This is a genomic window from Demequina sp., from assembly GCF_047975725.1.
Classification (GTDB): Bacteria; Actinomycetota; Actinomycetes; order Actinomycetales; family Demequinaceae; genus Demequina.
Genome location: NZ_JBKEED010000017.1, coordinates 1 through 56,426, shown reverse-complemented (window position 1 = coordinate 56,426; position 56,426 = coordinate 1). Strand labels below are relative to the sequence as shown.

Here is a 56,426-nt window from a genome sequence, read left to right as displayed (position 1 = left end):
TGGGCGATACTGGGATCGAACCAGTGACCTCTTCCGTGTCAGGGAAGCGCGCTACCGCTGCGCCAATCGCCCGAGGTGGGTACGGGATTCGAACCCGTGTATACGGCTTTGCAGGCCGCTGCCTCGCCTCTCGGCCAACCCACCGTGGTCGCCAACTGAAGCTGGCAAGGAACCTACGAGCGGACGACGGGACTCGAACCCGCGACCCTCACCTTGGCAAGGTGATGCTCTACCAACTGAGCCACGTCCGCATGTCGGGGCGTTGCCCTGACGAGATAGTGACTTTAGCCCATTCGCGTCGACGACACAAAACGGCCTTGAGTCACAGCGAGTCGTGGGGCTGAGTGCCGCCACTACCGTTGACCCCATGGAAGGCCCCGATGGCACGGCACTGGCTGCCAGTGCGCAGTTCCGTTCCGTGCGTGCGCGCGGCGTTGTCGAGCACATTGACGCGGTACGGGACGGCGCACGCCTGGCGCAGGGCGGGTTCTGGGTGGTCGTGGGCGACTTCGATGGCCGGGTTGATGCCTGGCGAATGGCGCAGGTGGAGCACGCGGAGGACGGTGCGTTCGCTGATGGCGAACGTCTTGCGGGCGCGCCGCCCTGGGTGGGGCCGCCAGCCGATTCCTGGGTGAGTTCCCTGTCGCATGCGCAGTACCTGCGTGGCGTCGAGTCCATCCGCGCAGAGATTCGTGATGGTGAGGTTTACCAGGTCAATCTCTGTCGCGTGCTGACCGCGCCGCTTGCCGCGGGTGAGCGAGGCCCTGACGCGGTGGCTCTTGCGAACACGCTCGCCAAGGGCAACCCTGCTCGCTACGCCTCGCGCATTGTGATCCCCGCTGGGGCAGGCAGTGAGCAGGCGCCACCGACCTGGGTGGTGTCCGCATCGCCCGAGCTCTACCTCGGCGTCGAGGGCGCACAGGTGCGGTCGAGTCCCATCAAGGGCACGGCGGCTCCCGGCTCAGCAATGCTGGACAAGGACGTCGCGGAGAACGTCATGATCACCGACCTGGTGCGCAACGACCTCTCCCACGTGGCCCGCCCTGGCAGCGTGGGTGTGCCTGAACTGCTCGGTGAGCACGCACACCCGGGACTGACGCATCTGGAGTCCACCGTTGAAGTCACGCTCGAGCAGGACTTTGACTGGACGGAGGCGATGTGGCCGGCACTATGGGACGGGACCTTTCCCCCCGGTTCGGTCTCGGGCGCCCCCAAGAGCTCCGCATTGCGGATCATTGCGCGCGAGGAGAGCGCGCCTCGCGGTCCCTATTGCGGTGCCATCGGGTGGATTGACGCAGATGCGCGACGCGCTGAGCTCGCCGTTGGCATCCGGACATTCTGGTGGAAGGCGGGCGCGCTGCATTTCGGCACAGGCGCCGGCATTACTTGGGGATCGGTCCCGCAGGGTGAATGGGAAGAGACCGAACTGAAGGCCCAGAGGTTGATTGGCCTGGCATCCACTGAAATGATGCGCTCATGAATGCAGTGGTGTGGGCAGGGGGGACGCTGCGAGATCCTGGCGAACCGGTGATCGTCGCAACGGACCACGGCTTCACCGTGGGTGACGGAGTTTTCGAGACGCTCGGCATTGACGGCGGCGTTCCTTTTGCGCTTTCGCGGCACCTCGCCAGACTCGCTTACAGCGCCAGCCGCATGGGGATCGCCGTGCCGGACCGCACGACGATTGAGGGTGCGATCCGCGAGGTTCTTGACGCGGGGCAGGGGCGCCTGACACGAATGAGAATTACCGTGACGTCGGGCGACGGGCCCATGGGCTCGGCACGGGGCGACGGACCGCCCACCCTGGTGGTGACGGCACTCACGGCACGGCGGCCGCGCGTGTGCCACGCCGTGCGCGCGCCGTGGAGCCGCAACGAGCGGGGTGCGCTCACCGGCATCAAGTCCACCTCGTACGCGGAAAACGCCGTCATGGTGGAGTACGCCCGCTCCAAGGGTGCGGACGAGGCCCTCGTGGCTAACACCCACGGCAACCTGTGCGAGGGAACCGCTACCAACGTGTTCATCGAGCGCGGGGGAGAGCTGCTCACGCCGCCACTGGCCTCAGGGTGCCTCGCAGGGATCACGCGAGGTCTGGCGCTCGAGTGGGGCGCGCAGGCGGGTCTGCCGGTGCGGGTGACCGCTGCTGGCGAACTTCCCATGAGCGTGCTGGACGAGGTCATCGCGGGGCGCGCACACCTAGCCGTCACGTCCTCCCTGCGCGGGGTGCAACACGTCTCGAGCCTTGATGGCCACGAGCTCACACCGGGGCCGCTCCTGCGCCGGCTCAGCGCCACCTATGAGCTCCGGGCGGAGCGTGACCGGGATCCGGTGGTGCCTTCGCGGCGGTGACGACGCCGCATGAGAGGTCTCTCACGGGCCTCTCCTTGTCCTCTCACCTGGGCCCTCCACAGTGGTTCCTGTAGCGCCCACCAGGGGCGCTCCGTGAGAGGAGCACCACCATGAACAAGCGTGTGTTGTGGACCGTGACCGGCGCACTGGGCATCATCGGCATCGGCGGTTCCGCCGCTCTCGCCGACGCGTACCACGTGAACAAGGAAGACGACGGAGCCGTCGTCCAGGTCGAGAAGTCCAAGGACGGCGTGGCGGTGAGCGTCAAGATCAACTCGACGCAGTCGCCCATCTCCGTCGTGACCCCCGTGTCGGTGCGCAGCACCGTCAGCCCTGTGACCCCCGTCAGTGTCACGACTCCCGTGAGTGTCCAGTCGCCCGTGAGTGTCCAGTCGCCCGTGAGTGTCCAGTCGCCGGTCACGCCGCAGTCGCCCGTGAGTGTCCAGTCGCCGGTGACGCCGCAGTCGCCCGTGAGTGCCCAGTCGCCGGTGACGCCGGCCTCCCCGGCCTCGGCCGCATCGGCCAACTAACCCAGCCCCCTGTGTGGCTGCGGGCTTGTGCCCGCAGCCACACAAGGGTGTCAGGAGAGCGCGAGGACGGATTCGATGAGAGTTTTCTCATCTACTTCTCCTCGGGCTCTCACGCTGTGACGGCACAGTGGTGAGCGAAGGTGCCCTCCGGGCACGACACGAAAGGGCCACGATCATGGACAAGCGCACACTGTGGACAGTGACGGGGGCGCTCGGCATCATCGCCATCGGCGGCACGGTCGCCCTCGCAGACTCGTTTCAGGCCGACCAACGTGATGGCGGGCCCGCCGTCCAGTTGGACTACGTCGAGAACACCGATGGGCTCACGGCCACCGTGTCGCCCACCCTGTCCGCAGTCACGCCGGTCAGCGCCGTGTCGGTCAAGAGCACCGTCACGCCCGTGACTCCGGTCAGCGTGGCCACGCCCGCGGCGGCTCCGACCGCCGTCAGTGCGCGCACGGTGGTCACCCCGATCACGCCTGTGAGCGCCAAGACGGTGGTCAGTGCAAAGACGCCTGTCAGCGCCACAACCGTGGCGAGTGCTACGACGCCAGTGTCCGCCGCATCGGCCAACTAGGCCCTCAACCCGCTATTCGCGCCGCGCTCAGGGCATCAGGCGATAGCCGCTGCCTCGTACCGTCTCGATTCGCTCGGCGCCGATCTTGCCGCGCAGGTAGCGAACATAGACGTCGACCACGTTGCTTCCAGGATCAAAGTCGTAGCCCCAGACTTGGGACAGCAACTGCTCCCGTGTGAGGACCTGCCGAGGGTGGCGCATGAGAGTCTCCGCGAGGGCAAACTCCCTGGAGGAGAGGTCCACTTCCTTGCCCTCGACGCGCATGCGGCGCGAGCGCAGGTCGAGCACCAGGTCCCCATGGTCGATCACGGTCGCCTCAGCGACGTTGTCGGGGCGCAGACGCAGGCGCACGCGTGCGAGCAGCTCGTCGAAGCCGAATGGCTTGCCCATGTAGTCGTCGGCGCCGCCTTGGAGACCCGCCACCGTGTCGTCGAGCGAGCGTCGGGCGCTGAGGATGATTACGGGCACGCTCACCCCGCTATCACGTAAGCGAGCAAGGAGTGCCATGCCGTCCTCGTCGGGCAGGCCAAGGTCGAGGATGATCATGTCGGGATCAGCCACGATGGCGGCATCGAAGCCCTCACGTGCGGTGGTGGCGATCAGACAGGCATAGCCAGCACCCTTGAGCCCCTTCGCGATGAACGACGCGATGCGCTCCTCGTCCTCAATCACCAGGATTTGGGTCATGCGTGCTGGTCTCCTTCGTGAGCGTCAGAGTCGGCGGACGGATCCGGCGCGTGGCCATCGTGGGCAGACGGCACGACCATAGGGATGGTGACCGTGAACCGCGACCCTTCACCGGGTGTGCTGTCGACGGCAACCTCGCCACCGTGTGCCTGTGCGATCGCTTGGACAATCGGCAGGCCAAGACCTGAGCCCTGCACCCGATGTTGACCCGCCCGCGCGAAGCGTTCGAAAATGCGCTCGCGGTCCTCGGATGCGATGCCGGGGCCGGCGTCGGCGACCCACAGGGCGGCGGTGGTGCCATCGCAGGCCGAGCCGATCGCGATGCGGGTGCCCGGCTCGGAGAACTTCACGGCGTTCGCGACCAACTGGAGCCAGGCCTGGGTCAATCGTTCGCGGTCGGCTGGCACCGTTCCGTCGGCGCGGGCATCGATGTCCCAGACGCGATCGCCCAGCGCAACGGACTTGTCGAACACCGCGTCGGTGAGTTCGGCCAGATCGACCGGTTCCAGCGTGACAAAGTCCGGGCGTTCGACCGAGGCGAGCGTGCTGAGGTCGCCGACCACGCGGTTCATGCGTGCCACCTCGTCGAGCACGAGAACGCGAACCTCCCGCGCATCGGCTGGGTCGTCGGTGTCCATGAGTTCCAGGTGGCCACGGATCACCGTCAGGGGAGTGCGCAGTTCATGGCTCACGTCGCTCATCAAGGCGGCTTGAGAGTCGAAGGTCCGCTCGAGCCTGGCGAGCATTTCGTTGACCGATTGCGTCATGTCGGCCATGTCGTCGCTGCCGGTCACGGGGATGCGCTCGGACAGGTCGCCTTGGCCGAGCCGCCGGGCGGTGCCCGCAAGGACACGCATAGGGCGAAGGAGCCTGCCTGCGACGATCCAGCCGATCAGGCCCACGACGACGAGCGCACCCAGCGCGACCAGCGCGTATGTCACAAAGACGTCGCTAAACCAGTCGGTCTCTGCTTCCATGTCGTAGCCAAAGACCAGCGCAGAGACCGAATCGAAGGCGGGGGTCGCGTCGTTGGCGCCCTCGTGGAGCGAACCATCCGCGTCGATACGCACGGGCACTACGGCGATGCGATAGGTGGTGGTGGGGGTCTGAATGCTCGTGAAGGTCGACCGATCGCCAGTCACGAGCGGCTCAAGGGCGGCCAGCAGTTCGGTGTCGTCCTCGAGCACCAGGTCCGCGCCCCTGGCCGTGTAGGCCATCTCGCCACCCACAAAGCCCAGCACGCCCTCGTTGCGTCCGGGAATGATCCGTTCCATGGCGGTGCGGACCAGGTCGGCGGGCGACGTGAAGGGCTCACCCGTGGTGGGATCGACACCCACGTCAGCCAAGACGCGGAACTCCTGGGCGGACGCTTCCAGTTCGTCTTCGATGAGCGCCTCGACCCGCATTTCCTGCAAACTTGCCGCCACCAGCCCCGCGAGCGCGAGCGCGATCGCGGTCAACGACACCATCGCGATCAGAATGTTCACGCGTACCGTGCGGCGCAGGCGCGGCGAGCGACGCGTGGGCGCGCCGGGAGCCTCGCCTGCGGGTGGTGTCATGGAGCCAGTGTTTCATCGTGCCAGGAGCGTCGGGATGAGACTTCTCTCATCGACACGTGCCACAGTGGTCACACGGACCCCAAAAGTACGGCTAGTATTGACACCGCTCAGGGCGATTGGCGCAGGGGTAGCGCGCTTCCTTCACACGGAAGAGGTCACTGGTTCGATCCCAGTATCGCCCACCATCACGAGAAGGCCTCAGGACACGTTCCTGAGGTCTTTCGTCATTCGCGGCGCGCCCGAGCCTGGCATGCGGCATCGCGGCTAGTGTCAGGAGCCATGAGCAACAGTCGCTCCCGATCTGCCACAGCCCGCCAGGTCATCGACGCGCCCAAGCAGGTTGTGGCTCTCGCACGGCTGAGTCCGATCTCGCGCACCATGATCCGCAAGCGCCTGACGTATCTGTCGCCGGTGAAACTGCGCGCGCTCGAGGGCGCGGTGCGCGAGATCGATGCGTCGAACGTACCCGGCGACATCGTGGAGTTTGGCGTGGCGCTTGGGGGAGTGACTGTCGCGCTCGCCGTCGGCTCCCCGTCACGAGCCGTGCATGGATTCGACGTGTTCGGTCGCATTCCCGCCCCGAGCGCGAGGGACGGCGACGTCGCCAAGGAGCGCTTCGAGGTCATCGAAAGCGGCCGCAGTCGTGGCATCCGTGGTGACGAGTACTACGGGTACATGGACGATGTGCTGGGCACCGTGCGTACCAACCTGGCTACCCACGGCATCGACCCCGAGGGGGGCCGAGTATCGCTCCACCAGGGGCTGTTCGATGAGTCGTGGCCGGGCGTGGTCCCGCAATTGGACAACGTGGCTCTCGCCCACGTCGACTGCGACTGGCACGACCCCGTCGCCTACTGCCTCGCGGCGGTGGCACCACTGATTCCGGTGGGCGGCATCATCGTGGTCGACGACTACGTGACGTACGAGGGCGCCCGTGCGGCCACGGACGCGTTCATTGCCGCGCACCCTGAGTTCGAGGTGCGCCACCTGGACGAAAACCTGTCGTTGCGCCGCGTGCGATAGCGCCTGTCCGACTCGTACGACTCGCCGAGCGTGCCTGCGGTGATGCGTGCGCATCGGCCCTGCCCATGGTGTGATGTCCTCATGGGAGGGGACCACGCGGCAGCAACGTTGCTGACCGGTCCGGGGGCTGAGCAGATCCTCGCGACCGCACTTGCGACGTCACATCAGTCGCTCGAGAGCTGGACGTTGGACGCCGTCAACGCGCGCCCGGGCGCAGAGACCTCTGCCGGGTACGACGTGGTCGCCGACGGCGAGCGGATGTACCTGGTCGCCAGCACCGTGTTGCTGACCGACGAGCAGCGCGCGGCGTCCAAAGCGGTGCGGCTGTCGTCCGACATTGGCGAGGTGCACGTGTGGCGCCATCCCGCCGATCCGTTCCTGCCCGGACTCGCGCCGGCCTCGGTGCCCGACGAACTCGCCCCGCGACTGTCCGCTGCGACCGGACGCACCGTGGTGATCGAAGCACTCGACATGCTCGTCCTACGGCCGATGCGCCGGGCAGTGCTGCGCGCACGCACCACCGCCGAGGATGGTCGCCGCACCTGGTACGTGAAGGTGGTGCGTCCCGAACGCTCGGAGGCAATGCTGCGTAGGCATCGCATGTGCGACCTCGCGCCGCTCGCCGTCGACGGGGGAGACGGCATCGTGATCGTGCGGGAGGCGTCGGGTGTGCCCATGACGAGGGCCCTGCATCGCCCCGACGGGTCGGACGCGGCGAGCATTGACCCGCACATGCTGCTGGAGGCGATGGACGCGCTGCCCAGCGACGCGCTTGCCCTCACGCCCCGCCCGGCCGTGGCCGACCGCGTCGCGGAATACGCCGCGATGGCCATCAAAGAGGGCCTCGACGACGCGCGAGTGCAGGCGCTGCGCTCACGCATCGAGGCCGTGCTGACGAGCGTGCCGATCACCCCGCCGGTGCCCACTCACGGCGACCTCCACCCCGCCAATGTCTACCTCGACAGTCCCACTGATCCGACGCGAGTGGTCGCCCTGATCGACCTCGACACGTTGGGCCCCGGCCGCGCGATTGACGACTGTGCGTGCATGGTCGCGCACCTGCTCGTACTGCCCGCGCTCGACCCCACCGGCTACGTCCACGTGCCGCGCGAGGCAGCGCGTATCTATGAGGTGTTCTCCACCCGTCACGATGAGCGAGAACTGCGCGCACGCGTGGCCGCTAACGTGCTCTCGCTCGCGGCCGGTACGGATGACGCGGACCACGCGCAGGCATGGCTCGAGGTGGCCGAAGCGGTCGTGGACCGCCGTACGCTCGCCTGACCACGCATCGGCCCCTCCCTGACGAGTCAAATGGATCCATTTGACCGGAAGGTGGGGCACTCCCACCGAGCAAATGGATCCATTTGACGGGAAGGTGGGGCGCTCCCACCCAGCAAATGGATCCATTTGACGGGGAAGGGGGAGCGGGGTCGGTAGCATCGTCGGGTGACCTGCGCGCGTTCGCGCGCCCGCACGCAACCTAAAGGAGACCACGGTGCCCAGCATCAACGTGACCGTCGACGGCGACCAGCGAGAGGTCGAGGCGACGACAACGGGCACCGATCTCTTTGGCGAGCGCCGCGAAGTACTGGTGATGCGCGTCAATGGCGCGCTGTGGGACCTCGCACGTGAGATCCCTGCCGATGCGGTGGTCGAGGCCGTGACGATCAACGAGCCCGATGGCTTGATGGTGTTGCGTCACTCGACCGCTCACGTGCTCGCCCAGGCCGTGCAGCAGATCAACCCCGACGCGAAGCTCGGCGTGGGACCACCCATCGAAAACGGCTTCTACTACGACTTTGACGTCGAAACCCCCTTCACTCCTGAGGACCTCAAGGCGCTCGAGAAGGCGATGCAGCGCATCGTGAAGGAGGGGCAGGCGTTCGTGCGCCGCGAGGTGACCCGTGAGGAGGCGCTCGCCGAACTGTCGCACGAGCCCTTCAAGTGCGAACTGCTCACGCACGACACTGCAGGTGCTGAGGGCGCCTCCGTCGAGATCGGCGAGGGCGAGATCACCATCTACGACAACGTGCGTCGCGGCGGTGAGCGCGCCTGGGGCGACCTGTGCCGTGGACCCCACGTGCCGTCCACCCGGGTGCTGCAGAACGGCTGGTCGCTCATGCGCTCTGCGGCCGCCTACTGGAAGGGATCCGAGAAGAACCCCCAGTTGCAGCGCGTGTACGGCACCGCGTGGGCCTCGAAGGAGGACCTCAACGCCTACAAGGAGCGTCTCGCCGAGGCCGAGCGCCGCGACCACCGCAAGCTGGGCGCCGAACTCGACCTGTTCTCTTTCCCTGACGAGATCGGTTCGGGACTGGCGGTCTTCCACCCCAAGGGCGGCATCATCCGCATGGAGATGGAGGAGTACTCGCGCAAGCGCCACATCCAAGAGGGCTACGAGTTCGTCTACTCGCCCCACGCCACCAAGGGCAAGTTGTTCGAGGTCTCGGGTCACCTGGACTGGTACCGCGACGGCATGTACCCCCCGATGCACCTCGACGAGGAGCGCGACGCGGACGGCAACGTCACCAAGCAGGGCCAGGACTACTTCCTCAAGCCCATGAACTGCCCCATGCACAACCTGATCTTCGACTCGCGTGGCCGCTCGTACCGCGAACTGCCGCTGCGTCTGTTCGAGTTCGGCACGGTGTACCGCTACGAGAAGTCCGGCGTGGTGCACGGCATGACCCGCGCCCGCGGCTTTACTCAGGACGACGCCCACATCTACTGCACCCGCGAGCAGATGAAGGACGAGCTGACCAAGACCCTCGAGTTCGTGCTCGACCTTCTCAAGGATTACGGCCTCGAGGACTTCTACCTCGAGCTGTCGACTCGCAATCCCGACAAGTCGGTGGGCTCCGACGAGATCTGGGAAGAGGCCACCGAGACGCTGCGTGAGGTCGCCGTCGCGTCCGGCCTTGAGTTGGTCCCCGACCCGGGCGGCGCCGCGTTCTACGGCCCCAAGATCTCGGTGCAAACCCGGGATGCGATCGGTCGCACCTGGCAGATGTCGACCATTCAGCTCGACTTCAACCTGCCCGAGCGCTTCGAGCTCGAGTACACCGCGCCCGACGGTTCGCGCCAGCAGCCCGTGATGATCCACCGAGCGCTGTTTGGGTCCATCGAGCGCTTCTTCGCCATCCTGACTGAGCACTACGCGGGCGCCTTCCCGGTGTGGCTCGCGCCCGTGCAGGTGCGTGCCATTCCCGTGGCCGAGCCCTTCAACGACTACTTGGCCGATGTGGTGGAACAGTTGCGCTCGCACGGCATCCGTGCGGAGCTCGACGCCTCGGACGAGCGCTTCCCCAAGAAGATCCGCACCGCGTCGAAGGAGAAGATCCCGTTCACCCTGATCGCCGGCGGCGACGACGCCGATGCGGGTGCCGTGTCCTTCCGCTTCCGCGACGGGAGCCAGGAGAACCAGGTGCCCGTCGCGGATGCCGTCGCGCGCATCGTCGAGGCAGTGCGTTCCAAGGCGCAGGTGTAGCAGTGGTCGACTTTGTCGATGGCGAGATGATGGGGGGCCAGGCCGACGGCCTGGAACGCCTGTGGACACCTCACCGCATGGCCTACGTGTCGCACGCCTCCAAGCGCGAGACGTTCGAGGGCGCGCACGAGTGCCCGCTGTGCCAGAAGCTCGACATGACCGACCGTGACGCGCTCGTGGTGCACAGGGGAGAGCATTGCTACGTGGTGCTGAACCTGTACCCCTATAACCCCGGGCACCTCATGGTGTGCCCCTACCGCCACATTGGCTGGTACACCGAGGCCACCGACGCTGAGCGCGACGAGATGGGCGTGCTGACCCAGAAGGCCATGCGGGTGCTGACCCGGGTGAGTGGCACGCAGGGTTTCAACATCGGCATGAACCAGGGTCAGGCCGGCGGTGCGGGTATCGCCGAGCACCTTCATCAGCACGTGGTGCCTCGCTGGACGGGCGACGTGAACTTTTTGCCGATCATCGGGCACACCAAAGCGTTGCCCGAGCTGCTTGACGACACCTGGGCGAAGGTCTCCGCCGCCTGGGGTGAGGTGGACTAATGCTGGGTTGGCTTCGCCCGTTCATGGGCCGGCTGTGGGCCGCGCCTGCCAAGGGCTTGCTCGCGTTGGGGATTCACCCCAATGCCGTGACGATCATCGGCACCATCGGCGTCGTGTTCGGCGCGTGCTTCTTCTTCCCCAAGGGCGGCATCAACCTGTTCTGGGGTGTCATGGTCATCACGTTCTTTGTGGTGACGGACATGCTCGACGGCACCATGGCGCGGCTGTCGGGCAAGACGTCTCGCTTGGGCGCCTACCTGGACTCCACTCTCGACCGGGTGGCCGATGCGGCCATCTTTGGCGCACTCGTGTGGACCTTCCGCGTGGACGAGCCCGCCACCGCGCTGGCCGCGCTGCTGTGCCTCACGCTGGGCTCGTTTGTGCCGTACGCACGCGCCAAGGCGGAGAGCCTCGGCATTGACGCCAAGGGTGGCATCGCGGAGCGCGGCGACAGGTTGGTCATTGGGCTGACCGCCACGGGCTTCGTCGGACTGGGCTTGCCTCTGTGGGTGCTCACCGTCGTGCTGTATCTGTTGGCGGCCGCCGCTCTCATCACCGTCGTCCAGCGCACCCTCAAGGTCATGAAGGACAACGCGAAGGACCGCACCATCCCGGCACTGCCGTCCGCCAGTGAAGGCGGCACGAGTTAGCGATGGCTGCTCTGATGACCGCGTGGCGGGTCTCGCGCATGCTGCCCGTGGGAGCGGTGCGAGTGATCGCAGCGGGCGCCGCGACGCTGGCCTGGCGACGCGGGGGCAAGGCCGTGGATCGCCTTGAGGACAACCTTCACCGGGTGACGGGGCTGTCGGGACAGCCGATGCGTGAGCTGAGCAAGCGCTCACTGCAGTCGATCTCTCGTTACTACGCCGAGGCACTCACGCTCGACCGCTTCAGTGCCGAGCAGATTGCGGCGAGGGTGCGCACGGAGAATTACGAGCCGGTTCAGGGCCTCCTGGAGACCGCCCAGACGGGTGTGGTGGCCGTGCTGTCCCACAGCGGCAACTGGGACCTGGTGGGCGCATACGCGTCGCGCCACATCATCCCCGTGGCCGCTGTCGCGGAGAAGCTCAAGCCCCAGGAGATGTTCGAGCGCTTTGTTGCCATGCGTGAGGCGATCGGCATCAAGGTGCTCGCCCACGAGGGCGGCAGCACGTTCCGCGAACTCATCCGCATGGCGCGCCGTGACCGGGCGTTGCTGTGCCTCCTTGCTGACCGCGACCTGTCGGGCTCCGGCGTCGAGGTGCAGATGTGGGGCCACGGTGTGAAGGTCGCCCCGGGCCCGGCCGCGCTGGGCCTCGCGACGGGAGCGCGCATCGTCCCGGTGCATGTGTATTACGAGCGGCTCACCGGCGCGCGGCGCCGGGCCGCTGGTTCGCCGTGGGGTGTGGTGCTCAGTTTTGGTGAGGCGATCGATCCGGCCGATGCGGTGGGAGAGACCCGCGAGGAGCAGGTGAGCGACCTGTCTCAGCGGTGGGCGGCGTGGATGGCCGACCGCATCGCCGAGCACGCCGAAGATTGGCACATGTTGCAAAGGTTCGGTTGGGTGTCATGAGGATCGGCATCGTGTGCCCGTATTCGCTCGACAGGCCGGGTGGCGTGCAGTTGCACGTGACGGATCTTGCCGAGGCGCTGCAGGCCCGTGGTCACGAGGTGTCGGTGCTGGCCCCCGCAGCACCTGGCACCGAGGTGCCGCCGTACGTGACGACCGCCGGTCGCTCGATCCCGGTGCGGTACAACGGCTCCGTGGCGCGCATCAAGTTCGGCATGATCGCGGCCATGCGCGTGCGCACGTGGCTGCGCGAGGGCAAGTTTGACGTGGTGCACCTGCACGAGCCGGGGACCCTGTCGCTGTCAGTGATCGCGATGTGGGCGCGCCTGGGGCCCACGGTCGCGACGTTCCACTCGAACCAAGAGCATTCGCGCATCATGCGTAACGCGAAGCCGTTCATCAAGCCCGGCTACGAGGAACTGGACGCTCGCATCGCGGTGTCGCCCTCGGCAGACCGCACGGTCAAGCACCACCTGCGTGTGGCCGCCACTCACATCATCCCCAACGGCGTCGACACGACGGCGTACGTGGACGCCGAGCCTGTGGCCGAATGGCAGGGGACCGCGCAGGCGCCCACCATCGGGATCCTTGGCCGCATGGACGAGCCCCGCAAGGGACTCGACGAGTACCTCGCGGCCATTCCCTACGTGCGCAGGCGTCACCCTCGTGCACGCTTCCTGGTCGCGGGCCGCTTCTCCGACCGCACCGCCGCGAAGGCCGCACGGGCCGGCGCCGAGGTGATCGGCGAACTCGACGAGGGCATGAAGGCCCGCTTCATGTCATCCGTCGACGTCTACTGCGCCCCCAACCTCGGTGGCGAGAGCTTTGGGATCGTGCTCGTGGAGGCGATGGCCGCGGGCACCGCGGTGGTCGCGAGCAACCTCACGGCCTTCCGTGACGTCGCCAGGAACTCCGACGGGGACACCTGCGTGGCGCTGCACACCGTGGGCGATTCGGTGGAGCTCGCGGCCAGGGTCAACGCCCTCATTGACGATCCCGAGGCACGTCGAGACCTTGCACGGAGGGGCCAGGAGAGGGCTGGCACCTTTGACTGGCGCCAAGTCGCCCCCAGAATCGAAGAGACCTACCGCGACGCCATTAGGATGGACGCGGAATTTCATCCCCATCCAGCGAAGGACAGCACCGCATGAGCGACAACGCCGAGAGCACCACCCCCAAGGTCGGAACCGACCTGGTTAAGCGCGGCATGGCCGAGATGCTCAAGGGCGGCGTGATCATGGACGTGGTCACCCCCGAGCAGGCGAAGATTGCCGAGGACGCAGGCGCCGTGGCCGTCATGGCGCTCGAGCGCGTGCCCGCCGACATCCGCGCCCAGGGCGGCGTGTCCCGCATGAGCGACCCGGACATGATCCAGGGCATCATCGAGGCCGTGTCCATCCCCGTGATGGCCAAGGCCCGCATCGGCCACTTTGTCGAGGCGCAGGTGCTGCAGAGCCTCGGAGTCGACTACATCGACGAGTCCGAGGTGCTGACCCCCGCCGACTACACCCACCACATCGACAAGTGGAACTTCACCGTTCCCTTCGTGTGCGGTGCGACCAACCTGGGTGAGGCGCTGCGCCGCATCTCCGAGGGTGCGGCCATGATCCGCTCCAAGGGCGAGGCCGGCACCGGTGACGTGTCGAACGCGACCACGCACATGCGCACCCTGCGCACCGAGATCGCCCGCCTGACCTCGCTGCCCAAGGACGAGCTGTACGTCGCCGCCAAGGAGCTCCAGGCTCCGCTGCCCCTGGTCCAGGAGGTCGCCGAGACCGGCAAGCTGCCCGTCGTGACCTTCACTGCTGGCGGCATTGCGACCCCCGCGGACGCCGCGATGATGATGCAGCTGGGCGCCGAGGGTGTGTTCGTCGGCTCGGGCATCTTCAAGTCCGGCGACCCCGCCGCGCGCGCCGCAGCGATCGTCAAGGCCACCACGTTCTACGACGACCCCGCCGTGATCGCGGATGTGTCGCGTGGCCTGGGCGAGGCCATGGTCGGTCTCAACGTCGACGAGATCCCCGAGCCTCACCGCCTCGCCGAGCGCGGCTGGTAACTCACTCGCACGTGACGCAAGTGGGGGAGCAGGACGCGCAGCCCGTGCGCATTGAGCGCTACGGGGCCCGCGTCCTGCTCTTCGACTCGCACGGCCGCGTGCTCGTGCTGCGGGGGCACGATCCCCATCAGCCCGAGCGCTCGTGGTGGTTCACCCCCGGCGGTGGGATCGAACCGGGCGAGAGCCCTGCGGCTGCCGCCGTGCGCGAACTCGCCGAAGAGACCGGTTACGTGCTCGAGGAGCACGAGGTCGTGGGCCCGGTGTGGCGCCGCACCGCGCTGTTTGACTTCTTCTCGCGCCAATACGTCCAACACGAGGTGTTCTTCGTGGCACAGCTTGCCGACGCCGAACGGCACGACAGTGTCGACGCGGCATGGACCGTCGATGAGATGGACGTGATTGACGAGACGGCTTGGCTGACTCAAGCGGAGTTGGCGGCGGCCCCGATTGAGGTGTTCCCTCCCGCGCTTGCGCGATCGTGGGACGGTCTCAATCCGTGGAACGGACAACTGACGGATATGGGAGTGGAACACGAATGACCACCGTGGGAGTGCTCGCGCTACAGGGTGATGTGCGAGAGCACGCCGCCGCCGCATCGGCCCTGGGAGCCCAGGTGACGCTCGTGCGCCACCCGAGCGAGCTCGATGCCGTTGACGCGATGATCCTGCCCGGCGGCGAGTCGACGACCATCGACAAGCTGCTGCGAGCGTTCGACCTGCGTGACCCGCTCATGGACCGCATTCGCGAGGGGATGCCCGTGCTCGGCTCGTGTGCCGGCATGATCCTGCTCGCGACGGACCTGGTGGACGGCATTGAAGGGCAGCACACGCTCGAGGCAATCCCCATGACGGTGCGGCGCAACGCGTTTGGCCGGCAGGTGGATTCTTCTGAGGTGGACCTCACGTGGCTTCCCGACGGCTCCCCGATGCAGGCGACCTTTATCCGAGCGCCGTGGGTCGAGTCGTATGGGGACGATGTCGAGGTGCTCGCCACTGCGGTGGCGGCCGACGGCGTGGAACACGCGGTGGCGGTGCAGTACGGCACGTGCCTGGCCACGGCCTTCCACCCCGAGATCTCCGATGAACCGCGCGTGCACCAGCGCCTGCTCGACCTGATCTGACGCTGCACGGTAGCCCGCGCCACCCCCGGCGTTCGCGTAGACCTGGCCCAGATTCGGGAGCGTGGTGCGCGCTGCGCGTAGATCTCGCCCAGGCGTGGTGGTGAGGCGTGCAACCTTGATCGGCGCGAATCAAGCACTAGGCCTTGATTGCTAGGTATCAAGGCTCTAGCCTTAAGGGATGTTCGTTCTCACTGCCGATCAGCGCGCCAGCACCGTCTCGGGGGAGCGTGTCGAGGAACTCCTCGCCTCGCTCGGCGACTGGAGCCGTCGTTGGCGGGACGAGATCGCGCTCCCGCTCGAGCGCACCGTGGGCGATGAGGTCCAGGTGGTGCTGACCGCTCCAGATGCCGCAGTCGACCTTGCACTGCGCCTGATGCGCGAAGGTGACTGGTCCGTGGGGCTCGGCGCTGGCGCGGTGAACCTTCCGCTCGGAGCCTCGTCGCGGGCCAGTTCCGGACCCGCGTTCGTGTGGGCCCGCACCGCGGTCGAGCGCGCACGCGGAAAGGGGGAGCCCGTTCCGCTGGTCGTGGGCGGCGCGGACGAGGCCGCCGCTGCCGAGGCCACGGCCGTACTCCAGTTGCTCGGGGCTGTCGTCAGGCGTCGCTCGCAGGCCGGTTGGGAGGTGGCCGATGCGCTGGCCGGCGGCGCTACCCGTAAGGCAACCGCGGCGAGCCTTCGCATCTCAGCACAAGCGGTGACCCAGCGTGCGCAGGCGGCGCTGCTCGACGAAGAAGCCGCAGTTCGGCCGGTGGCCGCGCGGTTGCTCTTGGCGGCGTCACAGCAGCGCGATACGGTTCCCACACCATGACAGTCGTGCTCACCTTGCTGATCGCCCTGGCGGCGATGTCGCTCGCCGCGGTCGCTGGCGCACCCCTGGTCGCGTGGGTCCTCAGGCGTATCGAACCCCTCAAGCCCACACCGGGGTTGTTGCGTGGCGGGATGTGGGTGGGCGTCTTCGAGCGCGCGCTGATCGTGGGAAGCATCCTGTGGGGAGTTCCGGAGGGAGTCGCCGTCGTGATCGCGGTCAAGGGCCTGGGCCGCTATCCGGAACTGCGCGACACCGATCCCGCTTACCGGTCTGAGGCCTCGGAGCGGTTCATCATCGGCACGCTCGCGAGCCTGTTGTGCGCAGGGCTGGTGGGGGTCCTCGGCCGGTGGCTGCTGTTGCAGGTGGCCTGATCCAGGGCCAGCACGCACGCTGCGGAGCTGGTCCCGGTCACCCTGAGTAGACTGGAACGCAGTCTCGACCGCAATTTTCTTTAGGGAGCACACGTGTCAGGTCACTCCAAATGGGCCACCACCAAGCACAAGAAGGCCGTCATCGATGCGAAGCGAGGCAAGCTCTTTGCCAAGCTGATCAAGAACATCGAGGTCGCGGCGCGTACCGGTGGCGGTGACCCTGCGGGTAACCCGACGCTGTTCGACGCAATCCAGAAGGCCAAGAAGTCGTCGGTCCCCAACGACAACATCGACCGCGCCGTCAAGCGCGGCTCGGGTCTCGAGGCTGGCGGTGCCCAGTACGAGACCATCATGTACGAGGGCTATGGCCCCAATGGCGTCGCGATGCTTATCGAGTGCCTGACCGACAACCGCAACCGTGCCGCCATGGAGGTGCGCACCGCGCTGACGCGCAACAACGGGACGCTCGCCGACCCCGGCTCGGTGGCGTACTTGTTCTCGCGTAAGGGTCAGGTGGTCGTCCCCAAGGAGGGCACCAGCGAAGACGCGCTCATGGAGGCCACCCTTGAGGCGGGCGCAGAAGAGATCGAGGACGGCGGCGACGTGTTCGAGATCACGTCGGAGGCCACCGACGTGGTCGCCGTGCGCACCGCGCTGCAGGAGGCCGGGATCGACTACGACTCCGCCGAGGCGGCCTGGGTGCCCTCGATGAAGGTTGACCTCGACGTCGACGGTGCCAAGAAGATGTTGCGCCTCATCGACGCCCTCGAGGACTGCGACGACGTCCAGAACGTGTTCGCCAACATGGATGCCTCCGACGAGGTGCTCGAGGCAGCCTCGGCCGAATAGCCCATGCGGATCCTCGGCGTCGACCCCGGCCTGACGCGCTGCGGTCTGGGTGTGGTCGACGCCGCAGGCGCGCGGCGGGTAAGCCTTGTCCACGTCGAGGCGGCGACCTCGCCGTCGACGGACCCCACACCCGCCCGCATCGCGCGGCTCGGCGCGGCGTTGGACCGCGTGCTTGACGAGCACCGCCCGGACTGCGTCGCACTCGAGCGGGTATTCGCCCAGAGCAACGTGAGCACCGTCATGGGTACCGCACAGATTTCGGGCGTCGTGATGCTCGCGGCGGAGCGCCGGGGCCTGCCTGTGGTGCTCTACACACCGTCGGAAGTCAAGGCCGCTGTCACCGGTGACGGCCGCGCAGCCAAGGCGCAAGTGGGGTTCATGGTCACGCGCATCCTTGGGCTCGCGGAGGCTCCGCGACCGGCCGATGCGGCGGACGCCCTCGCGATCGCCATCGCCCACGCGTGGCGTGGGGGAGCGGCTCCCGCGGGCTCCGCTGCCACCACGGCGGCACAGCGGCGCTGGGCCGAAGCCGAGCGCGCGGCGAGACGGAGGGGCTAGCCAGCGGGCGCATCGGCCCTCCCAGGGGAGGCCGGCGAGGGGGTCACGGCGCGTCGAATGCCCGGCCGCGGGCGCGATCGCGTACGTTATTCGTACACATGTTCGAAAGGAGCGTGCGGTGATCGCACAGCTGCACGGCACGGTGCTGACCGTACGAGGCACGTCCACCGTCATTGAGGTGGGCGGCGTGGGGATGCTGGTGCAGTCCACCCCGACCACCCTCGCGCAGATTCGCGTGAACCAAGACGTGCGCCTGTTCACCACGCTCGTGGTGCGTGAGGAGTCGCTGACGATCTTTGGATTCCTGGCAGAGTCGGAGCGCGACACGTTCGAGGCGCTCCAGTCGGTGCAGGGCGTGGGGCCCCGGCTCGCGCTGGCGATGCTCGCCGTTCACACGCCCGATGCGCTCTCTCGCGCCGTGGCCGACGGTGACCGCAAGGCGCTGGAGAAGGTCCCCGGCATTGGTGCGAAGGTCGCCGCGAGGTTGCTGCTCGAGCTTGGTGGAAAGCTGTCGCTGCCCAGCCAGGATGCGCCCGGCGTGGCGGCGGACGCGCGCGCCCAGGTGGAGGAGGCTCTCGTGGGACTGGGGTGGAACCCGAAGGCGGCGGCCAGCGCGGTCGAGGCGGTCGCGCCCGAGCCGATCTCCGATGCGGACGTCGCCGTGACGCTCAGGGCCGCACTGCAGTCGATGGGGGCAGCGCGTGTCTGAGGACGGACTCGACCAGCGGATCATCGACGCCGATGCTGACGCGATCGAGCGCTCCGCGGAGGCCGCACTGCGGCCTGGAAGCCTGTCGGAGTTCGTCGGGCAACGCGTGGTCAGGGAGCAACTTGACCTGGTGCTCAAGGCGGCGTCGAGCCGCGGCGCGGTGTCAGACCACGTGCTCCTGTCGGGCCCGCCTGGCCTGGGTAAGACCACGCTCGCGATGATTGTGGCCGCCGAGATGGGTGCGACCTTGCGCGTGACCTCCGGTCCCGCGATTCAGCACGCGGGCGACCTCGCCGCGATCCTCAGTTCGCTCGACGAGGGCGACGTGCTCTTCCTTGACGAGATCCACCGACTGGCGCGACCCGCCGAGGAGATGTTGTACCTCGCCATGGAGGACTTCCGCGTAGACGTGGTGGTGGGCAAGGGACCCGGTGCCACGTCGATCCCGCTGACGCTGCCGCCGTTCACGGTGGTGGGCGCGACCACGCGCGCAGGCTTGCTGCCGGCACCGCTTCGCGACCGGTTTGGCTTTACGGGGCACCTGGACTTCTACGACACCGACGAACTGCAGGCGATTCTGGTGCGCTCTGCGGGCAAGCTGGGCCTGCACATGGACACCGATGCGGCTGGGGAGATCGCGGGACGGTCCCGAGGCACGCCGCGTATCGCGAACCGCCTGCTGCGACGTGTGCGTGACTGGGCACAAGTGCATGGCGACGGCCGCGCCGACCTGGCCGCCGCGCGCGCCGCCCTCACCGTCTACGAGGTGGACGAGCGCGGGCTCGATCGCCTTGACCGTGCAGTGCTCGCGGCCCTGTGCACCCGCTTTGGTGGCGGTCCGGTGGGCTTGTCGACTCTCGCGGTCACCGTGGGAGAAGAGGCCGAGACAGTGGAGACCGTCGCAGAGCCCTTCTTGGTGCGAGAGGGCCTCATGAGCCGGAGCCCTCGCGGGCGCATCGCGACCATGGACGCCTGGCTTCATTTGGGGCTAGAGCCCCCGGTAGATGCGGCCGTAGGGGAGCAGGCCAGGCGCCTGTTCGACTAGGGCGGTTCGACTCGGGTGCCTGACAAGCCCTAGAATCGCGTGGGCCCATTCATGGGCATCGCCATCTTCTTAAGGGATTCCAGTGTCGAAAGTCACCAAGGGCGCGCGCAAGTCGCTGTACTGGCTCGCCGCCATCCTCGTCGCGATCTACGCGCTCCTCGCCGTCGGTGTCGTCACCGGCAACACCACGTGGACTCCGGGCCTAGCGCTCGACCTCGCGGGAGGACGCCAGATCATCCTTGAGCCCGTCCTTGACGAGGGCGCGACGCAGGAGATCGACCAGTCCGACCTGGACCAGGCCGTTGAGGTCATCCGTCGCCGTGTTGACGGCTCCGGTGTGGCTGAGGCCGAGATCACCACGCAGGGCAACAACATCGTGGTGTCGCTGCCGGGTACTCCCTCGGACGCGACCGTCGACCTCGTGGCGCAGGCAGCCCAACTGCAGTTCCGCCCGGTGCTGCTCGTCGGCAGCCCGAGCCCCACGACGTCTGAGACCACCACGACGCCGGAGCCGAGCACCACGCCGACTCCCGAGGCCTCGACCTCGACCTCGACCTCGGCAGAGCCCACGCCCACGCCCAGTGCATCGGAAATGGCCAACGTCATCACCGGCACCGACGCCGCCGACGCTACCGACGAGGGCGAGCAGCAGGCCGTCGTCACGGGTGCCGAGATCACCCCCACGACGGACGCGACGCCCACTCCCGAGCCGACCACCACGGCCGGAACCACGGACGCCACGCCCACCGATCCTTCGTCGTTCGAGTGGCTCACGGACGACCTCATGACGGAGTACAACGAGCTCGATTGCACCTCCGGTGAGAACTACGCCGGCCGTTCCATGGGCGACCCGAACACGGGGTACGTCGCGTGTTCGTCGAGCGACATCGCCAAGCTCGCGATGGGCCCCGTCGAGATCAACGGTGACGACCTGCAGACCGCCACGAGCGGTCCCGAGCAGAACTCCGCCGGAACCCTCACGGGCTACTACGAGGTTCGCCTGCAGTTCACCGACGAGGGCGGCGACAAGTTCGCTGAGACCACCACCCGCCTGGTGGACCTCGAGGCTCCCCGCAACCAGTTTGCAGTCGTGCTTGATGGTGTTGTCATCACGCACCCGACCGTGAATGTGCGCATCGGCAATGGCGAGGCATCCATCACCGGAAACTTCACTCAGGAGCAGGCCGAGCAGCTGGCAAACCAGTTGAAGTTCGGCGCGCTGCCGATGAGCCTTGAGGTGCAGTCCAACCAGCAGATCTCCGCGACGCTGGGCGCCGAGCAGCTCGAGAAGGGCCTGCTTGCCGGTCTGTTCGGACTGGTGCTCGTGGCCCTGTACTCGCTCGTGCAGTACCGCGCGCTTGGCTTCGTCACCATCGCCTCGCTGCTGATCGCCGGTGGCCTCACCTACGGAGTGATCACCGTGCTGTCGTGGGGGCTGGGCTACCGCCTGTCGCTTGCGGGTGTCGCTGGTCTGATTGTTGCGATCGGTATTACAGCCGACTCGTTCATCGTGTACTTCGAACGTATTCGCGATGAGTTGCGTGAGGGCAGATCCCTCAGGTCCGCCGTCGACCACGCCTGGTCACGAGCACGCCGCACCATTCTGGTGTCCGACGCAGTGTCCTTCCTCGCGGCCATGACGCTGTACATCCTGGCCGTGGGTGGTGTGCGTGGATTCGCCTTCACCCTGGGCCTGACCACGGTCATCGACGTGGCCGTCGTGATGTTGTTCACGCACCCGGTGATGGTGCTGCTCGCGCGTACCAAGTTCTTTGGCGAGGGCCACAAGTGGTCCGGCCTTGACCCGCGTACCCTCGGCCGCGAGGTCATCTACAAGGGCCGCGGCCGCACCACTTCCAAGGGCGCCGCTGCCGCTGGCGGATTGACCCTTGCGGAGCGCAAGGCCGCCGCGCGCAAGGCCGAACCCGTTGCCGACGCCCCCGCCCAGGAGGAGACCGATGCGGTCTCTGGCCAGGCCAACGACACGAAGGGTGACGCCTGATGGCCCGCAACCTTGCCACGTGGGGCAACCGCCTTCACTCGGGGGAGAAGACATACCCGATCGTCGCGCAGCGCAAGCGCTGGTTCGCCGTCTCCGGCGCACTCATGCTCATCTCGGTGTTGCTGCTGGTGTTCAAGGGGCTGAACCCCGGTATTGACTTCACCGGTGGTACGCAGTTCGTCATCCCCGACGTTGCCGACACCTCCGCAGCTCCGGCAGAGCAGGCCGCCGCCGAGGTCGTGCCCGACCAGATCCCGCGCGTCACCGTGCTCGGTGACAACGACGTGCGCGTCCAGCTGGGGGTCATGGAGCAGGACGAGCAGCGCGAGATGGTCGCCGCGCTGTCGGAGTCCTACGACGTCCCCGAGGACCAGATCAGCTACGACCAGATTGGCCCCACGTGGGGTGCCGCGGTGGGCCAGCAGGCAGTCCAGGGTTTGATCGTGTTCCTGCTGCTCGTGTTCGGCGTGATCGCGCTGTACTTCCGTGCATGGCGCATGGCGGCGGCCGCGATCATCGCGCTGCTGCACGACCTGGTGTTCACCGTCGGCATCTATGCGTTGTCGGGCTTCGAGGTCACTCCCGCTACGGTGATTGGCTTCCTGACCATCCTGGGCTACTCGCTCTACGACACCGTGGTGGTGTTCGACAAGGTCAAGGAGAACACCGCCAACCTGTTCTCGCAGACGCGTTACACCTACGCGGAACTAGCGAACCTGGGTATCAACCAGACGCTCGTGCGTTCGATCAATACGTCGGTCGTGGCGCTGCTGCCCGTCGCCTCCATCCTGTTCATTGGGGCGCTCGTGTTGGGCGCGGGAACACTCATGGACATCTCGCTGGCGCTGTTCGTCGGAATGGCAGTGGGCACGTTCTCGTCGGTGTTCGTTGCCACGCCGCTCGAGGTGACGCTCCGCAGTTCCGAGAAGGCGATTGCGGAGCACACCGCCAAGGTGCTCGCCCTGCGTGAGTCCGGCGGCGCTGACGTGGTGGTGAACGAGGATGGCTCGGTGCGCGTTGGCGCTCTGCAGCCCGGCCACCACCAGGGCGTCGGCTCGCAGCCCAAGCGCAAGGGACGTCGATAACCCCCAGTAGAATGGTCCTCACCCTAGGGACGGAGGACTCGCGTGACTGAGACACGATCGCCAGCGCCGTCGGGCCCGCTTGCCTTCTTGCGGCGGCCCACCCGGGAGCCCACGGCTATTGACGGTCTGCTCGACACGTACCGGCGCATGTATCCGCGCGCGAAGACGGGGCTCATCGAGCAGGCGTACAAGGTCGCGGACCGCGCCCACAAGGGTCAGGTTCGTAAGAGCGGCGAGCCGTACATCATCCACCCCATCGCGGTGGCGCAGATCATCGCGGATATGGGGTTGCCGGACACGGTGATTGCGGCGGCACTGCTGCACGATGTGGTCGAGGACACCGAGTACCCGCTCGCTCAGATGCGCGAGGAGTTTGGCGACGAGGTCGCCTCGTTCGTCGACGGCGTCACCAAACTCGACAAGGTCAGTTTTGGGGATGCGGCGCAGGCCGAGACCGTGCGCAAGATGGTCGTGGCGATGGCCAAGGACATCCGCGTGCTGGTCCTCAAACTTGCTGACCGCCTGCACAACGCGCGCACCTGGAAGTACGTCTCGCCTGAGAGCGCACGACGCAAGGCGCAAGAGACCCTCGAGATCTATGCGCCGCTCGCACACCGGATGGGCCTCAACGCCATCAAATGGGAACTTGAGGACCTGTCCTTCAAGACGCTCTATCCCAAGATCTATCAAGAGATTGTCGATGTGGTGGCGGAACGCGCGCCCGAGCGCGAGCGCATGCTGTCCGAGATCACGGCGGAGATCGACCGCGAGCTCAAGAACATCAAGATTAGGGGCGTCATCACGGGGCGCCCCAAGCACTACTACTCGGTGTATCAGAAGATGATCGTGCGAGGCCGCGACCTCAACGACATCTACGACCTGGTCGGCATCCGCATCCTCGTGGACTCCGTGAGGGACTGTTATGCGGTCTTGGGTGCCATGCACGCGAACTTCCAGCCGGTCCCTGGCCGGTTCAAGGACTACATCGCGATGCCCAAGTTCAACCTGTACCAGTCGCTGCACACGACGGTGATCGGTCCCCGCGGCAAGCCGGTAGAGCTACAGATCCGCACGCACGACATGCACCGACGCGCCGAGTACGGCCTTGCCGCTCACTGGCGATACAAGGACCGCGCTGGTTCGGCGAACGGTCAGGGCGAGATGGGCTGGTTGCGCCAGATCGCCGACTGGCAGCAGGAGACTGCTGACCCCACCGAGTTCCTCGACGCTCTGCGCGGCGAGATCTCTCGGGCGGAGGTCTACGTTTTCACCCCGCGGGGCCGCCTGCTGGCGCTCCCGCAGGGCGCGACGCCCGTGGACTTTGCCTACGCAGTTCACACCGAGGTGGGCCACAAGACCATCGGAGCCAAGGTCAACGGTCGGTTGGTGCCGCTGGATTCGACGCTCGACAACGGCGATACCGTCGAGGTGCTCACGACCTCCGACGAGAACGCACATCCCAAGCGTGACTGGCTCGACTTTGTGCAGTCCACGCGCGCCCGCAACAAGATCCGGCAGTGGTTCACGCGCGAGCGTCGCGAGGAGTCGATTGAGACCGGTCGGGACATGCTCGCGCGTGCGATCCGCCGCCAGCACCTGCCCATGCAGCGGCTCATGTCCAAGTCCACGCTGCTCGCGCTGGCCAAGGAGATGCACTACGAGGATGTCGACTCCCTGTACGCCGCGATCGGCGAGCACAAGGAGCAGCCAGCCGATGTGGTGGCCAAAATGGTCGAGGCCGTGGGCGGCACCGAGGGCGCCGACGAGGACGTCACCGAGATCACCCGGCCCGGCACCACCGCGCATCGTGCCCGCAGGGGCGACCCGGGAATCTCGGTGCACGGACTGTCCGACGTGGTGGTCAAGCTCGCCAAGTGTTGCACCCCGGTACCCGGCGACGCGATCCGGGGCTTCGTCACACGTGGCAACGGCGTCAGCGTGCACAGGGCCGACTGCCAGAACCTGGCCGCGCTAGGCGAGCAGCAGGAGCGGTATATCGACGTGCAGTGGACTGGCAGCTCGAATGCGGCCTTCCTCGTGCAGATCGAGGTTGAGGCCCTGGACCGAAATCGCCTGCTCAGCGACGTCGTCAAGGCACTGTCGGACTATCACGTCAACATCCTCGGGGCCAATGTGTCCACCAGCCAGGATCGGGTCGCGCTCAACACGTTCACGTTCGAGATGGCCGACCCCTCGCATCTGGGTGCGGTGATGGCCGCCGTGAGGCGCATTGACGGTGTCTATGACGCACGCCGCGTGACGGGCGCGCGCAAGCCCTGAGTGCTGGTATCTCGCTGTATCGCTCGATAGGTGACTAGTACCGTCCACGCATCGTGAATGTTGCTGGGGGAGCGCGACGAGACCGCCTTACGCCGCCAGGGTTCGAGGTCGGCCCAGGTCACCAGGCCGCGGTCAAGGGCCGCCGCGACGGTGGGCACCGCGTCCGATAGCGGTCCCCACCGCAGGGCGTCCACGAGCGCGACCGGCAGCGGCGCGACGGGGAGGTCCGTGCCGTCATCTGCGGGAATCACTCCGACCGCGTGACAGGTGGTCATGAGTGGTGGGTTGGCCTGTCGCGGGCGGCGTCGTGCGTGACAGCGCAGCTCGAGTGACTCGGGCCGGTCACCCACACCGTGCGCCCAGGCGGCCGCGAGGCCCGTCGCCTGCGTGCCTGCTGGCAACACGCGCGCCAGCGCGGCGCGGCGCACGGCGGGCACATCCTCGATGTCGCCGGGCAGCGCCTGGCCTGGCAACAGGGGCCGGATCACGCCGTCGCGCGCCATCCGGGCATAGGCGACGCGACCGACCGACCGCGGCGTGACCATCCACATGGGTGACAGCCTGGCATCGTCGTGGCCCGGATGCACGAGAGCCCGGTGCGGCTGTGGATAAGCGGCACCGGGCTCTTCCCCCGCCTTTGCGTCAAATGGATCCATTTGACGCAAAGACGGGGGAAGTCGCCGCGCAAATGGATCCATTTTCTTGGGAAGCGGGCGGGGCGGGGCGGGGCGGGGCGGGACGGGGTGGGTTGAGAAGAGTGGGTTGAGAGACGCGGGTGGGGACAGAGAGAGCCAGAAGCCGGGGCTACTTGACGACGCCCTGGATCTGCTTGAGCCACGCCCGACGGGCGTCGAGTGCCTCCTGCGCCTTCTTGACCTTGCGCGCATCGCCCGATGCGGTGGCGGCCTCGAGGTCGGCCTCAAGGTCGGCGATCGCGCTCAGCAACTGCGCCGCCGCACCCGAGGCGCGGGCCTCGAGCTCGGGGTTGCGCGAGTTCCACACGGCATCCTCGGCGTCCCGCACGGCCTGCTCGACGGCGCTCATGCGCTTGTTGAGTCGCGCCATGTCGGCACGGGGGACGCGGCCTGCTGCCTCGTAGCGATCCTGGATGGCGCGCAGCGACTGCTTGGCGGCATTGAGGTCAGAGATAGGCAGAAGAGCCTCGGCGTCGACAACGGCGGCCTCCTTGGGTGCCACGTTCTCGGCGAGAGCCTCGTCCTCGGCCTCCGATGCGGAGCGACGCGCCTCGAAGAAGGCATCCTGGGCCGCCTGGAACCGCTTCCACAGGGCGTCGTCGACGCTACGGCGTCCCCGACCGGCCTGCTTCCACTCGCCCATGAGGTCGCGGAAGCCGCGGGCGCCACGGTCCCAGTCGGTGGTTTCAGCAAGGCGCTCGGCCTGGGCGACCAGGTCTTCCTTGCGTCCGGCCACGTTGGAGTTCGACTTGTCGAGTTCAGAGAAGTGGTGCTTGCGAGCCTTCTCGAACTGCGAGCGTGCCGTCGTGAAACGCTTCCACAGCGCCTTCTCGACATCCTTGGGGATGCGAGCCAAGGAACGCTGCGATTCCTTCCACTCATCGAGGAGCGCGCGCAGGGTGGCGGTGTCGTTCTTCCAGTGCACCGAGGCCTCGTCGCGACCGGCGATCTCCTCGGCACGCGCGACAATCGCTTCACGCGAGGCCAGGGCCTCTTCGCGGGCAACGCGACGCTGCTCCTGAATACGCTCGCGGACATCGCGCGCCTCGGCCGACACGGCCTCGAAACGCGCGCGCAGCGCGGGCAGATCGCCCACGACCTTGGGCTCGGCGAGCGACGCCGTCACCGACTCCAGCGCATCGTCAATGTCCTTGGGTGACAGTTCAGCGGACTCGAGGCGAGCATGGATGCGCTCGACTGACGCCTTGAGCTCAAAGTAAGCCTTGACGTACGGCGCGATCGGCTCGTCACCCGTCGCGGGGCCCACCTCGTGGCGAGTGTCTCCATCGGTGACGTGCACCGCATCGGCCTCCACGACGCCGAAGGCGGCGGCCTCAGCCAACTGCTCCTCGGTGACGTCGGCGGCCACCGGAACCTTGACCGGGTGGGTGGCGTGCGCGGCGATCACGGCGGGGCTGGGGGCCTTCGCGGGGGGACCGGGCTTAGGGATGGGCGTGGGCTTGGGAGTGGGGGCGGACATCAGTGGGCACCTCTTCACGGTGGTGGACGTTGCCGGTCGTCCACCGGGCTCGCCTGCAGGATCCGGCATAGGCAACGGTCCCCACAATACTCAGGCTTGCGCGCGTGCGGGGAGCGTTGGCGTGAACCAGGGGTGCGACACCTGGAAGAATGGGCGCCATGGCACGAGTGCGACCCCTATCCGGTTATCCCGAGTGGACCCCTTCCGAGCGTGTAGTGGAGTCCGCCGTTCTCGACTCCCTGAGGCACACGTTCCGGCTCCATGGCTTCGGCGAGATCGAGACGCGTGCCGTCGAGACGGTGGAGCGACTCGCAGGCAAGTCAGAGGCCGCCAAGGAGATTTACACGCTCACCCGGCTCAATGCCGAGGTTGACGCCGATGCGCGCCTGGGCTTGCACTTTGACCTCACCGTGCCGTTCGCGCGGTATGTCGAGGAGTTCCAGAACGACCTCGCGTTCCCCTTCAAGCGCTTCCAGATCCAGAAGGTGTGGCGCGGCGAGCGGCCTCAGGAGGGTCGCTACCGCGAGTTCTACCAGGCGGATATCGACATCGTGGGGCGCCAGAGTCTGCCAGCGCACCTCGACGTCGAGGTCGCGGTCGTGATGGCGCGTGCCCTCGCGGCGTTGCCGTTGCCCGGCGTGGCCATGCGGGTCAACAACCGCCACCTGGTCGAGGGCTTCTACCGCGGCGTGGGCATCAGCGACATTGCTGGCGCGCTGCGCAGCGTGGACAAGCTCGACAAGATCGGGCCGGACGGCGTGCGTGCCGAACTGGTCGAGCAGGGCGTTCCCGACACTGCCGCAGACGCGGTGCTCGAACTCGCGCGCATCAGCGCACCCGACGCGAGCTTCGTGGCGGCAGTGGAAGACCTGTGGGCCACGACGACCACCATCGCTGAGGTGGCCGATGCGCAGGCTGAGCTGCGTGACGGGCTCACCCAACTGGTGGCATTGGTCGAGGGCGTCAACGCCGCCGTACCCGGCACCGCCGTCGCGGACCTGCGGATCGCGCGTGGCCTCGACTACTACACGGGGTCCGTCTACGAGACCTTCCTCGAGGGACACGAGGACCTGGGCTCGATCTGCTCCGGCGGGCGCTACGACTCGCTGGTTGCCGGGGGAGGGTTCCCGGGTGTGGGCATGTCGATCGGCGTGAGCCGGCTTGTGAGCCGCATGCTCGGAGCGGGACTCGTCAGTGCCTCTCGCGCCGTGCCGACCGTGGTGCTCGTCGCGGTCACGGATGAGGACACGCGCGGCGCGTCTAACGCCATTGCGGACCAGCTGCGGGCGCGGGGCATTGCCACGGAGGTGGCCCCGAGCGCTGCCAAGTTCGGCAAGCAGATTCAGCACGCCGACCGCCGCGGCATTCCCTACGTGTGGTTCCCCGACTCGGGCGAGGTCAAGGACATCCGGTCGGGCGACCAGGTACCCGCTCAGCCCGAGACGTGGGCGCCGCCTGCCGACGATCTGTACCCGCGCATCGTCCGTCACGACGGCTAAACCCAGGACGTCACTCGCGGGCGTCGCTCGCGTGCACGGTTAGACTTGTGCGCGACATTCTCCTATCCGGCGCGCCCGTCTAGCGCGCCCCAGAAAGGCACCGACTGTGCTTCGCACTCATCTCGCAGGAAACCTCCGCGCCTCCGACGCCGGCACCACCGTCACCCTCGCTGGGTGGGTAGGGCGCCGCCGCGATCACGGCGGAGTGGCCTTCATCGATCTGCGCGACGCTTCCGGCTTCGCCCAGGTCGTCATTCGCGAAGAGGTCGCCCACTCGCTGCGCAACGAGTACGTGATTCAGGTCACAGGCGAGGTCCGCGACCGTCCCGAGGGGTCGGCCAACCCCAACCTGCCGTCCGGTGAGATCGAGGTTGTCGTGAGCGACGTCACGATCCTCAACGAGTCCGCGCCGCTGCCCATGCCCGTCGACGAGCACGTCACGGTGGGCGAAGAGGCGCGCCTCAAGCACCGCTACATCGACCTGCGCCGTCCCAAGCCGCGGGCCAACATCGTGCTGCGTTCGCAGGCCAACCAGGCCGCGCGCCGCGTGCTCGACCGCCACGACTTCCTCGAGATCGAGACGCCGACCCTGACGCGCTCGACCCCCGAGGGTGCGCGCGACTTCCTGGTGCCCGCGCGGCTGGCGCCCGGGTCGTGGTACGCGCTGCCGCAGTCGCCGCAGCTGTTCAAGCAGCTGCTCATGGTGGCCGGCATGGAGCGGTACTACCAGATCGCCCGCTGCTACCGCGATGAGGACTTCCGCGCGGACCGCCAGCCCGAGTTCACGCAGCTCGACATCGAGATGAGCTTTGTCGACCAGGACGACGTGATCGCGCTGGGCGAGGAGATCGTTCGCGAGCTGTGGAGCCTCATTGGCCACGAGGTATCACTGCCCATCCCGCGCATCACTTTTGCCGATGCGATGGCACGGTTCGGCTCCGACAAGCCCGACCTGCGCTTTGGCCTCGAGCTCACCGAGCTCACCGAGTACTTCAAGGACACCCCGTTCCGCGTGTTCCAGAGCGAGTACGTGGGCGCGGTCGTCATGCCTGGCGGCGCCGACCAGCCCCGCCGCACGCTCGACGCGTGGCAGGAGTGGGCCAAGCAGCGCGGGGCCAAGGGCCTGGCATACGTGCTGATCCAGGAGGACGGCGAGCTCGCAGGTCCCGTGGCGAAGAACCTGTCCGACGCCGAGCGTGCCGGCCTGGCCGCGGCCGTGGGTGCCCAGCCTGGTGACTGCGTGTTCTTTGCTGCAGGCAAGACCGAGGCCTCGCGTGCGCTGCTGGGTGCCGCGCGCCTCGAGATCGGCCGCCGCGTGGGTCTGATCGATGAGGACCGCTTCGAGTTCGTGTGGGTCGTCGACGCGCCGCTGTTCAAGCCCGTTGACGCCGCGGATGACGACGTCGCCGTGGGCTCCGGTGCCTGGACCGCCGTGCACCATGCGTTCACGAGCCCCAAGCCCGAGTACCTCGACAACTTCGAGGATGTTCCTGGCGAGGCGCTTGCGTACGCGTACGACATCGTGTGCAACGGCAACGAGATTGGTGGCGGCTCGATCCGTATCCACCGTCAGGACGTTCAGGAGCGCGTGTTCAAGGTCATGGGCATCGGTGAGGAGGAGGCCAAGGAGAAGTTTGGCTTCCTGCTCGAGGCGTTCTCGTTTGGCGCACCTCCGCACGGCGGCATCGCGCTGGGCTGGGACCGCATCGTCGCGCTGTTGGCCAAGGCCGACTCCATCCGCGACGTGATCGCGTTCCCCAAGTCCGGCGGCGGCTACGACCCGCTGACGGCTGCGCCCGCGCCCATCACCCCCGAGCAGCGTGCCGAGGCCGGAGTGGACTACGAGCCGGAGCCCGAGGCCGAGCCCGCCGAGTAGCCTCACCGCACCTCACACCATGCGCACGCGCCGCCAGGAATCCTGGCGGCGCGTGCGCATTTGACGTCACGATCCGCTCCCACCGACAGCGAACCTTTGCGATTCTGAGAATAACGGCGCGTCCGGTTTGTTACTGTGCGTGACCAACCCCGCGGGGCACGAGTGCGTTGTCACTGTTGACCTTGCACGCACCCCAGGGTTCGTTCGAAGTCCAACGATGGTGGGAGTGAACGGATGATCGACTCGACGCTCGGCACGGCGCGCTGGCAGCGCCTGACAATCGCGTTGGCGGTGGTGGTGGCTATCACCGCAGTGTGGCCCGCGCCCGCACACGCAGCTGACACAGCAACGCTCGCGCGGCAGGAGACAGCTGCGGCGGCGCCGCTGGCCCAAGCAGCGTCCACGGGACTGCCCGCTGCCCACCGTGGCGACGCGTGGGTAGCCTCCGGTCGGGTGGACTTTCGCGTAAGTGCGTCGCCGTCGGCAGCGGTCCAGGTGACCGCCTATCGCGACGCGCGGGTGTGGGCTACAGGCGCGGTCAAGGGTGGCTGGCGCGAGTTCAAGGTGGCCGGCATGTACGCTTGGGCCCCCGCCAAGCACATCACCACGACCAAGCCAGGTTGGGATCCTGTGCGCGTCGTGGTCACCAAGTCCACTTTGGACCTGCGGTACTTCCCCGGCACCAACAGCAGTGTCGAGTTGACGGTCAAGGCAGGCACCAGGGCGATCTTCACCGGCGTCGCACGGAGCGGCTGGTGGGAGGTCAAGGTGGGCAACACGTGGGCCTGGACCCCGTCGCAGTACATTTCGGTCAACGGCTACTACTCGGCAAACAAGGTCCTCGACGTCGCCAAGTCACAGGTGGGGTACCGCGAACCGTCATGGCGCAACAACAAGTACAACAGTTGGATCAACGGCAACAATGCTTGGTGCAGCGTGTTCGTTTCCTGGGTGTTCGCACACGCCGACTACGCGGCGGGTGTGCCCAAGCGCAAGCACTTCGACGACTACGTGGCGGACCTGCGCCGCGCCGGGGTGCTCGACACGAGCCCTCGTGGGAGCGAGATGCGCAAGGGCGATGTGGTGCTGATCGACTGGGCTCCGCGCAATGGACCCACCCACACCGGCATCGTCGACCGCGTCGACGGCAACTACGTGTGGCTCGTCGAAGGCAATACGACCTCCGGCACGGGCAGTTCCACGCGTGGAGTGTTCTACCGCAAGCGCGCATTGGCGGACGTGTACGCGTGGTTCCGTCCCACGGACTACGCGATGGCCACGCGCTAGCAGACTCGTCGGTGCCGCCTAGAGTGGCGTGCATGGATCTGTTCGAATCGACGTCGCGTACACCGTCAGGTGTGCCGGAGCCAGGTCCTCACGCGCCACTTGCGGTGCGCATGCGTCCCCGCACGCTCGACGAGGTGGTGGGTCAGGCGCACCTGCTCGCCGAAGGCTCCCCGTTGCGGCGGCTCGTGGACGATGCGGCGGCCGCCACCTCGGTGATCCTGTGGGGGCCGCCGGGCACGGGCAAGACCACGCTGGCGTACCTGGTGGCCGGTAACCGGCGCTTTGTGGAGCTGTCTGCCGTCACGGCAGGGATCAAGGACGTGCGGTCGGTGGTCGATGACTCGCGCCGTCGCCTGGCAACGGGGGAGCGGGAGACCGTCCTGTTTGTGGATGAGATCCATCGCTTTACGCGCACCCAGCAGGACGCACTGCTGCCTGCGGTCGAGAACCGCTGGGTCACGCTGATTGGTGCGACCACCGAGAACCCGAGTTTTTCGGTGGTGGGGCCGCTCCTGTCGCGCTCGTTGCTCCTGACGCTCCAGCCGCTCGCCACGAGCGACCTGGGCGCGCTCCTTGACCGCGCGGTCGCGGACGAGCGGGGGCTCGCGGGCCGGGTCACCCTTGCGCCTCAGGCTCGGGAGCACATGCTGCGGGTCGCGGGGGCCGATGCGCGCAAGGCGCTGACGCTCCTGGAGGCCGTCGCTGAGGCGGCCCGCGACGGTGGCGAGATCACTGCCGAACTCACCGAACGCGCGATGGACGCGGCTCTGGTCGCGTACGACAAGTCCGGCGACCAGCACTACGACGTCATCAGCGCCTTCATCAAATCGGTGCGGGGCTCGGACGTCGACGCTGCGCTGCACTATTTGGCACGCATGGTGGTCGCGGGGGAGGACCCGCGGTTCATCGCCAGACGCCTGGTGATCCTCGCGAGCGAGGACATTGGCCTGGCGGACCCCCAGGGATTGGTGATCGCGCAGGCGGCCGCCGACGCCGTGAGCTTCATCGGCATGCCGGAGGGCCGCATTCCGCTGGCGCAGGCCACGGCCTACCTGGCCACGGCCCCCAAATCCAACCGCGCCTACCGTGCGATCGATGCCGCTATCGCGGACGTGCGCGCGGGCAAGGCGGGCGTGGTGCCCGCGCACCTGCGTGACGCCCACTACGCAGGTGCCGAGCGCATCGGCCACGGTGAGAACTACGTATACTCACACGACGCGCCCGGGGGCGTGGCTGCGCAGGAGTATCTGCCAGAGGCGCTGCGCGGGTCTCGCTACTACCGACCTACCGAGTACGGGTTCGAGCGCACCTTGGGCGAACGGGTGACGAGGATCAGGGAGATGCTGGGCCGCGACACGCGTGGGTAGTGGCGGCGCACACATCGACGCCTCCCGTACGCTCTGCTACCATTGTTGAGCCCTCGCGGACGGTTGGCTGCTGTCGCCGCGACATCTCTAGATTCAGGCACACCGTCGTGTGCCACGAATAGGCAAAAGGATTCACCTTGACTTCTGTTCAGCGTGCGCGCCGCCAGGTGCGCCTGTCCCGTGCCCTGGGGATCGCTCTGACCCCCAAGGCCGTTAAGCACTTCGAGAAGCGCCCCTACCCGCCCGGTGAGCACGGCCGTACCGCGCGTCGCAAGGAAAGCGACTACGCGGTCCGTCTGCGCGAGAAGCAGCGTCTTCGCGCCCAGTACGGTCTGCGCGAGAAGCAGATGACCCGCACCTTCGCCGAGGCTCGCGCAGAGTCCGGCATGACCGGTGAGGCCTTCATCGAGCTGCTCGAGATGCGTCTGGACGCCCTCGTGCTGCGTTCGGGCTTCGCCCGCACCATCCTGCAGGCGCGTCAGGCCGTTCTGCACCGCCACATCCTCGTGGACGGCCAGATTGTCGACCGTCCCTCGTTCCGCGTGAAGCCGGGCCAGACCATCCAGGTCAAGCCCAAGGCCGTCACCATGGAGCCCTACATGGCCGCCGCTGCTGGTGCACACCGCGACGTGCTGCCCGAGGTTCCGGACTACCTGGACGTCAAGCTCGAGAAGCTGACGACCACCCTGGTTCGTCGCCCCAAGCGCGCCGAGGTCCCCGTGACCTGCGAAGTGCAGCTGGTCGTTGAGTACTACGCTCGCTGATCCGCATTAGGCTTTCCTAGCCGCACAACGGCCGTCGGGCGCCTGGCACTTGCCAGGACCCGGCGGCGTTGTCATACAAGGGACGGCTATCGCCGTCGTGAGGGTCGATGCGCCAGGGACGTGAGTTGTCCCCGTCGCCGAGCCCACAGAAAACCCCCTGGCGAGACCACGCCGGGGATTGACATGGAGGACAGGATGCGCACCGCGGATATTCGTCAGCGCTGGATTGATTACTTCGCTGAGAAGGATCACCACATCGCCGCAAGCGTGCCCCTGGTGTCTCCAGACCCGTCGCTGCTGTTTACGGTGGCCGGCATGGTGCCGTTCATTCCCTACATCATCGGTACGGAGACGTCGCAGCACCCCCGTATCGCCTCTGTCCAGAAGTGCATCCGCACCAAGGACATCGAGGAGGTGGGCAAGACCACCCGCCACGGCACCTTCTTCCAGATGCTGGGCAACTTCTCTTTTGGCGACTACTTCAAGGAAGGCGCGATCCAGTTCGCCTGGGAGCTGCTCACGGGCTCCGAGGAGGACGGCCGCTATGGCTTTGACCCGGACACGCTGTGGGTGACCATTTGGGAGCAGGACGAGGAGGCGGAAGCAGCGCTGCTCGCCGTCGGCCTGCCCGCGGAGCGCATTGTCAAGCTTCCTCGTGAAGACATCTTCTGGGACACCGGCCAGCCGGGCCCCGCAGGTCCGTGCGCCGAGTGGCACGTCGACCGCGGACCGGAGTTTGGTCCCGAGTACGACCCTGAGACGGGCGCGGCGGGGTGGACCGACGAGATCGGCGACCGCTACCTCGAGATCTGGAACCTGGTCTTTGACCAGTACCTGCGCGGCCCTGGGGACGGCAAGGACTACCCGCTGATCCGCGAGCTCGATCAGAAGGCCATCGACACGGGTGCTGGCTTGGAGCGCATCGCGTTCCTCAAGCAGGGCGTGGCGAACATGTACGAGACGGACGAGGTCTTCCCGGTCATCGAGAAGGCTCAGGAGCTGTCGGGCAAGCGCTACAAGGACAATGCCGAGGATGACGTGCGCATGCGCGTCATCGCCGACCACGTGCGCAGTTCGATGATGCTGATGTACGACGGCGTGGTGCCGGGCAACGAGGGCCGCGGCTACGTGCTGCGCCGCCTGGTCCGCCGCACCGTCCGGTCGATGCGCCTGCTGGGCGTCGAGACCCCATCGATCGAAGCGTTGATCGCGACCTCCTACGAGGCGCTGAAGGACTCGTACCCTGAGCTGGGCGACCGCATTGCCAAGATCCTCTCGGTGGCCGCCACCGAGGAAGATGCGTTCCGCCGCACCCTCGTGCAGGGCACCACGGTGCTCGACACCGCGGTCGCGCAGGCCAAGCAGGCCGGCCGCTCGACGCTGTCGGGCGCCGACGCCTTCAAGTTGCACGACACCTTGGGCTTTCCCATCGACCTCACCCTTGAGATGGCGGCCGAGCAAGGCCTGACCGTCGACGAGGCCGGCTTCCGTTCGCTCATGACGGAGCAGAAGGAACGCGCGCGGGCCGATGCGAAGGCAAAGAAGGGCGGCCACGCGGACGTGGGCGTCTACCAGTCGGTGGGCGAGAAGTCGCCCACTGCCTTCCGTGGCTACGACGAGCTGTCCGTGGCGACCAGCGTGGTCGCGGTCATCAAGGACGGCGTTTCGGTACCCGTCGCGACCGCTGGCGACACCGTCGAGGTCATTCTTGCCGAGACTCCGTTCTACCCCGAGTCGGGTGGCCAGGACGCGGACTCCGGTGAGATCCGCACCGCCAACGCGACCCTCGCGGTCATCGATGTGCAGCGTCCCATCAGCGACGTCATTGTCCACACCGTCACCGTGGAAGAGGGCGAGATTGCCGCGGGCGACGCCGTGTCTGCGGAGGTGGATGTGGCCCACCGGCGCCTGGCCTCCAAGGCTCACTCGGCGACGCACCTGATCCACTCGGCGCTGCACGAGGTGCTGGGCGACGACGCGACGCAGGCGGGTTCGTACAACAAGCCTGGCTACATGCGCCTTGACTTCGCCTGGCGTCAGGGTGTCTCACACCACGCTCGTCAGGAGATCGAGGGCATCGCGAACCGCGCCATCCGCGAGGAGCTGCCTGTCAGCACCACGGTGATGAGCCTCGACGAGGCGCGTGGCTTGGGTGCCATGGCGTTGTTCGGCGAGAAGTATGGCGACCGCGTGCGCGTAGTGGAGATTGGCGGCCCGTTCTCGCGTGAGCTCTGCGCGGGCACGCATGTCGACAACTCCGGTCAGATTGGCCTGCTGTCCGTGACGAGCGAGGGCTCGGTCGGATCGGGTGCGCGCCGTATCGAGGCGCTCGTTGGCGCGGACGCCTTCCAGTCGCTTGCCGCCGAGCGAGCCATTGTGAGCGAGCTGACCACGACGCTCAAGGCGCGTCCTGAGGAGCTCAGCGACCGCATCGGCGCTCTGCTGAGCCGTTTGAGCGAGACAGAGAAGCAACTGAGCCAGCTGCGCCAGCAGCAGATCCAGCAGGTGGCCGGCGAGCTCGTCGAGACCGCGGCCGATGTCGCTGGTGTGCGTCTCGTGGCCCACGAGTCGGCGTCTGCCGCGGATAGTGACGACCTGCGTTCGCTGGTGCTCGATGTTCGCGGCCGCCTGGGCGAGGCGTCGCCGGTGGTCGTGGCTGCGGCTGCCTCCATCAATGGTCGTCCGCAGATCGTGATCGCGACCAACCAGGGCGCCCGCGACGCGGGAGTTCAGGCCGGTCAGCTCGTCAAGGTCGCATCGGTAGTGCTCGGTGGCGGAGGCGGCGGCAAGCCTGACCTCGCCCAAGGTGGCGGCCAGGACGCTTCCAAGATCGCCGATGCGCTGGTGGCCGTTCGCGACGTCATCGCCTCGCGAGGGTAAGGACTGCATGGAGCGGGGAGTACGGCTAGGCGTCGATGTCGGATCCGTCCGCATCGGCGTAGCCGCCTCGGACCCTGACGGGCTCATGGCCTTCCCCGTGGAGACGGTTGCCACGGGTGATGGCGACGTGGCCGCCGTCGCCGCGATCGCTCAGGAGCGTGCGGCCACGACCATCTATGTGGGTTTGCCGCGTAGCCTGAACGGTAGCGAGGGTGCGAGCGCACAGATGGCGCATCGGTTCGCCACCGCTCTCGCGGAACGTTGCCAGGCGACAGTTCGTTTGGTGGACGAGCGATTCTCCACCGCCTCGGCGCAGCAGGCCATGCGTCAGGCAGGGCGGAGTACGCGCAAGCAGCGTTCAGTGATCGACCAGGCAGCCGCCGTGGTCATCCTGGAGAGCGCGTTGGAGATTGAACGGGCAGGAAATGTGAGTAGGGTGACCTTCGTGCCGCGTCCCAAGGGGAATGATGACTGAGATATTCGAGACCGAGGTTGAGACGACGACGACGTCGCTCGACATGCGCCGACTTCAGCGTCACAAGCGACGCCAGAAGCGTCGCGCGTGGACCCTGGTCCTGTCCGCCGTGGGCCTCGTCGTCCTTGCCATCGGGGGTTCCATCGCGTGGAACTTCGTGAAGTCCTTTGAGTCTGAGTCCACGGAGATCGCAGACTTTGACGGCACGGGCCAGGGGGCCACCCAGGTGATCGTCGAGCAGGGGGACACGGGTGCGGACATCGCGCATACCCTCTACGAAGAAGGCGTGGTGGCCTCGGAGCAGGCCTTCATCAACGCGGCTAAGGCCAACAGTGACTCCGCGAGTATTACGCCTGGCTACTACATTTTGCAGCGCGAGATGAAGGCGGAGTACGCCGTCTTGGCGTTGCTGGACCCGGACAACCGTAACGAGCTCTCCCTCAACATCCCCGAGGGCAAGAATCTTGACCAAATTCTGCAAGCGATCGCGAACCTCACCAGTTCCACGCTCGAAGAGGTCGAGGCCGCAGCGGAGAACACTGAGGCGCTGGGCTTGCCCGAGCAAGCGGACGGCAACCTCGAGGGTTGGCTGTTCCCCTCGACCTACACGTTTGATCCCAACGTCCAGCCTGCGGACGTGCTCGCCAAGATGCTCGAGCAGACCATCACCGTGCTCAACCGTAACGACGTGCCCGAGGACCGTTGGGAAGAGGTGCTGACGGTCGCGTCCATCATCGAGCGCGAGACCAGGCTTGAGGAGGATCGCCCCATGGTCGCGGGCGTCATCTACAACCGCTTGGACATCGATATGAAGCTCCAAATGGACTCGACGGTGAAGTACCTCACGCGTTCGGCGGGCGTCTACACGACCGCGGATGAGCGTGCCATCGATGACCCCTACAACACCTACATGTACGAGGGCTTGCCTCCGGGGCCGATTGCTTCCCCTGGCGAGGCTGCGATCAATGCCGCGATGAACCCCACTGATCACGACTACTTGTACTTCGTCACCGTCAATACCGACACCGGCGAGACGCTGTATGCGGAGACTTTCGACGAGCACCAGAAGAACGTCGCGATCGGCCAAAAGTGGGCACAGGACAAGGCCAAGGAGGCCGAGGACGAGGCGACGGACTAGGGGCCGTTGATGGCGTCACGTCGGGCCGGGGTGCTGGGGCACCCCATTGGCCACTCCCTGTCTCCCGCGCTGCACCGGGCCGCCTACGAGTACCTGGGACTCGACTGGGACTATCAGGCCTATGACGTCGACGAGGCAGCATTGCCGTCGTTCGTCAACGGCCTCGATGGCTCGTGGGCGGGTCTATCGCTGACCATGCCCCTCAAGGTCGCCGCGATGCCGCTGGTGAGCTTTGTCGAGCCCATGGCAAAGCTGGTGGGCGCGATCAACACCATCGTGGTGCAACCGGTGACCGATCACCTTCAGCTCGTGGGAGCCAACACGGACGTGCACGGCGTGGTCGCGGCGCTTGCCGAGGTGGGCCTAGAGCGGGCGAGTCGCGGAGTGATTCTCGGTGGCGGTGCGACAGCGACGTCTGCGCTGGCGGCATTGGGGCGTATCGGCGTCACCCGACCGGTGGTCGCGGTGCGCTCGCGCGGGCGCGCGGGTGCACTCCTGCGCGCCGCGACCAAGATGGGCGTCGAGCCTCGGTTCGTGGACTTCCAGGACGCTCCCGCGTTCATGGCCGATGCGGAGGCGGTCGTGTCGACGATCCCTGCAGCCGCAGGGGCTGAGTTGGCAGAGCGGTTGACTTCCGTCGTGTCCGGCGCCGTGTTGCTCGACGCGATTTATGACCCTCTCGTCACTCCTCTGAGTGTGGGATGGACCACACAAAGCGGACTATTCGTTCCGGGTACACGTATGCTGGTGCACCAGGCCGCTGAGCAAGTGCGGCTCATGACGGGGCAAACCGTGCCTTACCGGGTGATGGAACACGTAGTGCCTCAAGAGTGACATCTTCAACACGGACCTGCGCTTTTGGTTCAGCCGATGCTACGGTCTCGGAGCGCAACCACGCGTTCGAGTCTCACTGAGGGAGTCTTGTGAAGCAGCTCGGTTCGATCCTGCTTGAAGATGGCGTGCTCACTGAAGAGCAGTTGATGGACGCCATCGATGAGCAGCATGAGCGCGGCCAGTCACTGGGCCGCACGCTTGTCGAACTCGGACTTATCTCCGAGGGCCAGCTGGTGCGCGCTCTCGCCTCTCAGGTGGGCATGGAGTTTGTCGAGCTCGCGGAGTATCCCGTCGACCGCGCCGCGGTGGCCTTGGTGCCCGGCACCGTGTGCAGGCGGCACTCGGCCCTGCCGATCGCCCTGGAAGACGGCATGCTCAAGGTAGCAATGTCGAACCCGGGCAACGTGGTCGCCGTCGATGACTTCCGCACCATCACCAACCTCACGGTGATCCCCGTCGTCGCCACGCACGATGATGTGACGAGCGCGATCGACCGCTACTGCCGGTCGGATGCCGAACTTGAGGACCTCCAGGAGACGCTGTCCGAGACCGAGGTCAACCTCGACGACGAGGATCTGTCCGGGGGAGTGGGGGAGGACGACGCACCCATCGTGCGCTTCGTGAACCTGCTGATCTCGCAAGCGGTGCAAGACCGGGCCTCGGATATCCACATTGAGCCCACCGAGACTGACCTTCGCGTGCGCTACCGGATCGACGGCGTGCTGCACGAGATGCAGCGCGCTTCCAAGGCCATTGCCAACGGCGTCACGAGCCGCCTGAAGATCATGTCCGACATCGACATTGCCGAGCGGCGCAAGCCCCAGGACGGGCGCCTGTCCGTCAACCACCAGGGCCGCAAGATCGACCTGCGTGTGGCGACGTTGCCCACGGTGTGGGGCGAGAAGGTCGTCATGCGTATCCTCGACAACTCGACGGCGACGCTCGACCTCGCGGACCTCGGTATCCGTGAACGCAACTACGCCCAGTACTCGGAGAACTTCACCAAGCCGTACGGCATGATCCTCGTCACGGGACCCACGGGCTCTGGCAAGTCGACCACGCTGTACGCGACGCTCAACCAGATTTCGCGCCCCGAGATCAACGTGATCACGGTCGAAGACCCGGTCGAGTACCGCATCCCCGGTATCAACCAGGTGCAGGTGAACGCGAAGGCGGGGCTGACCTTCGCATCGGCCCTACGGTCCATTCTGCGTGCCGACCCGGACGTGGTGCTGCTGGGTGAGATTCGTGACCACGAGACCGCGCAGATCGCGATCGAGGCGGCGCTCACCGGTCACTTGGTGTTGTCGACGCTTCACACCAACGATGCGCCCTCGGCCCTGACCCGTCTGATCGAAATGGACATCGAGCCGTTCCTCGTGGGGTCGGCCGTGGACTGCGTGGTCGCTCAGCGACTCGCGCGCCGGCTGTGCTCGCACTGCGCCGTGGAGTATCAACTGTCGGAGGACGAGATCCCCGACTCGGTGACGTGGGATCGCACCCAGCCGCCGCCGAAGGTGTTCAAGCCCGAGGGTTGCCAGCGCTGCTCCAACACCGGCTACCGCGGCCGTGTGGCGCTGCACGAGATCATGAGCGTCAACGAAGACATCGAGCGGCTTGCCGTGGCGCGTGCCTCGTCGGCGGAGATCGCGCGTGTGGCCAAGGAGCACGGCATGGAAACGCTGCTTGATGACGGTTGGGCCAAGGTCCTGGACGGCACCACTTCCATTGAGGAGTTGTTCCGTGTCGCAAAGTAGCGTGGCGCGCCTTCAGTGCGCGGTGGTGTTTGCCGATATGGTGTGCGGCGACCGATATGTCTTCCCTGGTGAGGGCGCTGTTAAGGAGGAACGATGACGCACTTCATGCCGGAGAATTTCACTCCGCAGGAGCCGCGCCAGGCCGCGCCCGCACAGGCACCTACCGGCCAGGCTTACACGCCTCAGGCTGTCGTGCCACAGGGTGTCGCGGCACAGGCTGTCGCGCCACAGGGTGTCGCGGCACAGCGCGCTCCGCAGCAGGCTGCTCCCCAACAGGCCACGTCCGCACACGCCGTAGCGCCGATGTACGGGGCGCCCTCCGCTCAGCAGGCGCCTTCCCAGGTGCCGGCTGGGCACTTCGCGCCGGCTCAGTCCGCCAGCCAGCCTGTCGCCCAGCCTGGAGCCCAGCAGCAGCCGGGTGCTCCGGCCCAGCGTCAGCCCATGCTGGCCCCGCGCCAGAACCCCGCCGCACCGGCGCAGGCACCTGTGTCCGGAGGCGTCCCGACCTCGCAGCCCGCCGCGCACAAGCGCATCGGCATGAGCCAGGACGCGCACGCGGACGATCTCGACATCACGGATGCACTGCGCCAGATGCTCGCGCTCAAGGCGTCTGACCTGCACGTGACGACGGGGGCGCCGCCGATGGTGCGCGTTGACGGCGGCCTCAAGGCGCTCGAGGGATTCCCCAAGCTCACCAAGGACAGCCTGCAGCGCACCCTGTACCAGATCCTCACTCAGTCGCAGCGCGAGAAGTTCGAGGAGGAGCTGGAGCTCGACTTCTCGTATGCGCTCGTGGGCGAGGCCCGCTTCCGTGTGAATCTGTACCGCCAGCGTGAGTCCGTGGGAGCCGCGTTCCGCGTGATTCCCTACGAGATCAAGCCGCTCGAGGCGCTCGGTATCCCGCAGGCGGCCGCGAACTTCGCGATGCTGCCGCGTGGTCTGGTGCTCGTCACCGGCCCCACCGGTTCGGGAAAGTCGACCACGCTCGCGTCGCTCGTGGACCTCGCCAACCGTTCGCGCTCCGGCCACATCATGACGGTCGAGGACCCCATTGAGTTCCTTCACCGTCACAAGCGGTCGCTGGTCAACCAGCGTGAGGTGGGCGCGGACACCAAGTCCTTCCAGCGTGCACTCAAGCACGTGCTCCGTCAGGACCCCGACATCATCCTCATTGGTGAGATGCGTGACCTCGAGACCATCTCCGTGGCGCTCACCGCCGCCGAGACCGGTCACCTGGTGTTCGCGACGCTGCACACGCAGGACGCGGCGCAAACCATCGACCGTGTGATCGACGTGTTCCCCTCGGAGCAGCAGGGTCAGGTGCGTGTCCAGCTCGCGACGGCCATCCAGGGCGTGCTGTGTCAGTCGCTGCTGCCGCGTGCCGACGGCCCCGGCCGTGCGGTGGCCGTGGAAGTCATGGTGGCCACGCCCGCGATTCGTAACCTCATCCGCGAGGGCAAGACCCACCAGATCTACACCTCGCTCCAAGCGGGCGCCTCGCTGGGCATGCAGTCCATGGACTCGCACCTTGCCGAACTGGTCAAGGCCGGAACCGTCTCCTACGACGTGGCCGTGGAGATGTGCCACTCGTACGAGGAGTTCAACCGACTCTGCGGGCGCGCGGGCGCCTCGCGGATGTAGGGGAGCGACAGATGGCAACGCTGACCAAGCAGTTCGAGTTCACCGCGCGAGACGCGCAGGGCAAGGTCCACTCCAGCACCATGGAGGCGCCCGACCAGGGTGCTGTCGCAACCAGGCTTGCTGCGCGTGGATTGGTGCCTCTTTCGGTCACCGAGGCAGGCGGCAAGGGCCTCAACGCTGAGATCAAGATCCCTGGCCTGGGGGAGAAGATCACCCTCAAGGACATCGCGATCATGTCGCGTCAGCTCGCGACCATGATCTCTGCAGGTCTGGCTCTGCTGCGTGCATTGACAATTCTGGCTGATCAGACCGAGAACAAGGAACTGCAGAAGGTCGTCGCCGAGGTGCGCAATGACGTGCAGACCGGATCATCCTTCTCGAAGGCGCTGGGGCGTCACCCGCAGGTGTTCCCGCCGATCATGATCAACATGGTCAAGGCCGGCGAGGTGGGTGGATTTCTCGACGAGGTTCTGGTGTCGATTGCCGAGAACTTTGAGACCGAGGTTGCGCTGCGCAACAAGGTGAAGTCCGCGATGACGTACCCCGTGGTGGTGCTGTGTATCGCGATCTTGGCCGTTGCCGCGATGCTGATCTTCATCGTGCCGGTGTTTGCGGAGATGTTCGCGGGGCTCGGCGGAGAATTGCCGTTGCCTACACAGATCCTCGTGACGCTATCGGACATCCTCAAGGTAGGAGCTGTGCCTCTAGTGATCGCGCTCGTAGCGCTATCACTCTGGTGGGGTAAGAACAAGCACAAAGAGTCGGTGCGGCGTCGCTACCAGCCGCTGACGTTGCGCGCGCCGATCTTCGGCACCCTCGTGCAGAAGATCGCGGTGTCGCGCTTCACCCGCAACTTTGGTTCGATGATCCGCTCAGGTGTGCCCATTCTTCAGGCGCTTGACATCGTGGGCCAGGCCTCGGGCAACATCGTGATCGAGGACGCGGTCAAGGATGTCCAGGGTTCGGTGCGGCGCGGCGAATCCCTCTCGCGACCGCTGACGGAGCACGCGGTGTTCCCCCCTATGGTGACGCAGATGATCGCCGTGGGTGAAGACACCGGTGCTTTGGACGAGATGCTCGACAAGATCGCCGACTTCTACGACCAAGAAGTGGAATCCACCACAGAGCAGTTGACCAGCATGATCGAGCCTCTAATGATCGCCGTACTCGGTTCGATCATCGGCGGCATGGTGATCGCGCTGTACATGCCCATCTTCATGGTCTTCGACCTGATCGGGTAGGGGGAAACAGACGTGACTGCGTTTTCGGGAGATCTCCGAATCCCACTCTGGTGGCGCAGTCGTGACCGGGCGGCAACCGCAGTCCGGTTTGATAAGAAAACAAGAGAATGAGAGGCAATTTCATGATTGCTTGGATCCAGAAGCGTATGGCGGAGAAGGCCGAGGGCACCGACAAGGGCTTCACCCTGGTCGAGCTCCTCGTCGTCATCATCATCATCGGCATCCTTGCCGCGATCGCCATCCCGCTGTACCTGAACCAGCAGAAGAAGGCCAAGGACTCGGCGACTCAGTCGGACCTCAAGAACGCTCAGATCGAGGTCGCGTCCCAGCTGGTGGAGGACCCGAACATGACGACGATCGACAAGAGCACGTTCGCGACGTCGCCCGGCACCACGTTCGGCAATGCCGAGATTAACCCCGCTGCGGGCACGTTCTGCATCGATGCCACCAACGACGGCGGCGACGTCAAGACGTTCTCCATCGACGAGTCTGGCAACCTCGACAAGGCCGCTTGCGGCGGCGCCGGTGGCACCCCGTAAGGGTTGGTAGCGACCGTAGCCGGACGTGGTGGGCGGCATCAACTGCCGCTCGCCGCGTCCGGCTCATCCCCGTTCATTGTCGGTGTGAAGAGAGGAGCAGGATGACTCGTCAAGAGCGTTCGCCCGATGCGGGCTTTGGCATCACTGAGGCCCTCGTGTCCATCTTGCTCTTTGGCTTGTTAGCGGTGGCACTCGTGCCGCCGCTGGTCCTCGCCCTGCAGGTCTCGGCCCGCAACACGACCATCGCCACCGCAGCCGAGGTGGCAAACGACCGTATCGAACAAGCACGTGCCGCCTCGGAGGACTGTGCTTCCATGCTTGCCTTTCTCCGTCTGTCCATTCCCACTGACTATGGTGACGCTCGGGGGATCTCCTTCGAGATCTCTCAAGTACCGTCGCCTGCGCAGGCGAATGCCTTTGTCAAGTCACCTGCGGGAGGCACCGAAGACGCCAACGCTGACGGCGTGCTTGACAGTTTTTGTTTTGACGGCGTCGTCGATGGTGCGCAACGGTATGCGACGGTGCCATTCTCGGTCGACGTGACCGCAACGGGACAAGAGAAGCCTGATGTCGCTCACGCAGACACCGTCGTCGCCGTGCCCCAGATTGGTAGCAGCTGATGGACCGACGATCCCTTGCGTGCCGACGAGTACATGTGGATGACCGCGGTTTCACGCTCGTGGAGCTTCTTGTCTACATGGTGCTCTTGGGCATAGTCGGCACCATGGTGGTTATGCTTTTGTGGAACGGCTACCGGACCCAATTGAACGTCACCGAGACCACACAGAACTCTGGCAAAACTCAGAACGCCGTGTGGGCGATAAGCAATGACATCCGCGCATCGTCGAATTTCTCTGTGCGGGCGGGCGGCGACCTCTTGCTGGTCAGAACCTGGGTTGGTGATCCAGACGACGGTGCCTACGCGTGCCGTGGCTGGTTCTACGACTCGGACGACCGTGTGCTGCGTCGCACGGCGGATTCCGCCGACACCGCCGGGGCGACTGCGACGACGGCGTCAACATGGACAACCTACGCCGATGACGTCGACGCCGCTGAGCCGTTCAGGCAGGACGGCGATCTCCTGCGCATGGTGTTCACGGGCGCCCCCGAGACCTGGGGGCAATCGACAGATATCGACACGACTGTGCGCAAGCGTCCTCAGTCCGACGAGGAGACCAGCCCATGCTTCTGAAACTCCGGCTACGCCACGACGGCGGGCAGGCCCTCGTGATGGTGATTGGGTTGATGCTCATCATGGCGATCGTGGTGACCGTCATCGTCTCGTCCGTGGTCTTCGGGGTGGGGAACACTACACAGACTCGTGCGTCTGTGCAGTCTGTCGCGGCTGCGGAAGCCGGCGTGGACTTGGTGGGGGCGGCAATCATGAACGGCGAGTGTGAAGCGGTTGTGGGAACCGATGGGCTGTTGGATATGACGTCCTCGGCCCCCTCATACGAAGTACGCGTACTGTCCCAGGACACTTCAACAGGTGGCATGGTCGAACGTTGTCCCACCGAGAGCGACTATGCCTTCAAGGTGGTGTCCACGGGCTATGCCTCATCCCCCGGAACACTGGGGTACGATCTCGGCGACAACGAGGTGCTAGAGGCTCTGTGGCTCAAGACCACGCCTCCCCCTCGTTTCGAGGACGCAGTACGCGGAGACGTCTACATCGGGACTGCGGGTGTCGCAGGAATCTTGTCCGACGATGGCGATGCCAACGTGTATACCGTAGGTAACTTCTACTGCCCGGCTGGCGCCACTATTGAAGGATCTGTCGTGGCAGGTGGTTCCGCCACCTGGACCCAGTCGAACTGTCGTGTCACCGGCGACCTCTACGTCGGCGGTGACCTTATCTACCCGGTGGGACCTGGCACGCTTCCCAACGTGGGCAAGGACCTGTACGTAGTCGGTGACATCATGCGTGGCACGGGTGTGACACCCGGGAACTTCTTCCGCTCCAACTCGGGCAACCAGTACATGAACGTGGGCGGGATTGTCCGTGTGGGCGGCAACATCGATTCCTACTGTGACTACGGCGGTCACGAGACAGTGACCGACTGGTCGGATTATGTGTCGTGGGGCGCGTCGGCTTGCGTGGGTGGCGGTTACCGGGTGCAGAAGGACGTGCCTGGTCTTTCAGTGGGCGATTCCAAGGGATGGTTCCCCGTCACGACTGAAACTGAGCCGTACGCATCCTGGACTGAGATGCAGTGGGCGACGATGTCGGCGACGACTGATCCCGGATCCGTTCCCGACGGGCGGCGTGTTGACGGCAGCACGTGCACCTATCACCCGTGGAATGGGAAGGGCGTGATCAATGTCACGGAAGACACCTTCATCGATACCACCGACGTCTGCAACACCGTCAACTTGGGTAGCTACGGCGGGGTCACGATTAACCTGTCAGCCGACCTGGCCATTTATGCTGACCACTTTTACGCTAATGGACCCATAGAGATCAACTCGGTTGATGGCGAGAAGCACAGTCTCTACCTGATTGACCCAGTTGAGTCGGAGTCGTTTACGTGTCCAGCGGTCGTGGCTGACCCCGGTCCGAGCACGGGTGGTTTCCACTTCTCTTCTGGCACCTGGGACCAGGACCCAGAGATTGCGGTGCTGGCATATACGCCTGGCAAGTTCGTGGCTGCGCGTAGTGACTTCACGCTAGGAGGACAGGTGTACTCCTGTCAGTCCGAGTTTGTGAGTGGCTTCTACCTGGACTTCCGGCGTGTCGGAGACGAGGAAGCGACATCGACGATGTCCTCGTTCGACATCGAGTACCTTCGTCGTTCGTCGTGAGCGCTATCGCCATCGTTGTCGGCGGGACGCTCGGTCTCGCGCTGGGCTCTTTTGCGAACGTTGTGATCCACCGGGTTCCGGCGGGACTCTCAGTGGTGTCGCCCGCGAGTGCGTGCCCAAACTGCGGTCATGTCATCCGTCGCCGCCACAACGTGCCCGTGGTGGGCTGGCTTTGGCTTCGGAGGAGATGCGCCGACTGTGCGGCGCCTATTAGCGCTCGGTATCCACTAGTGGAAGCTGCGATGGGCCTGCTCTTTGCCGGCATCGTGGCGCTCGTGGGCGTGCGTAGCGAGCTTGCGCCGTTGCTCTTGCTCGCCTTCTTCGGCCTTGTTCTGAGCCTCATTGACCTTGACGTGATGCGCTTGCCCAACGGTGTCGTGGCCGCGTTTGGCATCTCGCTCGCGGTGTGCTTCGTCGTCACGGCGGCCGTGACCGGGCAAGTGGACGCGTTGTGGCGGGCAGGTATGGGTGCCTTGGGGTTGGGGGCTTTCTACTTTTTCGCGGTCTTGGCCTATCCCCGCGGTATGGGCTTGGGTGACGTCAAACTGTCCCTGGTCCTTGGTGGATTGCTCGCATGGTTCGGTTGGCCGCAGTTTTATGTCGGTGCTTTCAGCGCATTCCTTGGGGGAGCGTTGTTTGGCATCGCGACCATGGTCGTAGAACGCAAGGGCCGTGGGGTCCGAGTCCCCTTTGGGCCTTGGATGTTCGTTGGTGCATGGGCAGGGGTGATCTTTGGCCCTGCGGTCTCCGAGTGGTATCTGAGTCTGATGGGGCTGAGTTAAGGGTTGAGTGGATATCGGCTCATGCCGATATGGCTCATGTCGAGCGAGAGGGAGTCAAGGCGTGGCTACGAAGACAGTCGCGATCGATGTCGGTGCAACCGCCATCAGAGTCGCGGAGGTAGAACTCAAGGGAGGCGGTGACCCGCGGGTCGGCGCTGTGCTGCACGCGTACGCCGAGCGACCCATGCCCGCCGGTGTGATGCGCGACGGCTCGATCGAAGAACCTGGCGCGTTCGCGCAGGTGGTCAAGGAAGTCGTGTCTGCCGCGAAGCCCAGCGGAAAGAAGGTCGTCATCGCTGTCGGCCATCCGAGCGTCATCGTGCGTGAGGTCGACGTCCCTTCCCAAGACATGGAGAAGGTTCGCCAATCGCTCGCCTTTCACGTGCAAGATTCGCTTCCCATGGCGGTTGACGAGGCGTTGCTCGACTTCCATCCGACCAGCGAGGTCGAGACGCCGCAGGGCCCGTTCCTGCGCGGGCTACTCGTCGCTTCACCCAAGGAGCTCGTGCGTGGCTTGCTCACCGGATTGAATACCACTGGTGTGCAGCCTATCGCGGTCGACCACTCGGCATTCGCCCTGTGGCGCGCCGGGTGCCGGGGTGAGCTGGTGGGGGCGAACATCGCATTGGTTGACGTGGGCGCAGTGACGACGACCATCGCGGTGTCACAGTCGGGTGCCACTCGCCTGGTGCGTGTTCTCCCTCAGGGAGGACAGGACGCCACCAAGGCGATCGCGAACGCATACAAGGGGAGTTCGGTGGACGCTGAGGCGGTGAAGCGGCACGTGGGGATGAACGCAGCGGCCGCGAACCCGGAGCATCGGGCAGCGGCTGAGGCAGTGAGCCACGCCATGGGGCCGCTGATCGAGTCCATCCGTAACACGTTGGTGTACTACGCGGGTAACAATCCGGGCGCTGCGGTGGAGCGGATCGTCCTCACAGGTGGCGGTGCGTACCTGAGTGGCTTTGGGCAGGCGTTGTCGAGTGCCACGCGTCTCGCCGTCATGATCGGCGATCCTTTCGCGGGGCTTGCTATGAGTAAGGGTGTCAACCCCGACGGATTCCGTGGACGCGAGGCAGAGTTGGCGACGGTCGTCGGTATGGCAATGGTGGGTGTGCGATGAACGATCTCGCTAAAAAGTACGGCGCATCGGCCCTCCCGGCCGTCAACCTCATTCCGCGCGAAATCGCTGAAAAGCGAAAGATGAAGGCAGCACAATTCACTGCCTTGATGGCGGTGTTGATTGCTCTGGGCGCGGTAGTGGTGCTCTACGTCGTAGCGCTTGGTGCCAAGGGACTGGCGGACAATCAACTAGCCGACTCGCGCGAAGCGCAAGACTTGGCAGTAGAAGCGCGTGACTCCAAGTCGGACATCTACGGTGCCTACCGCGCTCAGGAGTTTGAGGAGTATGCGCTCGCGCAGATCGGGTTCGGCCAAGTTGACTACACGCAGCTTTCCACCGCAGTTCTTGCCACGAGCAACGGTGACACGAGCTTCGATGCCCTGCAGTTCGGTCTGCCGACGGCCTTTGGCTACCCGACGCTCAACGAAGACCCAGTGTCGGGAGGTGGGGTGGGAACCATGACCTTTACTGCACGCGCGACTTCCAACCAGGAAGTCACGGACTTGCTGACGAGGATCGAGCAGATTCCCGGTATTGCGCGAGTGGATGCGGTGGTGGAACAGTTCGCCACGGACCCTGACGGCGATGTGTACTGGCAGGCCGAGGGAACCGCGATCGTGACGGGACTGCGCATTGACCCGCGTCTCATGCCGGTGGGCGGTGTATCCGGCCTGGACATGGCTGCGTTCGTTGCTACCCAGGGCGATTCGGCGAGTGAGGCGCAGCCTGAACCCACCACCTCGTCGACAGCAACTAGCGAAGGGTCAGACTCATGATGAACTCGCGATACGCACCCGTGGTCGCACTCGGCGCGCTCGGGGTGATCGTGGTGCTTGTACTCGGGTGGTTCCTCGCCGTGAGCCCCAAGCTCGGCGAGGCTTCGGAAATTCGCTCACGAGCGGAAGCGATTGACGGCAACACGGTCTTGATCGAGGCTGCCTCGGGGCAACTCGACGCTCTGCAGGTCGCGCTCAATGAGGTCCCAGACTTCACACCAGCGATTGAGCTGAACGCGCCCAGTGCGCGCAGCGTCACTGCGCTTCGTCAGCGCGTGTCGGAGGCGGAGGAGTCCAGCGGCGCGCAGGTCTACGTGTGGAGCGGTGGTGCGGCTTCGGCGATCGACGGCATCGTGGCTGAACCAGAGACTTTGGCTTCGAATAGCGTCGCGGGCCTCTTCGCCAAGGGACCTATCGACCTTGCCGAGGGAGCCGCACAGTTTGCTCCGGTGGTGAAGGCCACCACGGTCGCGGGTCCCGTCGTGGAACGGCTCTACGGTGTGCCGATCAGTATCACCGTGACTGGAACCCCTGAAGAGGTGTTCGACTTTCTGACCGCAGTGACCGACGCTGAGGACCCGGTCATGCAGTTTGCGACAGTTGAGTACGCCTCACGTCAATCCGATTCACCCGCCTTGCCGGGAGTCGACGACGCGGAGGACGGAGACGTCATTGCGACCCTTGAAGGCTTCACCTATGTCTTGAACCCCTCAAATGAGGTGCTGGATGAGGATGCGCTAGCGCCGGCTACCTTACCTGGTACATCGCCTTTTGAGGAGATCGAAGGCTCGTCGGGGTCTTCCGGGGACTGAACAGCAACCGTACTGGTACGGCGGGGTGCCGACGTGAGTCGGCACCCCGCCTTTCGTCTGCCACAATGTGACCCATGCTCCGTTGGCTCACCGCAGGCGAATCCCATGGTCCCGCTCTCGTTGGCACCCTCGAAGGTCTCCCCGCAGGGGTCGAGATCACTAGCTCGCAGATTCAGGCGGCGCTTGCGCGTCGCCGGCTCGGCTATGGGCGCGGAGCTCGCATGAAGTTTGAGCAGGACCAGGTCTCCATCCTTGGTGGCGTGCGCCACGGCGTCTCGCAAGGCGGGCCAGTGGCCATTCAGGTAGGAAACACCGAATGGCCCAAGTGGGAGACCGTGATGAGCGCGGACCCCGTGGACCCGGCCGAGCTCAGCGGCGCACGCGCCGCCGCACTCACCCGCCCGCGCCCGGGTCACGCCGATCTGGTCGGGATGACCAAGTACGGGTTTGACGACGCTCGCCCTGTGTTGGAGCGGGCTTCGGCGCGCGAGACCGCGGCCCGTGTCGCGCTCGGCGAGGTGGCCGAGGCATTCCTCGCTCAGGCTGCCGGCGTCCGCCTTGTCGCCCACACCACTCAGGTGGGTGAGGTCCGCATTCCCGATGACGCGCCGCTGCCTCCCGCCGATGCGACTCCCGCGCTGGATGAGGATCCCATCCGCTGTTTCCACGCCGAGTCCTCCGTGCGCATGGTTGCAGAGATCGATGCGTGCCAACAGGATGGCGACACTCTTGGAGGCGTGGTCGAGGTCGTCGCCTATGGGCTACCCGTTGGACTAGGGAGCCACGTCCACTGGGACCGCCGCCTCGATGCGCGCCTCGCAGCCGCGCTCATGGGCATTCAGGCGATCAAGGGCGTCGAGGTCGGCGACGGGTTCCGCACCGCCGGGCGCCGTGGCTCGCAGGCACACGACGAGATCGAGTACCAGGACGGTGCGGTGACGCGCCGTACCAACCGAGCCGGCGGTATCGAAGGCGGCATGACCAACGGCGAGCCGCTGCGCGTCTCCGCCGCGATGAAGCCCATCAGTACCGTCCCGCGTGCCCTCGACACCATTGACACCGCCACGGGGGAGCCAGCAAAGGCCATCCATCAGCGCTCGGATGTCTGCGCAGTCGCACCAGCCGCCGTCGTGGCACAGGCCATGGTCGCGTTGACCCTCGCGGACGCCGTGCTGGAGAAGTTTGGCGGCGACTCGGTTGCCGAGGTTCGCCGCAACATCGAGTCCTACCAGGCTGCAGTGCCGGAGATCTTGCGCTGATGGCGTCCCCACGCATCGTCCTGATGGGGCCGCCTGGCTCCGGCAAGTCGTCAGTGGGGCGAGCGCTCGCACAGGCCTGGAACGAGCCGTTTCGAGACACCGACGAGGACATTGCGGCGCAGGTCGGCAAGACCATCGCGGAGATCTTCGTCGATGACGGCGAGCCGCACTTCCGTGAGCTCGAGCGAGCTGCCGTGGCTCACGCGCTTGCCGAACACCACGGCGTTCTTTCGCTCGGCGGCGGAGCGATCCTCGATAGCCAGAGCCAGGAACTCCTGACTGCCTACTCACAGGGGGGTGGTGAGGTGGTTTTCCTCGACGTCAGCCTCGCGGCGGCCGCGCCTAGGGTCGGCTTCAACCGCTCGCGTCCGCTCCTGGTGGGCAACCCGCGTCAGCAGTGGCAGGTGCTGATGGACGCTCGCCGCCCCACCTATGAGCGCTTGGCGACTTTGACGGTCAGCACCGATGACTTAAGCCCCACGCAGGTGGTGGAAGCTATCGAGCAACTGGAGGCTCGCCCATGACACGCAAGGTAACCGTCGCGACGTCGGCACCTTACGGCGTGACGATCGGCAGCGACCTCTTGCCCGCCGCTGTCGACTCGCTCCCGGAAGCTGCCGTACGGGTCCTCGTTGTCCACTCGGCGCCGATGCGCGAGGCGGCCGACCGCCTGCGTGCCCTGATCGACGGCTCGGGACGTACTCCGGTGTTGGCCGAAGTTCCCGACGCGGAGGCAGGCAAGACCGCTGAGGTCGCGGCGTTCTGCTGGCAGGTGCTCGGCAAGTCGGACTTCACGCGCTCTGACATCGTGATGGGACTCGGCGGGGGAGCGGTGACGGACCTTGCAGGGTTTATCGCCGCCAGTTGGCTTCGAGGGGTCGGCGTCGTTCAGATCCCTACGACCGTGCTCGCGATGGTTGACGCTGCCGTCGGTGGCAAGACAGGCATCAATACGACCGAGGGCAAGAACCTGGTCGGCGCCTTTCACGAGCCGCTGTCGGTGTGGTGCGACCTCGACTTCCTGACGACGTTGCCCGCCAATGATCGCGTGGCGGGCCTTGCAGAGGTCGTCAAGGGCGGCCTTATCCGCGATGGCGTCATCCTCGACCTGGTGGGTCAGCACGCATCGGCGCTGCGTGCGGACACGCTCGACGACAGCACGCTCGGTGTTCTCGAAGAACTCATCGCGCGCAAGGTCCAGGTCAAGGCGGATGTTGTAGGCCAGGACCTCAAGGAGTCCTACCTCCGCGAGATCCTCAACTACGGACACACCTTCGGGCACGCCATCGAGTACACGGAGCGATACCAGTGGCGTCATGGCGCCGCGGTGTCGGTGGGCATGGTCTTTGCCGCAGAACTGGCCCGTCTTGCGGGGCGACTGGGAGACGAGGACGTCGCGCTCCACCGCGAGTTGCTCACCTCGCTCGGCCTTCCGGTGACCTACCAGGGCAACCGGTGGGAGGCACTCAGCACTGCGATGCGCCGCGACAAGAAGTCCCGCGGCGACCTGTTGAGGTTTGTCGTGCTCGCCGGGATCGGCAACCCAGTGCGGCTCGAGGGACCCGATCCGTCGCTACTGATCGGCGCCTACGACGCGATCTCCGGCTGAGCCTCTGTCTCGAACCTCACGTTTTCAAGCTCAGCGCTTGTGCACAGGCGCGTGGCGTCCGCTTCAAGCCCGGGATCTTTCGTAACGATCGTCACCGACGTTTCCGCGGCTCGACCAAAATCACAGACACGGTCCGCTCCATCATCGATTCGGTTGCGCAGTGCGCCCCGAAGCGGCGTGTACCAGAGCGGGTGGTCGGAGTGGACATCGACCGAGAGCATGCGGCGTACCGAATCGTCATAGGGGATATCCAGATGGACCGGCAGTCGCGCGCCGCCATCGCTCGCGTACTCGACAATGCGGTCAAAGACCACGTTGTCAGGCCCGTAATAGTCGCCTTGAGCGATAAGTAGCGGTGCCAAGGTCCACTGCTTGACTTGCGACGGTAGGTCCGCAGTCGCTGACGCAGCGACCACGACAAGGATCATCGCGCCAGCAACCGTGTTCAACACGTAGCCGCCAATGGCGACCATCGCCGCGACAGCGCCCACGGCGAGCGGTATGAGTGCTACCTCGCTCATCTGCACGTACCGCGACGGATAGTACTCGAGAGAGCCGGAGAACCCTCCTCGCGCCGCGAAGATGGGAGCTGCTCCCACAATGATGCCCACGAGCACCGCAGCCAGCACCCAAGACGCGTCTGCCGCAGCGCGCGTGGCCATCCATACTCCGCACAGGACTGCCGCCGCGAGAGTGCCAGCGATCCACCAAGACAGCGGTGCAGGGAGATACGTTTCGATCGTGACGGTCGCGAGCCTGCCATCGCTCGTGTTGTTCGCAAGCGAGACAAACTGCTGGGCCGTAAAGACCACGAAGCACCAGAGGAAGAAGCCCGCGACGCATACGGGACGAATAGAAAGGAGGTATGAGCGCTTGAAGATGCCTGCTCGAGATCGCCACGCGACGACGATTGCGAGGACACCTGGAACGGCCGCGAACGGAGTCCATAGGAGCATGAGCAACGTCATCGTGACAATGAGCCATTCAAACGAGCGCTGTGGGGCGCGTGAGTGGGCCAGCGCGATTGCCACGGCGCCATAGACGAGCACCAGCATGATGTTGGCATTGATCTGACCGCGATACAGGAAGAAGCCCGTCGCCGGACCTACGAGTATCGCTATCGACGAAACGGACGCTGCCACCCACGTGGCGTGCGACGCACGTGGGGCGAGACGACGAACGACCTCCGCGGAGAGTAGGCCAGCGAGCATGCTGCCCCCCATGATCGCTATGGTCCAGTTCGCCGCATGTGCGACCAGCATGTCGGATAATGACGATCCCAAGAGGTCTACGTGGGTTCCTGCTGGAACGAGGCTCGACGTGAGGGCATGCTCAAGCGGTCGGGGGTTGTCGACACTTGTCGTGACAAGTCCGTCGTTGCGTAGGTTGGTCATGGTTGCCCAAATGTCGAGGCTGCTGTCGTCGAGAACTGCCCACGACATGGCGGAGCCCCGCGGACTAGCGATTGCGGCCACGATCCCGATTGCCCAAAGAACGGGACCCACGCTGGCCGCCAAGACTGTGCGCACGCGCACATCGAGCGACGCCTTAATGCGAGCCAATGAGGGGAGTCGTAGCGCCGCGAGCGCACTGGCGCCAGCCAGCACCGCGACGAGCGTGGGCCTGTAGGGCAGTCCCAGGTACGGAGTGACGACGAGGGTTCCGAACGCCAGCGTGATCCAGACGAGCATGCTGATCGTGATGCCACCCGCAACCCCCCACATGGGTAGCAGCGCCAATGCGAAGAGCGCGAGTGCAGGAACCACTTGAATGGCAGGAGAACATCCACTTGCTGTCATGGCGCCCACTATGAGCGCCGTAGCAATTCCGAGCCACACGCGCGAGGGGAAGTGAAAGTCGACATCGGCCCTGATCACGCGCTCACTCTACGGGCGCGCCCCACCCAGCCCGTGCATCGGCCCGCAGTAGGCTCATGAGCCATGACAACAGTCCTGGTCGCGAACGGCCCCAACCTGGGCCGCCTGGGCTCGCGAGAGCCCGAGAAGTACGGCTCGACCTCCTTTGATGAGCTTGCCGCGCACGTGATGCAGTGGGGGAGCGAGTTGGGTCTCGAAGCCGTCGTGCGGCAAAGCGACGACGAAGCCGAATTGGTCCGCTGGATGCACGAGGCGGTCGACAACGGCTGGCAGGTGGTCCTCAACCCTGCGGCCTTCACCCACTACTCGTACGCACTGCGCGACGCATGCGCGCTGGTGACCTCCGCAGGGCTAACTCTCGTCGAGGTGCACCTGACTAACCCGCACGCGCGCGAGGAGTTCCGCCACACCTCGGTGATTTCGGGTGTCGCGAGCGGGACCATCGCTGGGTTCGGGGTGGACTCGTACCGGCTGGGGCTCGAAGCGGTCGCCACGCGCCTGGCGTAGACGGTGGGTGACCCTGGTCCGCTAGAATTGCCGACGGCCTGCGCGCACGCGCGCGGAAGACGCTGACCCCACACCTGTAAGGACAACACCAGTGGCGACCTCGAACGACATCAAGAACGGCTCCGTACTCAACCTCGACGGCAACCTGTGGTCCGTCGTGGAGTTCCAGCACGTCAAGCCCGGCAAGGGCGGCGCCTTTGTGCGCACC

The 56,426-nt window shown here is 66.0% G+C and carries 52 protein-coding genes, 4 tRNA genes and 1 pseudogene; 49 read left to right on the top strand and 8 right to left on the bottom strand.

The window, feature by feature from the left end:
• The 3 genes from ACK5NO_RS05660 to ACK5NO_RS05650 all read right to left on the bottom strand — a co-directional run bounded on the left by ACK5NO_RS05660 (nt 1) and on the right by ACK5NO_RS05650 (nt 251).
• Nucleotides 1-72: transfer RNA gene (locus tag ACK5NO_RS05660), tRNA-Val, on the bottom strand.
• 1 nt (nt 73) lies between these two features.
• Nucleotides 74-144 (bottom strand) — tRNA-Cys (locus ACK5NO_RS05655).
• 34 nt (nt 145-178) lie between these two features.
• A tRNA-Gly gene (locus tag ACK5NO_RS05650) sits at nt 179-251 on the bottom strand.
• A 116-nt stretch (nt 252-367) separates the two neighbouring features.
• On the opposite strand from ACK5NO_RS05650, the gene ACK5NO_RS05645 reads away from it, so the two are divergent.
• The 4 genes from ACK5NO_RS05645 to ACK5NO_RS05630 all read left to right on the top strand — a co-directional run bounded on the left by ACK5NO_RS05645 (nt 368) and on the right by ACK5NO_RS05630 (nt 3,456).
• On the top strand, nt 368-1,480 hold the full coding sequence (locus ACK5NO_RS05645; RefSeq protein ID WP_416811694.1) for a chorismate-binding protein: 1,113 nt from the start codon (nt 368-370) through the stop codon (nt 1,478-1,480).
• Nucleotides 1,477-2,349, top strand: a complete 873-nt coding sequence (locus ACK5NO_RS05640) for an aminotransferase class IV (protein WP_416811693.1) — start codon at nt 1,477-1,479, stop codon at nt 2,347-2,349. The genes ACK5NO_RS05645 and ACK5NO_RS05640 overlap by 4 nt, the downstream gene beginning before the upstream one ends.
• 110 nt (nt 2,350-2,459) lie before the next feature.
• The gene (locus ACK5NO_RS05635; protein ID WP_416811692.1) at nt 2,460-2,879 is read left to right on the top strand and encodes a hypothetical protein; all 420 of its coding nucleotides are present in this window, start codon (nt 2,460-2,462) and stop codon (nt 2,877-2,879) included.
• A 175-nt stretch (nt 2,880-3,054) separates the two neighbouring features.
• Nucleotides 3,055-3,456 carry a hypothetical protein gene (locus ACK5NO_RS05630; RefSeq protein ID WP_416811691.1) on the top strand — a complete coding sequence of 134 codons (402 nt, stop codon included), beginning with the start codon at nt 3,055-3,057 and terminating at the stop codon, nt 3,454-3,456.
• A 27-nt stretch (nt 3,457-3,483) separates the two neighbouring features.
• Here the strand turns inward: ACK5NO_RS05630 and ACK5NO_RS05625 are convergent, their stop codons facing one another.
• Nucleotides 3,484-4,143, bottom strand: a complete 660-nt coding sequence (locus ACK5NO_RS05625; protein ID WP_416811690.1) for a response regulator transcription factor — start codon at nt 4,141-4,143, stop codon at nt 3,484-3,486.
• Nucleotides 4,140-5,702 (bottom strand): sensor histidine kinase, encoded by a 1,563-nt coding sequence (locus ACK5NO_RS05620; RefSeq protein ID WP_416811689.1) that lies wholly within the window; start codon nt 5,700-5,702, stop codon nt 4,140-4,142. The genes ACK5NO_RS05625 and ACK5NO_RS05620 overlap by 4 nt, the downstream gene beginning before the upstream one ends.
• Nucleotides 5,703-5,812: 110 nt before the next feature.
• Between ACK5NO_RS05620 and ACK5NO_RS05615 the strand changes: the two genes are divergently transcribed.
• The 20 genes from ACK5NO_RS05615 to ACK5NO_RS05520 all read left to right on the top strand — a co-directional run bounded on the left by ACK5NO_RS05615 (nt 5,813) and on the right by ACK5NO_RS05520 (nt 25,198).
• Nucleotides 5,813-5,887: transfer RNA gene (locus tag ACK5NO_RS05615), tRNA-Val, on the top strand.
• A gap of 94 nt (nt 5,888-5,981) precedes the next feature.
• Nucleotides 5,982-6,725, top strand: a complete 744-nt coding sequence (locus ACK5NO_RS05610; RefSeq protein ID WP_416811688.1) for a TylF/MycF/NovP-related O-methyltransferase — start codon at nt 5,982-5,984, stop codon at nt 6,723-6,725.
• An 81-nt stretch (nt 6,726-6,806) separates the two neighbouring features.
• Entirely contained in the window at nt 6,807-8,006 is a 1,200-nt protein-coding gene (locus ACK5NO_RS05605) for a phosphotransferase (protein WP_416811687.1), read from the top strand.
• A gap of 214 nt (nt 8,007-8,220) precedes the next feature.
• Nucleotides 8,221-10,212 (top strand): threonine--tRNA ligase, encoded by a 1,992-nt coding sequence (gene thrS, locus ACK5NO_RS05600; protein WP_416811686.1) that lies wholly within the window; start codon nt 8,221-8,223, stop codon nt 10,210-10,212.
• Between the two features lie 26 nt (nt 10,213-10,238).
• Entirely contained in the window at nt 10,239-10,766 is a 528-nt protein-coding gene (locus ACK5NO_RS05595) for an HIT family protein (protein ID WP_416811695.1), read from the top strand.
• Complete coding sequence (pgsA, locus tag ACK5NO_RS05590) at nt 10,766-11,416, top strand: phosphatidylinositol phosphate synthase (protein ID WP_416811685.1); 651 nt, start codon at nt 10,766-10,768, stop codon at nt 11,414-11,416. The genes ACK5NO_RS05595 and pgsA overlap by 1 nt, the downstream gene beginning before the upstream one ends.
• 2 nt (nt 11,417-11,418) lie before the next feature.
• Nucleotides 11,419-12,318 (top strand): phosphatidylinositol mannoside acyltransferase, encoded by a 900-nt coding sequence (locus ACK5NO_RS05585; protein WP_416811684.1) that lies wholly within the window; start codon nt 11,419-11,421, stop codon nt 12,316-12,318.
• Nucleotides 12,315-13,466 carry a glycosyltransferase family 4 protein gene (locus ACK5NO_RS05580; protein WP_416811683.1) on the top strand — a complete coding sequence of 384 codons (1,152 nt, stop codon included), beginning with the start codon at nt 12,315-12,317 and terminating at the stop codon, nt 13,464-13,466. Before ACK5NO_RS05585 ends, ACK5NO_RS05580 begins: the two co-directional genes overlap by 4 nt.
• Nucleotides 13,463-14,371 carry a pyridoxal 5'-phosphate synthase lyase subunit PdxS gene (gene pdxS, locus ACK5NO_RS05575; RefSeq protein WP_416811682.1) on the top strand — a complete coding sequence of 303 codons (909 nt, stop codon included), beginning with the start codon at nt 13,463-13,465 and terminating at the stop codon, nt 14,369-14,371. The genes ACK5NO_RS05580 and pdxS overlap by 4 nt, the downstream gene beginning before the upstream one ends.
• Before the next feature lie 11 nt (nt 14,372-14,382).
• Nucleotides 14,383-14,910 (top strand): NUDIX hydrolase, encoded by a 528-nt coding sequence (locus tag ACK5NO_RS05570; protein ID WP_416811681.1) that lies wholly within the window; start codon nt 14,383-14,385, stop codon nt 14,908-14,910.
• On the top strand, nt 14,907-15,491 hold the full coding sequence (pdxT, locus tag ACK5NO_RS05565; RefSeq protein WP_416811680.1) for a pyridoxal 5'-phosphate synthase glutaminase subunit PdxT: 585 nt from the start codon (nt 14,907-14,909) through the stop codon (nt 15,489-15,491). Before ACK5NO_RS05570 ends, pdxT begins: the two co-directional genes overlap by 4 nt.
• A 178-nt stretch (nt 15,492-15,669) precedes the next feature.
• The gene (locus tag ACK5NO_RS05560; protein ID WP_416811679.1) at nt 15,670-16,299 is read left to right on the top strand and encodes a hypothetical protein; all 630 of its coding nucleotides are present in this window, start codon (nt 15,670-15,672) and stop codon (nt 16,297-16,299) included.
• Nucleotides 16,296-16,670, top strand: coding sequence for a hypothetical protein (locus ACK5NO_RS05555; RefSeq protein WP_416811678.1), 375 nt, complete (start codon nt 16,296-16,298; stop codon nt 16,668-16,670). Before ACK5NO_RS05560 ends, ACK5NO_RS05555 begins: the two co-directional genes overlap by 4 nt.
• Before the next feature lie 93 nt (nt 16,671-16,763).
• Nucleotides 16,764-17,519: a YebC/PmpR family DNA-binding transcriptional regulator gene (locus ACK5NO_RS05550; RefSeq protein WP_416811677.1), complete on the top strand. Its 756-nt coding sequence runs from the start codon at nt 16,764-16,766 to the stop codon at nt 17,517-17,519.
• Nucleotides 17,520-17,522: 3 nt separating this feature from the next.
• Nucleotides 17,523-18,077: a crossover junction endodeoxyribonuclease RuvC gene (ruvC, locus tag ACK5NO_RS05545; protein ID WP_416811676.1), complete on the top strand. Its 555-nt coding sequence runs from the start codon at nt 17,523-17,525 to the stop codon at nt 18,075-18,077.
• 118 nt (nt 18,078-18,195) lie between these two features.
• Complete coding sequence (ruvA, locus tag ACK5NO_RS05540; RefSeq protein ID WP_416811675.1) at nt 18,196-18,786, top strand: Holliday junction branch migration protein RuvA; 591 nt, start codon at nt 18,196-18,198, stop codon at nt 18,784-18,786.
• Nucleotides 18,779-19,831, top strand: a complete 1,053-nt coding sequence (gene ruvB / locus ACK5NO_RS05535) for a Holliday junction branch migration DNA helicase RuvB (protein WP_416811674.1) — start codon at nt 18,779-18,781, stop codon at nt 19,829-19,831. Before ruvA ends, ruvB begins: the two co-directional genes overlap by 8 nt.
• 82 nt (nt 19,832-19,913) lie before the next feature.
• Nucleotides 19,914-21,833, top strand: coding sequence for a protein translocase subunit SecD (gene secD / locus ACK5NO_RS05530; RefSeq protein ID WP_416811673.1), 1,920 nt, complete (start codon nt 19,914-19,916; stop codon nt 21,831-21,833).
• Nucleotides 21,833-22,918 carry a protein translocase subunit SecF gene (gene secF, locus ACK5NO_RS05525; RefSeq protein ID WP_416811672.1) on the top strand — a complete coding sequence of 362 codons (1,086 nt, stop codon included), beginning with the start codon at nt 21,833-21,835 and terminating at the stop codon, nt 22,916-22,918. Before secD ends, secF begins: the two co-directional genes overlap by 1 nt.
• Nucleotides 22,919-22,960: 42 nt before the next feature.
• Nucleotides 22,961-25,198, top strand: a complete 2,238-nt coding sequence (locus ACK5NO_RS05520) for a RelA/SpoT family protein (RefSeq protein WP_416811671.1) — start codon at nt 22,961-22,963, stop codon at nt 25,196-25,198.
• On the opposite strand, the gene ACK5NO_RS05515 is transcribed toward ACK5NO_RS05520, so the two are convergent.
• Complete coding sequence (locus tag ACK5NO_RS05515) at nt 25,159-25,749, bottom strand: hypothetical protein (RefSeq protein WP_416811670.1); 591 nt, start codon at nt 25,747-25,749, stop codon at nt 25,159-25,161. The two genes, ACK5NO_RS05520 and ACK5NO_RS05515, sit on opposite strands and share 40 nt — an antisense overlap.
• A 253-nt stretch (nt 25,750-26,002) precedes the next feature.
• Nucleotides 26,003-27,373, bottom strand: a complete 1,371-nt coding sequence (locus ACK5NO_RS05510; protein ID WP_416811669.1) for a DUF349 domain-containing protein — start codon at nt 27,371-27,373, stop codon at nt 26,003-26,005.
• A gap of 158 nt (nt 27,374-27,531) precedes the next feature.
• On the opposite strand from ACK5NO_RS05510, the gene hisS reads away from it, so the two are divergent.
• The 23 genes from hisS to aroB all read left to right on the top strand — a co-directional run bounded on the left by hisS (nt 27,532) and on the right by aroB (nt 53,834).
• On the top strand, nt 27,532-28,872 hold the full coding sequence (gene hisS / locus ACK5NO_RS05505) for a histidine--tRNA ligase (RefSeq protein WP_416811668.1): 1,341 nt from the start codon (nt 27,532-27,534) through the stop codon (nt 28,870-28,872).
• 106 nt (nt 28,873-28,978) lie between these two features.
• Nucleotides 28,979-30,748, top strand: a complete 1,770-nt coding sequence (aspS, locus tag ACK5NO_RS05500; RefSeq protein ID WP_416811667.1) for an aspartate--tRNA ligase — start codon at nt 28,979-28,981, stop codon at nt 30,746-30,748.
• A gap of 234 nt (nt 30,749-30,982) precedes the next feature.
• Entirely contained in the window at nt 30,983-32,035 is a 1,053-nt protein-coding gene (locus ACK5NO_RS05495) for a hypothetical protein (protein WP_416811666.1), read from the top strand.
• Nucleotides 32,036-32,067: 32 nt separating this feature from the next.
• Entirely contained in the window at nt 32,068-33,402 is a 1,335-nt protein-coding gene (locus ACK5NO_RS05490; protein WP_416811665.1) for a replication-associated recombination protein A, read from the top strand.
• 137 nt (nt 33,403-33,539) lie between these two features.
• Nucleotides 33,540-34,166, top strand: coding sequence for a 30S ribosomal protein S4 (gene rpsD / locus ACK5NO_RS05485; RefSeq protein ID WP_416811664.1), 627 nt, complete (start codon nt 33,540-33,542; stop codon nt 34,164-34,166).
• A 195-nt stretch (nt 34,167-34,361) separates the two neighbouring features.
• Nucleotides 34,362-37,046, top strand: a complete 2,685-nt coding sequence (alaS, locus tag ACK5NO_RS05480; protein ID WP_416811663.1) for an alanine--tRNA ligase — start codon at nt 34,362-34,364, stop codon at nt 37,044-37,046.
• A gap of 7 nt (nt 37,047-37,053) precedes the next feature.
• A complete protein-coding gene (gene ruvX / locus ACK5NO_RS05475) occupies nt 37,054-37,521 on the top strand; it encodes a Holliday junction resolvase RuvX (RefSeq protein WP_416811662.1) in 468 nt (155 codons plus the stop codon).
• The gene (gene mltG / locus ACK5NO_RS05470; RefSeq protein WP_416811661.1) at nt 37,514-38,659 is read left to right on the top strand and encodes an endolytic transglycosylase MltG; all 1,146 of its coding nucleotides are present in this window, start codon (nt 37,514-37,516) and stop codon (nt 38,657-38,659) included. Before ruvX ends, mltG begins: the two co-directional genes overlap by 8 nt.
• Nucleotides 38,660-38,668: 9 nt before the next feature.
• Nucleotides 38,669-39,493 carry a shikimate dehydrogenase gene (locus ACK5NO_RS05465; protein ID WP_416811660.1) on the top strand — a complete coding sequence of 275 codons (825 nt, stop codon included), beginning with the start codon at nt 38,669-38,671 and terminating at the stop codon, nt 39,491-39,493.
• Nucleotides 39,494-39,582: 89 nt separating this feature from the next.
• Nucleotides 39,583-41,250: a GspE/PulE family protein gene (locus ACK5NO_RS05460; RefSeq protein ID WP_416811659.1), complete on the top strand. Its 1,668-nt coding sequence runs from the start codon at nt 39,583-39,585 to the stop codon at nt 41,248-41,250.
• Nucleotides 41,251-41,343: 93 nt separating this feature from the next.
• Nucleotides 41,344-42,891: a PilT/PilU family type 4a pilus ATPase gene (locus ACK5NO_RS05455; RefSeq protein ID WP_416811658.1), complete on the top strand. Its 1,548-nt coding sequence runs from the start codon at nt 41,344-41,346 to the stop codon at nt 42,889-42,891.
• An 11-nt stretch (nt 42,892-42,902) separates the two neighbouring features.
• Nucleotides 42,903-44,132, top strand: coding sequence for a type II secretion system F family protein (locus ACK5NO_RS05450; protein ID WP_416811657.1), 1,230 nt, complete (start codon nt 42,903-42,905; stop codon nt 44,130-44,132).
• A 122-nt stretch (nt 44,133-44,254) separates the two neighbouring features.
• Nucleotides 44,255-44,671 carry a prepilin-type N-terminal cleavage/methylation domain-containing protein gene (locus ACK5NO_RS05445; protein ID WP_416811656.1) on the top strand — a complete coding sequence of 139 codons (417 nt, stop codon included), beginning with the start codon at nt 44,255-44,257 and terminating at the stop codon, nt 44,669-44,671.
• Nucleotides 44,672-44,772: 101 nt separating this feature from the next.
• The gene (locus tag ACK5NO_RS05440) at nt 44,773-45,291 is read left to right on the top strand and encodes a type IV pilus modification PilV family protein (RefSeq protein WP_416811655.1); all 519 of its coding nucleotides are present in this window, start codon (nt 44,773-44,775) and stop codon (nt 45,289-45,291) included.
• Between the two features lie 35 nt (nt 45,292-45,326).
• Nucleotides 45,327-45,863, top strand: a complete 537-nt coding sequence (locus ACK5NO_RS05435) for a type II secretion system protein (protein WP_416811654.1) — start codon at nt 45,327-45,329, stop codon at nt 45,861-45,863.
• The gene (locus tag ACK5NO_RS05430) at nt 45,854-47,473 is read left to right on the top strand and encodes a hypothetical protein (protein ID WP_416811653.1); all 1,620 of its coding nucleotides are present in this window, start codon (nt 45,854-45,856) and stop codon (nt 47,471-47,473) included. The genes ACK5NO_RS05435 and ACK5NO_RS05430 overlap by 10 nt, the downstream gene beginning before the upstream one ends.
• The gene (locus ACK5NO_RS05425; protein ID WP_416811652.1) at nt 47,470-48,255 is read left to right on the top strand and encodes a prepilin peptidase; all 786 of its coding nucleotides are present in this window, start codon (nt 47,470-47,472) and stop codon (nt 48,253-48,255) included. Before ACK5NO_RS05430 ends, ACK5NO_RS05425 begins: the two co-directional genes overlap by 4 nt.
• Before the next feature lie 61 nt (nt 48,256-48,316).
• Nucleotides 48,317-49,378 carry a type IV pilus assembly protein PilM gene (gene pilM / locus ACK5NO_RS05420; RefSeq protein WP_416811651.1) on the top strand — a complete coding sequence of 354 codons (1,062 nt, stop codon included), beginning with the start codon at nt 48,317-48,319 and terminating at the stop codon, nt 49,376-49,378.
• Complete coding sequence (locus tag ACK5NO_RS05415) at nt 49,375-50,154, top strand: hypothetical protein (protein ID WP_416811650.1); 780 nt, start codon at nt 49,375-49,377, stop codon at nt 50,152-50,154. Before pilM ends, ACK5NO_RS05415 begins: the two co-directional genes overlap by 4 nt.
• A complete protein-coding gene (locus ACK5NO_RS05410; RefSeq protein WP_416811649.1) occupies nt 50,151-50,966 on the top strand; it encodes a hypothetical protein in 816 nt (271 codons plus the stop codon). Before ACK5NO_RS05415 ends, ACK5NO_RS05410 begins: the two co-directional genes overlap by 4 nt.
• 74 nt (nt 50,967-51,040) lie before the next feature.
• Complete coding sequence (gene aroC, locus ACK5NO_RS05405) at nt 51,041-52,225, top strand: chorismate synthase (protein WP_416811648.1); 1,185 nt, start codon at nt 51,041-51,043, stop codon at nt 52,223-52,225.
• Nucleotides 52,225-52,749 (top strand): shikimate kinase, encoded by a 525-nt coding sequence (locus ACK5NO_RS05400; RefSeq protein ID WP_416811647.1) that lies wholly within the window; start codon nt 52,225-52,227, stop codon nt 52,747-52,749. Before aroC ends, ACK5NO_RS05400 begins: the two co-directional genes overlap by 1 nt.
• Nucleotides 52,746-53,834, top strand: a complete 1,089-nt coding sequence (gene aroB, locus ACK5NO_RS05395) for a 3-dehydroquinate synthase (protein WP_416811646.1) — start codon at nt 52,746-52,748, stop codon at nt 53,832-53,834. Before ACK5NO_RS05400 ends, aroB begins: the two co-directional genes overlap by 4 nt.
• Here the strand turns inward: aroB and ACK5NO_RS05390 are convergent.
• Complete coding sequence (locus tag ACK5NO_RS05390; RefSeq protein WP_416811645.1) at nt 53,813-55,633, bottom strand: hypothetical protein; 1,821 nt, start codon at nt 55,631-55,633, stop codon at nt 53,813-53,815. The two genes, aroB and ACK5NO_RS05390, sit on opposite strands and share 22 nt — an antisense overlap.
• A 141-nt stretch (nt 55,634-55,774) precedes the next feature.
• Between ACK5NO_RS05390 and ACK5NO_RS05385 the strand changes: the two genes are divergently transcribed.
• Together ACK5NO_RS05385 and ACK5NO_RS05380 are read left to right on the top strand one after the other, a co-directional pair.
• A complete protein-coding gene (locus tag ACK5NO_RS05385; RefSeq protein WP_416811644.1) occupies nt 55,775-56,218 on the top strand; it encodes a type II 3-dehydroquinate dehydratase in 444 nt (147 codons plus the stop codon).
• 91 nt (nt 56,219-56,309) lie between these two features.
• Nucleotides 56,310-56,426 (top strand): annotated as a pseudogene (locus ACK5NO_RS05380) (elongation factor P); the annotation flags it as partial.

Coding starts and splice junctions, on each gene's coding strand:
- ACK5NO_RS05440 (WP_416811655.1), top strand. CDS start 44,773: ATGACTCGTCAAGAGCGTTCGCCCGATGCGGGCTTTGGCATCACTGAG.
- ACK5NO_RS05560 (WP_416811679.1), top strand. CDS start 15,670: ATGTTCGTTCTCACTGCCGATCAGCGCGCCAGCACCGTCTCGGGGGAG.
- pdxS (WP_416811682.1), top strand. CDS start 13,463: ATGAGCGACAACGCCGAGAGCACCACCCCCAAGGTCGGAACCGACCTG.
- ACK5NO_RS05555 (WP_416811678.1), top strand. CDS start 16,296: ATGACAGTCGTGCTCACCTTGCTGATCGCCCTGGCGGCGATGTCGCTC.
- ACK5NO_RS05515 (WP_416811670.1), bottom strand. CDS start 25,749: ATGTGGATGGTCACGCCGCGGTCGGTCGGTCGCGTCGCCTATGCCCGG.
- pgsA (WP_416811685.1), top strand. CDS start 10,766: ATGCTGGGTTGGCTTCGCCCGTTCATGGGCCGGCTGTGGGCCGCGCCT.
- ACK5NO_RS05410 (WP_416811649.1), top strand. CDS start 50,151: ATGATGAACTCGCGATACGCACCCGTGGTCGCACTCGGCGCGCTCGGG.
- pdxT (WP_416811680.1), top strand. CDS start 14,907: ATGACCACCGTGGGAGTGCTCGCGCTACAGGGTGATGTGCGAGAGCAC.
- alaS (WP_416811663.1), top strand. CDS start 34,362: ATGCGCACCGCGGATATTCGTCAGCGCTGGATTGATTACTTCGCTGAG.
- ACK5NO_RS05495 (WP_416811666.1), top strand. CDS start 30,983: ATGATCGACTCGACGCTCGGCACGGCGCGCTGGCAGCGCCTGACAATC.
- ACK5NO_RS05635 (WP_416811692.1), top strand. CDS start 2,460: ATGAACAAGCGTGTGTTGTGGACCGTGACCGGCGCACTGGGCATCATC.
- ACK5NO_RS05510 (WP_416811669.1), bottom strand. CDS start 27,373: ATGTCCGCCCCCACTCCCAAGCCCACGCCCATCCCTAAGCCCGGTCCC.
- ACK5NO_RS05585 (WP_416811684.1), top strand. CDS start 11,419: ATGGCTGCTCTGATGACCGCGTGGCGGGTCTCGCGCATGCTGCCCGTG.
- ACK5NO_RS05625 (WP_416811690.1), bottom strand. CDS start 4,143: ATGACCCAAATCCTGGTGATTGAGGACGAGGAGCGCATCGCGTCGTTC.
- secF (WP_416811672.1), top strand. CDS start 21,833: ATGGCCCGCAACCTTGCCACGTGGGGCAACCGCCTTCACTCGGGGGAG.
- ACK5NO_RS05490 (WP_416811665.1), top strand. CDS start 32,068: ATGGATCTGTTCGAATCGACGTCGCGTACACCGTCAGGTGTGCCGGAG.
- ACK5NO_RS05580 (WP_416811683.1), top strand. CDS start 12,315: ATGAGGATCGGCATCGTGTGCCCGTATTCGCTCGACAGGCCGGGTGGC.
- ACK5NO_RS05450 (WP_416811657.1), top strand. CDS start 42,903: ATGGCAACGCTGACCAAGCAGTTCGAGTTCACCGCGCGAGACGCGCAG.
- ruvX (WP_416811662.1), top strand. CDS start 37,054: ATGGAGCGGGGAGTACGGCTAGGCGTCGATGTCGGATCCGTCCGCATC.
- ACK5NO_RS05640 (WP_416811693.1), top strand. CDS start 1,477: ATGAATGCAGTGGTGTGGGCAGGGGGGACGCTGCGAGATCCTGGCGAA.
- ACK5NO_RS05465 (WP_416811660.1), top strand. CDS start 38,669: ATGGCGTCACGTCGGGCCGGGGTGCTGGGGCACCCCATTGGCCACTCC.
- ACK5NO_RS05630 (WP_416811691.1), top strand. CDS start 3,055: ATGGACAAGCGCACACTGTGGACAGTGACGGGGGCGCTCGGCATCATC.
- hisS (WP_416811668.1), top strand. CDS start 27,532: ATGGCACGAGTGCGACCCCTATCCGGTTATCCCGAGTGGACCCCTTCC.
- ACK5NO_RS05400 (WP_416811647.1), top strand. CDS start 52,225: ATGGCGTCCCCACGCATCGTCCTGATGGGGCCGCCTGGCTCCGGCAAG.
- ACK5NO_RS05430 (WP_416811653.1), top strand. CDS start 45,854: ATGCTTCTGAAACTCCGGCTACGCCACGACGGCGGGCAGGCCCTCGTG.
- ACK5NO_RS05645 (WP_416811694.1), top strand. CDS start 368: ATGGAAGGCCCCGATGGCACGGCACTGGCTGCCAGTGCGCAGTTCCGT.
- ACK5NO_RS05620 (WP_416811689.1), bottom strand. CDS start 5,702: ATGACACCACCCGCAGGCGAGGCTCCCGGCGCGCCCACGCGTCGCTCG.
- aroC (WP_416811648.1), top strand. CDS start 51,041: ATGCTCCGTTGGCTCACCGCAGGCGAATCCCATGGTCCCGCTCTCGTT.
- ACK5NO_RS05385 (WP_416811644.1), top strand. CDS start 55,775: ATGACAACAGTCCTGGTCGCGAACGGCCCCAACCTGGGCCGCCTGGGC.
- ACK5NO_RS05605 (WP_416811687.1), top strand. CDS start 6,807: ATGGGAGGGGACCACGCGGCAGCAACGTTGCTGACCGGTCCGGGGGCT.
- ACK5NO_RS05390 (WP_416811645.1), bottom strand. CDS start 55,633: ATGACAGCAAGTGGATGTTCTCCTGCCATTCAAGTGGTTCCTGCACTC.
- ACK5NO_RS05455 (WP_416811658.1), top strand. CDS start 41,344: ATGACGCACTTCATGCCGGAGAATTTCACTCCGCAGGAGCCGCGCCAG.
- ACK5NO_RS05610 (WP_416811688.1), top strand. CDS start 5,982: ATGAGCAACAGTCGCTCCCGATCTGCCACAGCCCGCCAGGTCATCGAC.
- aroB (WP_416811646.1), top strand. CDS start 52,746: ATGACACGCAAGGTAACCGTCGCGACGTCGGCACCTTACGGCGTGACG.
- ACK5NO_RS05595 (WP_416811695.1), top strand. CDS start 10,239: ATGATGGGGGGCCAGGCCGACGGCCTGGAACGCCTGTGGACACCTCAC.
- ACK5NO_RS05445 (WP_416811656.1), top strand. CDS start 44,255: ATGATTGCTTGGATCCAGAAGCGTATGGCGGAGAAGGCCGAGGGCACC.
- mltG (WP_416811661.1), top strand. CDS start 37,514: ATGACTGAGATATTCGAGACCGAGGTTGAGACGACGACGACGTCGCTC.
- ruvC (WP_416811676.1), top strand. CDS start 17,523: ATGCGGATCCTCGGCGTCGACCCCGGCCTGACGCGCTGCGGTCTGGGT.
- ACK5NO_RS05415 (WP_416811650.1), top strand. CDS start 49,375: ATGAACGATCTCGCTAAAAAGTACGGCGCATCGGCCCTCCCGGCCGTC.